The organism is Microbispora siamensis, assembly GCF_016863095.1.
Lineage (GTDB): Bacteria > Actinomycetota > Actinomycetes > Streptosporangiales > Streptosporangiaceae > Microbispora > Microbispora siamensis.
The window spans coordinates 1-57,261 of sequence record NZ_BOOF01000057.1 but is presented as its reverse complement, the minus strand read 5'-3'; the positions used below and the strand labels follow the sequence as shown (position 1 = coordinate 57,261).

The following is a 57,261-nucleotide window of genomic DNA, read 5'->3' as shown; positions in this document are numbered from 1 at the left end:
CGCCGCAGGATCATGTTGGTGTTGGCCATGCCGTCCCGCGACGCGGTGATGGAGGTCCTGCCGTTCCTGACCAGGCCGATCGCGCCGCCGATGATGTTGGTCTCCGGAGTCAGCGGGATGGCCTTGTTCGTCCGCAGGTCGGTGACCCGGGTCGTGACCGTGACGGTCGTGCCCTCGCCCGCGTGCTGCCCCAGCCAGTCGGCGGCGGCTCCGACGCCGTGCAGCACGCGCGTCCCGGGCGCCACGGGACCGCCGGACCCGCGGACGGCGGTCACCCTGCCGGAGGCGTCGAGGACAACCTCGGTCCCGTCGTCCTGCGGGGTGTCCCGCCCGAGTTCCTCGGTGTACATGACCAGCTCGTCCTGCTTGGGCACCCGGTTGAGGCCGGTCACCTCGGCCGTGGTCCCGTCGGCCGCACGGGCGACGACCGAGGACGACAGCTCGGTGATGCGGGCCGTACGGCCCCGCAGGACCAGGCCCACGCGGCCGGCGACGGCCTCGCTGAGCAGCTTGCCGCCGACGACGGAGATGCCGGTGGGGTCGCCGCGGAAGGCGGGCAGCGTGTGGATGTCGAAGAAGCCGCCGTTGACGGCGGCGAGGGCCTTGGCGGCGGAGGCCATGGCCGAGACCTTCTCCCGCTTGGCGACGCTCGTGCCCAGCGAGGCATGGAAGGAGCCGCGGAACGCATGCGGGTCGACGACGATGACCCGCACGTCCCAGGGGCCGGTGGTGACGAAGCCGTCGTCGCCCTGGAAGTCGACCTTCGCGCTCACCCCGGCGTCCTTGAGCTGCTTGACGACCTCGGCGGCCTCGGCCTTCCGGTCGAGCGGCCAGCTGCCCACCCGCACCATGAAGTAGTCGCCGGCGGGGTGGTCCGCGACGGCCGGCCGGGTGAACTTCACGATGACGGGCTCGAGACCGGCCATCTGTACGGCCGTCGCCTGGGCCTGTGCGTTGGCCTCGGACATGAAGTCCTTGCCCTTGACGACGACGCTGACCGTGTACCCGTCCTGTGGCCTGCCGTGGCGAAGGGTGAAGTAGCCGACTCCGGGGGCCAGGCTCTTGGCCGCCGACTTCGGGATCCCGGGCTCGCCGAGGGGGAAGTTCGTCGTCGGCAGTCCGGCGACGGGCTCGGCGGCGGCCGGTGCCGAAGGGATGGTCGTCGTCAGGGCCAGTACGGCGGCCCCGACGACCAGGCGGCGTCTCATGCGATTACTCCCCATTGGTGATCCTTGCGGGACCATCGTGGCGACAATCACCTACGGAGACGACGGAAACGCGCCAAAGAGTATGAAATTCCCCGACGGTAAATCGGGCGTTAGGGACATAAGTGCATGAACGTCAGGGGGTGTCGGCGTCGATCTCCCGGGCCCGCTGGACGAACTCCTGCGCGGACCGGGCCTCGATGTGGACGAGCAGTCCGTCGCGCCGCCGGGACATGCCCCAGTAGTGCGTGGTGGCCTCGCCCCACCAGATGGTCCATTTGGGGAAACGCGCGGACAGGGCCCGTACCACGACGGTCGGGCTGATTTGGGGTTCGCTCATCGTGGGCACGTTTCGAGGTAAGCACGATTCACCCCGTGAGCGCGAGTATACGAAAAGTAGTCACGTGCGATAGGACTTACACCCGGGACGACATACCTACTTTCCGGGTGTCAGCATCTCCGCAAGCAGTCGCCCATCGAGCCCTGTAACGGTCAAATCGTCTGCTCCGGTCATCGTCTCGGCCGCCACGAGCGCGTTGACGACGGCCTCCTCGGTCGCCTCGATGACCGCGTAGAAGAGCGGATCGAGGTACTCGTCCGCCAGCACCGTGACCTGGAACGTACGCGGAGGGGCCGCGTCGAGGGCGTTCGCCGGCAGGTTCCTGTTGCCGGTCGAGAAGCACAGGAAGCCGTCGCCGCTGGAGTTCTCCCCGGCGCCTCCCGTGCGCGCCACGCCGAGTCCGGCGCGCTGCGCCACCCTGCGGCACTGGTGCGGCAGCAGGGGAGCGTCGGTGGCGACGATTCCGATGATCGACCCCGCCTCCTCGTCGGACAGCGCCGAGGCCGGGAGGCTCCTGCCCACGTTGACGCCGTTGACCGTCAGTCGCTCCCGCCGTCCGTGGTTGGCCTGGACGAGCACGCCTACGGTGTAACCGTCCACAAGCCGGGAGGCCGTGCCGATCCCGCCCTTGAAGCCGTGACAGATCATCCCGGTGCCGCCGCCGACCGCGCCCTCCGCGACCGGCCCGCCCGCGGCCTTCTCGTACGCCTCCCGGACGTGGGCGGCCTTCACGTGCCGGCCGTCGATGTCGTTGAGCATGCCGTCCCAGGTCTCGCCGACGACGGGCAGCGACCACGCCCGCCCGCCCTTGCCGAGCGCGCCGACCTCGATCTCGACGAGCGCGTCGCGGACCACGCCCACCGAGCCGGTATTGGTCAGCCCGATCGGCGAGGCGAGCAGCCCGAAGTCCTGGAGGAACGCCATTCCGGTGATCTCACCGTTGCCGTTGAGCCAGTGCAGCCCCGCGTAGAGGGGCTCGTCGAAGGCCGAGCCCTCGTGGGGGACGATCACGGTGACGCCGGTGCGCACCGGGCCCTCGCCGACCACGCGCGGGCCGCTCCCGCTGATCAGCGTCGTGTGCCCGACCCGCACTCCCGGAACGTCGGTGATGGCGTTGTGCTCGCCGGGCGTTCCGGTGCCGATGACGATGCCGAAATCCCGTGCTCTCAACGACAGCCCCTTCTCGATCAGGTGGTCTCGCGGCGGAAGGTCTCCAGGGCCAGCAGCGCGACGTGCAGCGACAGGCACGACTCGACGTCGTCGAGGTCGGTGTCGAGGACCCGCTCCAGCCGCCGCAGGCGGTCGTAGAACGCGGGCCGGGACAGATGGGCCTTCTGCGCGGCCACGGCCTTGTTGCGTCCCGCGTCGAGGTAGATGCGCAGGATCCTGGTCAGGTCGCCGTGCCGCTGGGCGTCGTAGGCCAGCAGGGCCCCCAGCTCGCGCTCGGCGAAGGTCTGCAGCCGTGCGTCGTCGCGCAGCAGGTGCAGCAGGCCGCGCAGCCGCAGGTCGGGCAGGCGGTAGAACGGCCGCCCGTCGGGCTGGCGCACCGCGACCTCCGCCACCTGCTCGGCCTCCAGGAAGCTGCGCCGTACGTCCTTGATCGACTCGACGACCGAGCCGGCCGCCAGCACGAACGGCGTGGCGAAGTTCGCCCGCAGGCGCTCGGCCAGCGCGCCGAGCGCGGTCTCGGCGGCCATGCGGGGCGGCAGCGGCAGCAGCACTCCGACGCGGCTCTGGTCCAGCGCCCCGACCAGGGCGGGCAGCTTGGCCTCGCGGCAGGCGGCGGCGCCGGCCTCGGCGAGCTCGCCCAGCCTGGCCTGCTCGCCCAGCGCGGTGCCGACGGACGCGGTCAGCCGGATGACGGCGCTGACGAGCCTGCGGCCGGTGAGCGGGACGCCGACGGCGCGGGCGCGGGCGGCGGCCTCGTCGGGGTCGGCGTACGCGTGGGTGAGGATGCCGGTCAGTATGGTCCCGTGTGCCTGCCGCTCCAGGGACTCCTGGTGCCGCTCGAGCAGGCGGCTCAGCGCGAGCGTGGTCGCCGCGCGTTCGGCGAGCACGATGTCGCGGGGGCTGGGCGGCCCGTCGCACAGCAGGATGAGCCGTCCCCAGTCCTGGCCGCGGGCGCCGACCATGGTCACCAGCCACCCGGCGGCGGCGTCGTAGGCGGTCCGCTCGGCCGGCATGACCGCCCGCGACCTGGTCTCCCAGTTGGCCAGCACGCTCCCGGTGTCGCCCCCGGCGGCGTCGCACGCCAGGACCTGGTGGGCGAGGTTCTCCAGCAGCACCGGGCGGCCGGAGAAGCGGGTGACCTGGTTGAGCACCTCCGCCGGGGACGCGCCCTCGACCGACAGCTCGGTGAACACCTCGTGCAGCTGCTCGGAGGCCCGCAGCTCCTGGAGCTGGATGTCGATGATCCGCGCGTGGACCGACTCGGTGATCTGTACGAAGGGCGTCTCGCGGGCCAGTGTGATCAGGGGCAGTCCGTGCTCCTCCGCGGCCTTGACCACCGCCCTCGGCAGCTCGCGGACGAACCGGCGGCCGAGCTCCACGATCAGTCCCGAGGCGCCGACGGCGGCCAGTTCGCTGATGTAGTCGGCCAGCTTGTCGGGCTCGTTCGGCAGCGCCACCCCGGTCGTGAGGACCAACTCGCCGCCGCGTAACAGGTGGGCGATGTCGTGGACCTCGCCTACGTGGACCCACCGGACCCGGGTGTCCAGCCGGTCGCCGCCCGCCACCACCCGGGGGCTGCCACGCCGGACGGTGTCCAGCGCGAGCACGTCGGCGACCGTGGGGAGCATGCTCAGAGGCTACCTGATCATTATGTAAGGATGACCCCCCAGTAGCTGACACATTGAGGGCTGATTTTCAGTGCAGGCGCGTGCCGAGACCGTCGAGGAGGGCCGTCAGCCCGAACTCGAAGGCCAGCCGGCGGGCCACGAGGGGGTCGTAGTCCTTGGCGTAGGACCGGTAGCGCTCCAGCAGGTTGGGCCGGTCGGCCGACAGCTTCATCACGACCGGGTCCACGGCGGCCTGCAGCTCCGACACGCTCTTGCCCGACGCCTTCAGCGAGCTGAGCCAGGCGACCTCGGGAATCGTGGCTCCCAGCGTGTACGACACCACGGCCGTCATGGCGTAGTCCACGTCGATGCCCTCGAACCCCGCGCGGACGAAGGCGCCCATCAGCCGGTCGGCCGCCGTGAGCGCGTTCGGCCCGAGCCCGGGGACCACGCCGATGAGGCTCGCGCTCCACGGATGGTCGAAGACCGCCTGGCGCATGGCGTAGGCGAAGACGCTCGCCGCCTCCCGCCAGTCGGCCTCCTCGGGCAGCACGACGGTCGCGTAGACCTCGTCCATCACGAGCTCGATCAGCTCGTCCTTGTTGGCGACGTGCCAGTAGAGGCTGGTCGCCCCCGCGCCGAGCCGGGCGCCGAGCTTGCGCATGCTCAGCGCGTCGAGGCCCTCGGCGTCGAGCAGCTCCACGGCCGCCCGGACGATCTGGTCGCGGCTGAGGCCCTGCTCGCGCCCTCCCTTGCGCTCGCGGGTCCAGACCGAGGAGAACGGCTTCGCTGACACGGCCTCACAATATTCGCTCGCACACTGTTCGATTGAGTCGTACAGTGTCCGAGTCTACTCGCACGCTGTTCGAGGTGAGCTTCATGTCCCATCCCCGACGCTGGTGGATCCTCGGCGTCCTCTGTCTGAGCCTGCTGACCCTGGTCGTGGACAACACCGTCCTCAACCTGGCGATCCCGTCGCTGATGCGCGACCTCGGCGCGACGCCGTCGGACGTGCAGTGGATCATCGACGCGTACGTCCTGGTGTTCGCGGGCCTGCTGCTCACCGCCGGCAGCCTGTCCGACCGGTACGGCAGGCGCCGCGTTCTCGTGATCGGCCTGGCGTTCTTCGGCGGGGCCTCGCTGGCGGCCACGCTCGCCACCGAGCCCTGGCAGCTCATCGCCGCACGCGCGCTGATGGGCGTCGGAGGCTGCTGCGTGATGCCGTCGACCCTGTCGATCCTGATCACCGTGTTCGACGAGAGCGAGCGGCGCAAGGCGATCGCCGCGTGGAGCTCGGTCGCCATGGTGGGCGTCATCGCCGGCCCGACGGTCGGCGGGTTCCTGCTCCAGCATTACTACTGGGGCTCGGTCTTCCTGATCAACGTGCCGATCGCGGTGCTCGCGATCGTCGCGGCCTTCGCGCTCATGCCCGAGACGTACGGCGAGACGCGGCGGGCCGACCCGCTCGGGGTCATCCTGTCCACGGCCGGGATGGGCGGGCTGGTCTGGGCCGTCATCTCGGCGCCCGGCGGGCGCTTCAACCCCTTGGCCGTGGTCGTCTCGGCGGCCGCCCTGCTGGCGTTCGTGCTGTGGGAGCGCCGCACCCCCCACTCGATGCTGCCGCTCGGCCTGTTCCGGGACCGCTCGTTCAGCGGGGCGTGCTTCTCGATCGTGCTGCTGTCGTTCGGCGCGGGCGCGCTGATGCTGGCCATCACGCAGTATCTGCAGTTCGTCCTGGGCTACGACCCGCTGAAGGCCGGTTTCGCCCTGCTGCCCTACGTGGTCGCGGCGATGGTCTTCAACGGTCTGGGCGCGTCGCTGGGCAAGAAGGTGAGCAACCGGGTGCTCATCGTCTCCGGGCTGGTCGTCATGGCCGCCGGGTTCGTGCTGCTGTCCACGCTCACCGGCGGGTACGGCACGCTGATCGCCGGCCTGATGGTCATGGGGGTGGGCGGCGGCCTGGCCGGTCCCGCGGCGTACGCGACGCTGATGGGCGCGGTGCCGCCCGAGCGCGCCGGGGTGGGCTCCGCGCTGAACGACACCGTGCAGCAGGTCGGCATGGCGCTGAGCGTGGCCGTCCTCGGCAGCGTGCTCGCCGGCGCGTACACCGCGGCGATGCCGGAGTCGGCGCCGCCCGCGGCGCGCGAGTCGATCGGCGTCGCGGTGACCCTGGGCGACCCCGCCGTGGCCGCGGCCGGGCGCGACGCGTTCGTGTCGGCGATGTCCGTCGGCTCGTGGGTGGGCGCGGCCTGCTCGCTCGCGGCGGCCCTGGTCGCGCTGCTGGTCCTGCGGCGGAAGGTCGACGGGGCGGCTCCCGCGCAGGAGTCCCCGGCGCCCACCACTGTGTAAGGGAAATTCGCGGTATCCCAGACAGGCTGACGGGTGAGGCGGCCGCCCGCCAGCCGGGATACTCGGAGCATGTCGGACCTTCTCGCACGCCATCGCGCGGTCATGCCGAACTGGATGGCCCTCTACTACAACGAGCCCATCGAAATCGTCGGCGGCAAGGGGAACCGCGTCGTCGACGCGAACGGGAAGAGCTATCTGGATTTCTTCGCCGGGATCCTCACCAACATGATCGGGTACGACGTGCCCGAGGTGCGTGAGGCCGTCGAGCGCCAGCTCGCCACCGGCGTCGTCCACACCTCGACGCTGTACCTCATCCGCAGCCAGGTCGAGCTGGCCGAGAAGATCGCCCGCTTGTCGGGCATCCCGGACGCCAAGGTCTTCTTCACCAACTCCGGCACGGAGGCCAACGAGACGGCCCTGCTGCTGGCCACCTACGCCCGCGGGTCCGACCAGGTGCTCGCCATGCGGCAGAGCTACCACGGCCGGTCGTTCGGCGCGGTCAGCGTGACCTCCAACCGGTCGTGGAAGAACAACTCGCTGTCGCCGCTCAACGTGCACTTCCTGCACGGCGCCGACCGCCACCTCGCGCAGTTCCGCGGCATGTCGGACGCCGACTACATCGCGGCCTGCGTGGACGACCTGCGCCACGTGCTCGCCACGGCCGTCACCAAGGACGTCGCCGCGCTGATCGCCGAGCCCATCCAGGGCGTGGGCGGCTTCACGATGGCCCCCGACGGGCTGTTCGCCGCCTACAAGGAGGTCCTCGACGAGGAGGGCATCCTGTTCATCTCCGACGAGGTGCAGACCGGCTGGGGCCGTACGGGATCGGCGTTCTTCGGGATCCAGAACCACGGCGTGACGCCCGACATGATGACCTTCGCCAAGGGGCTCGGCAACGGCTTCGCGGTCGGCGGCATCGTGGCGCGCGGCGACCTCATGGACGGTCCGCACGCCGTGGGCCTGTCCACCTTCGGCGGCAACCCGATCTCGATGGCGGCGGCCAACGCGACGCTCGACTACGTGCTCGACCACGACCTGCAGGCCAACGCGGCGCGCACCGGCGAGATCATCGTCTCCGGGCTGCGCGAGGCGGCCGGCCGGCTGCCCGTCGTGGGCGACGTGCGGGGCAAGGGCCTGATGTTCGCGATCGAGCTGGTCGACCCCGCCACCGGCGCGCCCGCCCCCGCGCTGGCCGCCCGCTTCATGGAGGAGACCAAGAGGCTCGGCCTGCTCGCCGGTAAGGGCGGGCTGTACGGCAGCACGCTGCGCATGGCTCCGCCGCTCACGCTCACCGAGGACGAGGCCCGCGAGGGCCTGGGCATCCTCGTCACCGCTCTGGAGGCCGTCAACGATGAAGCACGTTAACCACTGGATCGGCGGCGCCCGGACCGGCGAGGGCGGCCGTACGGCCGACCTGTTCGACCCGGCGACCGGCGAGGTGAGCGGTCAGGTGTCGCTGGCCTCGGTCGAGGAGGTCGACGCCGCGGTGGAGGCGGCCGCACGGGCCTTCCCCGCCTGGCGCGACGCCTCGCTCATCAAGCGCACCCAGATCCTGTTCCGGTTCCGCGAACTGCTCGACGCGCACCGCGATGACCTGGCCGCGCTGATCACGGCCGAGCACGGCAAGGTGCACTCCGACGCGCTGGGCGAGGTGGCCCGCGGCCTGGAGGTCGTGGAGTTCGCCTGTGGCATCCCCCACCTGCTCAAGGGCGGCTACTCGGAGAACGTCTCGACCCGGGTCGACTCCTACTCCATCCGTCAGCCGCTCGGCGTGGTGGCCGGCATCACCCCGTTCAACTTCCCGGCGATGGTCCCGATGTGGATGTTCCCGGTGGCGATCGCCTGCGGGAACACGTTCGTGCTCAAGCCCTCCGAGCGCGACCCCTCCGCGTCCCTGCTGCTCGCGGAGCTGTGGCAGCGGGCCGGGCTGCCGGACGGCGTGTTCAACGTGGTCCAGGGCGACAAGGCGGCGGTGGACCGGCTGCTGGAGCACCCGGACGTGCGGGCCGTGTCGTTCGTGGGCTCCACGCCGATCGCGCGGTATGTGTACGAGACCGGCACGGCCCGCGGCAAGCGGGTGCAGGCTCTCGGCGGGGCCAAGAACCACATGCTCGTGCTCCCCGACGCCGACCTCGACCTGGTCGCCGACTCGGCCGTCTCCGCGGGCTTCGGCTCGGCGGGGGAGCGGTGCATGGCGATCTCCGTGGTGCTCGCGGTGGAGCCGATCGGCGACGAGCTGGTCGAGAAGATCGTGTCGCGGGTGCGCGACCTCCAGATCGGCCCCGGCAACGATCCCGAGTCGCAGATGGGCCCGCTCGTCACCGCCGCCCACCGGGACAAGGTGGCGTCCTACCTCGACCTCGGCGTCGAGGAGGGGGCCAAGCTCGTGATCGACGGCCGGGAGACCCCGGTGCGCGGCGGCCGGGGGAACGGCTTCTGGCTCGGCCCGACCGTCCTCGACCACGTGCCGCCGAACTCCCGCGTCCACCGCGAGGAGATCTTCGGCCCGGTGCTGTCGATCGTGCGCGTCCGCTCGTACGAGGAGGGCCTGGAGCTCATCAACACCGGCGAGTACGGCAACGGCACGGCGATCTTCACGAACGACGGCGGCGCGGCCCGGCGCTTCCAGAACGAGGTCGAGGTCGGCATGGTCGGCGTCAACGTGCCGATCCCGGTGCCGATGGCCTTCTACAGCTTCGGCGGCTGGAAGGCCTCGCTGTTCGGCGACACGCACGTGCACGGCACCGAGGGGGTCCACTTCTACACCAGGGGCAAGGTCGTCACCTCGCGGTGGCTCGACCCCTCCCACGGCGGCGTGAACCTGGGCTTCCCGACCAACGCCTGACGCCGTAGGCGACGCCCCGGACCAGTAGAGCCCAGTAGGCTCGGGGCGTCGTCTTCTCTCCTGGGGGTCGTGCGTGCGCCGTACACACGTGGCCGCGACGGTCGCGGCCGTGGGACTGCTCGCCGCCGCCTGCGCCGGCCGGCCCGCGCCCGCGACGGAGGTGGCCACGCCGGGTGTCTCGGCGGCCGCGGCGACGACGGCCTCCGGCGGCGCCGGTCCCAGCCCGTCGTCCGGCGGCCCCACGCCCACCCCCGTCGCCTCCCTCGGGCCGGGCGAGAGGACGGTCAGCGTGGTCGCGATCGACGGGTACGCCGAGTGGGGCGGCGTCGATCCCAAGGTCAAGTGGGTCGGCACGTTCGAGAAGGAGACGGGCTGCAAGGTCAGCCTGCGTTACTACGACCCGCGCCAGGAGGAGAAGCCGGGCGACTTCCCGCCGTCGTCGTTCGACGTGATCTCCGCGACGCCCGAGGTGGGCGGCAGGCTGATGAACGAGGGCAAGGCCGCCCCGCTCAACACCGCTCTGCTGCACGGCTACGACAAGATCCCCAAGCGGCTGCGCACGCTGCCGTCGGTGACCCGGGGCGAGCGTGTGTACGGCGTGCCGTACGTGTGGGCGACCAACGAGATCCTCTACGACGCCGGCAAGGTCAGTCCCGACGGCCCACAGTCGCTCTTCACGGACAAGGGGCCCGTGATGCTTCGGGACCGTCCGCTGTCGCTGGCCGACGCCGCGCTGGCGCTCGAGGCCGAAGGCGCGGACGCCGGCGCGGACATCAAGGACCCGTTCGACCTGACCGACGCCCAGCTCGACGCCGCCGCCGAGCTGTTCACCTCCGGCAAGGACGGCCGCCGCACCTTCTGGCGTGATCCCGTCGAGGTCGTCCAGGGCTTCGCGACCGGGTCCGTACGGCTCGCGCAGGCCACGCCGTACCATCTGGACGTGCTCAGGCAGGGGCACAAGCCGGTCAGGGCGCTGACGGACCGGCCGGTGACCGGATGGGCCGACGCGTGGATGGTGTCGGCCCAGGCCGCGCATCCCTCGTGCGCGTACAAGTGGCTCGACTTCACGATGTCGGCGGACGTGCAGCGCAAGGTGTCCGCCTGGATGGGCCTCGCCCCGGCCAACCCCGAGGGGTGCACCGGCGCGGCCCGCCGGATCTGCGCGGACTACCGCGTCGGCACCTCCCGGGCGTTCCGGGGCGTCTACTTCGCCGTGCGTCCCGAGGCGTACGACAAGTGGGTGGAGCGCTGGTCGCGGATCGTGTCCTGATCCGCGCCCGGGAACGGCGCTCCGCTCAGCTCTGTTCACCGGAGCTGTGCGGCACCCGGTCGTGGTGGGACTCGCGGGCGTCCAGGGGTGGGCGGGCATCCACCGGTGCGCGCTTGGGGATGACGGTGTAGGCGAGCGGCCAGAAGACCAGCCAGACCAGCATGGCGAACGTCAGGCGGCCGGCCCATTCCAGGAGCGCCACCGCGCGTTCGATGTCGCCGATGACCACGACGCCGGCCAGCAGCAGACCGCAGGCGACGGCCCAGCCGATCATGCCCTTGCCCCAGGCGCGCCATTCGTGCCGGGCCAGCTCCCTGCCGTAACGCTTGCGCCGGTCGGGCGGCGGCCCTCCGGCGTAGCGGTGGGCGAACCTGACGTCGGCCCACCGCACCATGTCGTGCCCGAAGGCGACGGTGAACCCCAGATAGGCCGCGGCCAGCCCGTGCGTGAACTCCGCCCGGCCGCCGCCACGGAGGTCGGCCACGCTCGCGACGAGGAGGACCAGGTCCACCAGGGGGACGGCGAGCAGCAGCAGGCCGCCGAGCCGCCGCAGGCGCAGGAGGTAACGGACGGCGAGCCCGGCGCCCAGCAGCACCCAGAACGCGACCTCGCAGGCGACGATCAGTCCGAACAGCATCACGGCTCCTTTTTCGCACGGCGTGCTACAAAAGCTTTTTCACACATTGTGCTATAAAAATCCGCGGGATGCGTGGCGGGAAGGGCGGGGCGGAAGGAGTGCTGTGCCGAAGATCGTGGACCACCAGGTGCGGCGGGAGGAGATCGCCGAGGCGCTGTGGCGGGTCGTGCGCCGGGACGGCGTCGGCGCCGCCACCGTCCGCAGCATCGCCGCGGAGGCCGGCTGGTCACCGAGCGCGCTGCGGCACTACTTCTCGACCCAGACGGAGCTGCTCGCCTTCGCGATGGAGCACGTCATCACAAGGGTCCGCGCGCGCATCGAGACCACCGTCTTCCAGGGCCCCGTCCGCGTCGCCATACGCGCCCTGCTGGAGCAGTTGCTGCCCATGGACGCGGAGCGGCGCGCGGAGGCCGAGGTCTGGCTGCAACTGACCGCGCGCGCCCAGGGCGACCCGGCCGCCGCCGACTGGTTGCGCCAGGCGAACGACGGCACGGGGGAGGTGGCGACCATCGCCGTCCGCGCGCTCGCCGACGAGGGGGAGCTCGCCGCTCATCGGGATGCCGAGTTCGAGGCGGCGCGGCTCCACGCCCTCATCGACGGTCTGAGCGTCCAACTCCTGACCCGGCCGGAGTCGATGCCGCCCGACCGCATGAGCGCCGTGCTGGCCGCCCATCTGGAGGATCTGGCGACCTGACGACGTCACGAGACCGGGGGAAGCTTCGCGACCGCGGCCTGGAGGGCCGGTCCCGAGATGTCGGCGAACCCGCCACCGGGATAGTCGACCAGCCACACGTGCAGCATGTCGGTCTCGCCGGGCGGATCGCAGAGGGGGCAGGTGTGGGAGTGCCACGGCGTGAGCGAGCCGATCGCCGGGCCCCGGGCGCCCGGCGGCATGACGAACACCGCGCCCAGCAGGGTCTTCCCCTCGTGGTAGACAAGCACCTCCGGTTGCGCGGGGTTGAGGACCAGGCCGTCCTGCAGCAGCGCGGGGTTGGCGAGCTGCTGGACGCCGTCGTTGTCGGTCCAGACTCGGTAGCCCGCCCGCTCCGCGTCCGCCGCCGTGGGCAGACGACCGGCGGTCTCCCGCCGTACCGCGGCAGCCAGGGCCTGCGCCGCGCTCGTCGCGGCGTCGGCCGCCACCACGCCCGCGCCCGGCGTGAGGGGCTCCTGGGCCGCCGCCGCGGCCGGGGGCTGCGCCGCCCCATGGTGGTGATGTCCCGCGAGTGGCCCGGGCGAGGCCGTGGCGGGGCGCGCGACCAGGATCTCGTCGAAGGCCGTGGTGCCCCAGGAGGTGAAACTGACGCCGACCGCGGCGGCGACCAGGCAGGCGACCACGGCCGCGCCCACCCCTCCCGCCGACGGGATCCGGCCGGTGAGCATGCCGATCGGCCGGCGGGAGCCGGCGCCGTCGTCGTCCGCGACCGACGCGTACGCGACGAGGGCCGGCGCGGCGGCCGCGAGCAGCGTCTCCAGGAGAGCCGCGAGCGCCTCGGGGGCGCCTCCGGGGTCGGGGGTCCACGCGTCAGGGCCGAGCGGAAGCCCGGCCGTCCTGCCGACCAGCCAGATCACGACCAGGCCGAGGTTGACGAACCCGCCGGTCAGCACCACCGGCTGCGTGGGGCGCAGGAGCAGGGCCGCCGCCCAGGCCAGTTGCACGCATCCCGCGACGGCGAACAGCACCCCGTGTCCGGGAGACGCGGCGAAGTGATCGGGCATCACGCCGAAGTGGATCGCGGCCGATCCCGCGGCCGGCGCGGCCAGAGTCAGCGGCGGCAGGCCGCGCAGTTTGTCCACATTGCGCATTATTGGGCGCAGTGATCTCGGTGGGAAGGCCCGAAAGCAGGAGCAACCCGGCTCCGGTCGTAGACGTCCTGGGTGGGGCTGAACCCCGCCGCCCCAGGGGTCAGGACATGGCGGCCCGGGAGCGGCGGGGCAGCGGCACCTTGCCCTCGGGTGCGGGCAGCAGGGCCTCGGCGCAGTCGTCGCAGGCGTGGACGGGGGCGTTGTCGGGGAGTGTGCCGACCTTGACCCGGGGGCGGGGCCACTTCTTGTGGCACACGACGCAGGCGTCGCCGTCGCGCTGCGTGGTGGTGAGGCCGGCAGGGTCGAACGTCAGCATGAGCCGCTCGGCGCCGTTCGGGTTCCAGCCCATCAAAGTCCCCCCTCGATCGCCTATCGGAACCGTTATAACGCGGTTACCCTTCGTGATCGGCGCGAGTCGGGCCAAGCGATGGTTAAATCGAGGCATAACGCAAGCCGTACAACAACAAAAGGGACACCTCGGAACAGACCGGGTGCCCCTTTTGATGTTGTTCAAACCGTCTAGTCCACGTTGAGCGCCTTCTCCAGAATGGAGAGGCCCTCCTCGAGCAGGTGGTCCGGGATGACCAGCGGCGGCAGGAAGCGCAGCACGTTGCCGTACGTCCCGGCGGTGAGCACGAGCAGGCCCTGCTCGTGGCACCTGCGCGCGATCTCGGCGGCCGGGTAGGGCTCCTTGGTCCCCGGGACCACGAGCTCGACGGCGATCATCGCGCCGCGCCCGCGTACGTCCCCGACGATCGGGTTGTGCTCCTGGATGGCGCGCAGGCGGGGCAGCATGACCTCGCCGATGTGCCGGGCGCGCTCGACGAGCTTGTCCTGCTCGATGGTCTCCAGCACGCCCAGGGCCGCCTCGCAGGCGAGCGGGTTGCCGCCGTACGTGCCGCCGAGGCCGCCGCTGTGGACGTGGTCGAGCAGGTCGGCCCTGCCGGTCACGGCCGCCAGCGGAAGGCCGCCGGCGATGCCCTTGGCGGTGGTGATGATGTCCGGGACGATGCCCTCGTCCTCGCAGGCGAACATGTGGCCGGTGCGGGCGAAGCCCGTCTGCACCTCGTCGGCGATGAAGACGATGCCGTTGGCGCGGCAGAACTCGACGATCTTCGGCAGGAAGCCGCGGGCCGGCTCGATGAATCCGCCCTCGCCCGCGATCGGCTCGATGAGCACCGCCGCGACGTTCTCGGCGCCGATCTGCTTGTTGATCATGTCGATCGCCTGGGCCGCGGCCTCTTCGGCGCAGTTGTCCGGGCCGGTCGGCCAGCGGAACGGGTAGGCGAGCGGCACCCGGTACACCTCGGGCGCGAACGGCCCGAACCCGTGCTTGTACGGCATGCTCTTGGCCGTCAGCGTCATCGTCAGCAGCGTGCGGCCGTGGTAGCCGTGGTCGAAGACGACGACCGCCTGCCGTCCGGTGGCGTGCCGGGCCACCTTGACCGCGTTCTCGACGGCCTCCGCGCCGCTGTTGACCAGGAAGGTGCGCTTCTCGTGGTCGCCGGGCGTGAGCGCGTTGAGCTTCTCGCACACCGCGACGTACGACTCGTAGGGCGCGACCATGAAACAGGTGTGGGTGAAGTCGGCGACCTGCTTCTGCACGCGCTCGACCACCCGGGGGGCGGCGTTGCCGACGTTGGTCACGGCGATGCCGGAGCCGAAGTCGATCAGCGAGTTGCCGTCCGCGTCGACGATCACACCGCCGCCCGCGTGGGTCACGAAGACGGGCAGCGTGGTGCCGATGCCCGGAGGCACGGCGGACTGCTTGCGCGCGAAAAGCTCGCGCGACCGCGGGCCGGGGATCTCGGTGACGAGGCGGCGCTCCTGTGGGAGCTGCGGGCCGCCGTGCGTGGTGGCAGTGCTCATGTCTCCGACGGTAAGGCCGCCGCCGCCACCAGCCGATATGCCGCTATGTCAGAATGTAGGCGTACTTTTGGCCGGTGAGGACAAGCCGGGTGTTCGGGGGGAAGAGCAGTGGCACCCACGCTGCGCCGGATCACCGCGATCGTACCGCTCCACCTGGAGGTTCTCGCCGGGCGGAACGGTCTCGACCGCCCCGTCCGCTGGGTCGCGGTGAGCGAGCTGGAGGACCCCACGCCGTTCCTGGAGGGCGGCGAGCTGGTGCTCACGACCGGCATGCGCCTGTCCGCCGGCGACGCCGTGCCGTACGTCTCCCGGCTCGTGGCCCGGGGCGTCAGTGGGCTGGGGTTCGGGGTGGGGCTGAGCCACGACGCGGTGCCGCCCGCCTTCGCCGAGGCGGCCGAGTCCGCCGGGCTGCCGCTGGTCGAGGTGCCGAGGGACACCCCCTTCATCGCGATCGGCAAGGCCGTCAGCGACCTGCTCGCGGGGGAGCAGTACGAGGAGATCAGCCGCGCCTTCGCCGCCCAGGGCAGGCTCACCCGCGCCGCCCTCCAGCGGGAGGGGCCGGTGGCCGTGGTGGACCGGCTGTCCAGGGAGATCGGCGGCTGGGCTCTGCTGCTCGACCCCGCGGGCGCCGTACGGCACGCCGCCGACGCGACCGGCCGTCATACGGGTGACAAGCACGCAGGTCCGGGTGACAGGCGCGGCGCGGCGGGGGACTGGGCGCGGGAGACGGCACGGTCGCTGGAGCCCGAGATCGCCCGGCTGCGGAGCGCGCCGTCCCTGGCGAGCCTCGCCCTGTCCACCCCGGACGAGCACGTCGTCGTCCAGCCGCTGGGCCGGAGGGGATTCTTCGCGGTGGGATCGCCGCGTCCGTTCTCGCCCATCGCGCACACGGTCGTCAACGCGGCCGGGTCCCTGCTGACGCTGGCGCTTGAACAGGGCAGGGAGCAGCGCTCGGCGGCGGCGCACGTGCGGTCGGCGGTGCTGCGGCTGCTGCTGGCCGGTGAGGCGCGGGCCGCCGCGGAGACGCTGGCGGCTCTGGGCATGCGGCTGCCGGGGGAGCCGGTCACGGTCCTCGCCTGCGACACCGCCGACCCGGAGGCACTGACCGAGGCCCTGGCCGGCGCGGCGCCGGGCCCGCGCGCGGGCTTCGCCGCCATGGGAACCTTCACCGCGCCCTGGGAAGGGCTGCTCGTCGTGCTGGCCCCGGACTTGCACGCCGACGAGGTCGTCGCGCTGGCCGCGCGGCACGGCCGGGTGGGTGTGAGCGCACCCGGCGTGGAGATCGCCCGTTCCGAGAGCCGTGTGGAAGACCGCATGGAAAGCCCGGATCCCGAACTCGACCGCGCCTTCACCCGTGCTCCCGACCGTGCTCCAGACCGGGCCCTCGCCACCGCCCTCGACCGGGCCCTCGACCAGGCGCGGCGGGCGCTCGTCTCGGCCTCGCCGGTGGCGCGCTTCAGCGAACTCGCCGGGCGCGGGCTGCTGTCGCTGCTCGATCCGGCCGCCGCAGCGTCGTTCGCGGCGGCGATCCTCGCGCCGCTCCGCGATTACGGCTCGCGCGCCGATCTGGTCGAATCGCTGCGTGCCTACCTGGCCAGTAACGGCCACTGGGACGCCGCGGCGCAGCGCCTGGGCGTGCACCGGCACACGCTGCGCTACCGGATGAAGCGGGTGAGCGAGTTGCTCGGCCGCGATCTGGACGACCCCGCCGTCCGGGCCGAGCTGTGGATCGCGCTGTGCCTGTGATGCGGATCAGGAGGAGGGGCGTGCGAGGAAGGCGCGGACGGCGGCCTCGGTGACGATGTCGTACGTCTTGCCGTCGGGCAGATGCCCGGCACGTTCCAGGCTGAGCGCGCCCTGCGCCGCGGCCCACAGCGCGTCGGCGATCTTCCGGGGCTGGGTGGGCACGAGATGGCCCGCGGAGATGCAGTCGGCGATCACCCGGTCCACGATGTTGAGCGCGGCCCTCGCGAGCGTGCGGGCGCGCTCGCTCGGCACGAAGCCGGGGATGGCCCGCTCGAACATGAGGCTGTAGTAGCCGGGCTCGGCCAGCGCCGCCTCCCGGTACGCGGGACCGAGCAGGCTCAGGTGCTCCAGCGGGTCGTCGCGCTTCGGCACGGCCTCCAGCCTCCGCCGGAACCGCTCGAAGCCCTCCAGGTAGAGCGCCTCGGCCAGTCCCTCCTTGCTGCCGAACATCGTGTAGATGACCTGGGTGGAGCAGCCGGCCTCGGCGGCGATCCTGCGTACGGTGAGGCTCTCCGGCCCGGCCTTGGCGAGCAGGTCGTTGGCGACGTCGAGGAGACGGGTGCGCAGCTCGTCGTAGTTGCTGCGATGGCCGCGTGCGTAGGCACCCTGAAGACCGAGCGGCGCCGGCGTACCCATCAGCGACGAGCCCTTCTCATATTGGGGGTCCCGCGACAGACCCGGATGATGACTTAACCATGCCGCTCGGCTTTCAAACCGCAGTGAAACAGAAAACATCATGAAATTGCCGCGCATCTGTGACATGGGAGAAGTTGTCCATGATGGCGCGGCGGGGGGCGGTGATTGGCCCGTCCGGAGTAGCGACCGGCTCCCACCAGGTGGCATAGCGTGAAGACATGGACGTAGGCCGCACTTCCGAACCCCGCCCCTTCTGGCTCGCCGGGCGCCCCGCGACCGGGGACGCCGAGCAGGCCGTGACCAATTCCCACGACGGCCAGGTCGTCGGCGTCCACTCGGTGCCGACCCCCGAGCAGGTCGAGCAGGCCGTGGCCGCCGCGCACGCCGTTCGCAAGCAGGCCGCCGCGCTGCCCATCCACGTACGCGCCGAGGCGCTGGCCCACGTGGCCCGGCGGCTGACCGAGCGCGCCGAGGAGATCGCCCGCCTGATCAGCGCGGAGAACGGCAAGCCGATCTTCTGGGCGCGCGGCGAGGTGGGCCGCGCGATCTCGACGTTCCGCTTCGGCGCCGAGGAGGCCCGCCGGTTCAGCGGCGAGGTGCAGCGGCTCGACACCGAGCCCGCGGCGCAGGGACGGCTCGCCTACGTCTCCCGCGTGCCGTACGGCCCGGTGCTGGCGATCACGCCGTTCAACTTCCCGCTCAACCTGGTGGCGCACAAGGTCGCCCCCGCCATCGCCGTGGGCGCGCCCATCGTGGTCAAGCCCGCGCCCGCGACCCCGCTGTCGGCGCTCGTCCTCGGCGAGATCCTGGCCGAGACCGACCTGCCCGAGGGCATGTTCTCCGTGCTGCCGGTGCCCAACGACCGGGCGTCCTCTCTCGTGCAGGACCCGAGGCTGCCGGTCGTCTCCTTCACCGGATCCGGCCCGGTCGGCTACTCGATCATGGACAGCGTGCCGCGCAAGCACGTCACGCTCGAACTCGGCGGCAACGCCGCCGCGGTCGTGCTGGCCGACGCCGACCTCGACTGGGCGGCGAGCCGCGTGGCGCTGTTCTCCAACTACCAGGCGGGCCAGAGCTGCATCGCGGTGCAGCGCGTGATCGTGGAGGACACGGTCGCCGACGCGTTCACCGACAAGCTCGTCGCCGCCGTCGGCGCGCTCGTGACCGGCGACCCCGCGGACGACAAGACGCAGGTCGGTCCTCTCGTCAGCGAGGACGCCGCGATCCGCGTCGAGAGCTGGGTCAACGAGGCCGTCTCGGCCGGGGCGCGCCTGCTGGCGGGCGGCACCAGGGACGGCGCGACCGTCGCTCCCACCGTGCTGGCCGACGTGCCCGCCGACGCCAAGGTGGCCTGCGAGGAGGTCTTCGGGCCCGTCATGATCGTGCAGCGGGTCGCCTCGGTCGACGAGGCGTTCGCCGCGGTCAACGACTCCCGCTACGGCCTGCAGGCCGGGGTCTTCACCCGCAGCCTGGACGTCGCCTTCCGGGCCAACCGCGAGCTGGAGGTCGGCGGCGTCATCATCGGCGACGTGCCGTCCTACCGGGCCGACCAGATGCCGTACGGCGGGGTCAAGGAGTCGGGCGTGGGACGCGAGGGGCTGCGCTCGGCCATGGAGGACCTCACCTACGAGAAGGTCATGGTGCTCACCGGCCTCACGCTGTAGAACCAGGCGTCCGAAGGGGCCCGGGGGACCACGTCCCCCGGGCCCGTCGTCTTTTTCGGGAGCCCCGGTGCCGTCAGAGGAGGCTCAGCGCTGTCAGAGGAGGCTCAGGGCCGTCAGAGGAGACTCAGCGCCGTGGCGAGGCCGGGGTCGCGCCCCGTGGCCAGATCGAGGGCCGTCATGGGGGCGTAGTGGTCGACGGGGACGCCGATCGTGTCGATGGTCTCCCGGGCCGGTCCGAGGTGCCGGACCTTGGGCAGCAGCAGCACACTGCCGTCGTCGAGAAGGTACGGCTCGGCAGGCCCGGAGACGGCCCCCGCGGTGCGGGTCCCGACGAGCGCGCCCAGGCCGTTGTCCTTCACGGCCGCGCTGAAGTCCTCGCAGGCCGAGGCGCACGCGCGGTCCGTGAGCACGACCAGGCGCAGCCCGAGCAGCGGGACGGTGTCGTCGGTGTGGTTGGCCGCGCAGTCACCCGTGAGGGGGCAGAAATAGCTGGTGACCTTGCCGTGCGCGAACGCGCCGAGCAGCCGGGTCACCTCGCGCGGCGACCCGCCGCCGTTGCCGCGCAGGTCGATGACCGCGGCCTTCGAGGTGTCCTTCAGCTTGGCGATGGCCTGGTCGGCCGCGCCCTCGAAGAACCCGGGCACCTTGACGTAGGTGACGCCGCCGGGGAGCGTCTTCGACGTCACCGCCCGCTTCTGCTCTTCGAGGGGACCCGCGGTGAGCTGCACGGTTCTGACGCGTCCCGTCGTGGGCCGCTTGAGCGTGAGCCGTACCGTGTCGGAGGCGAACGTGTCGATGAGGCTCTGGTTCACCTTGTCCCCGATGAACGCCGGTATGCCGTCGACCTTCTCGATGATGTCGCCGGGCCGGATGCCGGCCTTGTCCGCCGGGCTGCGAGGCAGGACGCGGGTGATGAACAGCGGCGGCCGGGCAGCCGGGTCCAATCGTGGGCCCTGCGCGGCCGACAGGCCCGCGATGCCCGTGCCGGTCGGCCCGCCCTCCGGCGGGGGAGCGGGCCTGTCCACCCGGGCGTGGTCGTCGTGGAGCCCGGCGACCATCCCGATGACCGCGGCGCGCAGGGCGTGCGGGTCGCCGGTGCCGATCATGTCGGCGAAGGCGGCCCAGTCGGCGTCGCGGTTCCCCGTCAGCGCGGGCAGGCGAAGACCGGCCTCGTCGGCGCCGCGCCGCATCAGATCCTGGGTGTACGCGGCGAGAGCGTCCCGCAGCAGGACCTTCGAATCGAGCACGGGCCCGCTGTAGTAGTTGTCCAGCATGCACTCGTACGCCTGCCGGAGCGTGTTCACCGACGTCGGCGGCGCGGACTCGGGCGGCGGCGCGGTGATCCGGACGCACCCGCCGCCCTCGGTGGCCTGCGCGGTGGCGGCCTGCGCGGCGGGGGCCGGGAGGGCGGCGGACAGGGTGCCGGCGGCCAGCAGGACGGCGGCGGAGAGAGTTCTGATCATGCCCGTCAGCGTGGCCGGAGCTGGGTTGCACGACCGTGAACGGAACCGTTAACGCCGCTGTTACCCCGCTTCGGCTAGGAACGTCGGCATGCGGGTACTCGTGGCCGAAGACGAGCGCGACCTGGCCGACCTCGTGGCGATGGGACTGCGCCGCCACGCGATGGCGGTCGACGTGGTGTACGACGGAGCCGCCGCGGCCGAGCGGCTGGCGGTGAGCGACTACGACGTCCTCGTCCTCGACCGCGACCTGCCCGAGCTGCACGGCGACCTCGTGTGCCGCGACCTGGTAGCGCGCGGGAGCCGTACGCGGATCCTCATGATGACGGCGGCGTCGTCGGTGCCGGAGAGGGTCGCCGGCCTCGGCATGGGAGCCGACGACTACCTGCCCAAGCCCTTCGACTTCACCGAACTGGTCGCGCGGGTGCGGGCGCTGGGACGGCGCAGCCGGGACCAGGTGCCCCCGGTGCTGACCCGGCACGGGATCGTGCTCGACACCCACCGGCTCCAGGCGTCCAGGGACGGCCGGCACCTGCACCTGTCGCTCAAGGAGTTCGCCGTCCTGGAGGTGCTGATGCGGGCGGAGGGCGCGGTGGTGAGCGCCGAGCGGCTCCTGGAGGAGGCGTGGGACGAGAACGCCGACCCCTTCACGACCGTGGTGCGGGTCGTGGTCAGCCGCCTGCGCGCGAAGCTGGGCGACCCGCCGTGCATCCAGACCGTTCCCGGCGCCGGATACCTGCTGTGACGACGGTCCGGGTACGACTCACGCTGATCTACTCGGGGCTCTTCCTGCTCACCTCCGTCGTGCTGCTGGTCATCGTCAACATGCTGCTGCGCCAGGCGCTGCACGCGCGGATCGAGAGCTTTCGCGGGGTCGGGGTGGGAGAGGCGCCTCCGGCCCCGGCCGCTCTGCTCCCCGGATCGGAGCTGGGGCCGCTCCCGCCGCTGTCCCAGCTGGCGCGGGAGGTGATCCACTATCAGTGGGACGTGAGCGCGCTGGCGATCGGGGCCCTGACCCTGGTGTCGGTGGTCGTGGGCTGGGTGATCGCGGGGCGGATCCTGCGGCCCGTCCACCGGATCACCGCCACCGCGCAGCGGCTGTCCCTGTCCACCCTGCACGAGCGGATCGCCCTCGGCGGGCCGCGGGACGAGCTGAAGGAGCTGGCCGACACCTTCGACGCCATGCTCGACCGGCTGGAGCGCTCGGTCGAGGGGCAGCGGCGGTTCATCGCGAACGCGTCCCACGAACTGCGCACTCCGCTGGCCGTGCAGCGGACGGCGATCGAGATCGGCCTGCCCGAGGATGTCGGCGAGATCCGCGAGAAGCTCCTGTTCCACAACCACCGGATCGAGGGCCTCATCGACGCCCTGCTGGTCCTCTCCCAGGCCGAGCACGGCCTGCAGAGGCGGGCTCCCGTGGCCTTCCACGAGGTCGTACGGCTCGTCCTGGCCGAGACGGACGCGGACGAGGTGTCGGTGACCGCGCGGATCGAGCCGTTCCTCGTCCACGGGGATCCGGTCCTGCTGGATCGGCTCGTCACCAACCTCGTCGGCAACGCCGTCCGCTACAACCACCCCGGAGGAGCCGTCGAGGTGACGCTCGCCGGGGGCGTGCTGACGGTCCGCAACACCGGTCCCGAGGTGCCGGCCGAACGCTTCGGCGACCTCTTCGCGCCCTTCCGTCGCCTGCACACGACCCGGGGGCAGGGCGCGGGGCTCGGGCTGTCGATCGTCGCCTCGATCGCGACGGCGCACGGGGCCGCCGTGACAGCGCGCCCGAATCCCGGCGGCGGCCTCGAGGTCGTCGTGACGTTCCCGGCGGACCCGTAGGGGAACCAGCCGCGTTCGCCGCGAGGCGGGTGTACGACACCCGCGCGCGGGGCAGCGGGACGTCCGCGGCCCGTGCGGCCGGGACGGCCTTCGCCGTCTCCTGCTTCGCGATGGTCGTGGCCGGGGCGCCGCCCGGCCTTCACGTCATGCTGGCCGAGTGAACGGGACGCTGAGATGCCGGAAGTATCGCAGTTAGGGGAGCATTCCGACGGGGTCGAACTGCTGCGCCGCACGCCGGGGCTGAAGGTGCTGGACGACGATGACGACGATCCCGTCCTCGTGCGCGCCGACGGCGGCCCCGTGGACACCTGGCGCGAGCACTACCCGTACGACCACCGCATCTCCCGGCAGGAGTACGACCAGCAGAAGCGGCTGCTGCAGATCGAGCTGCTGAAGCTGCAGTACTGGCTGAAGGACACCGGCGGCCGCCTGGTGATCCTGTTCGAGGGACGGGACGCGGCCGGCAAGGGCGGCACCATCAAGCGCTTCATGGAGCACCTCAACCCCCGCGGTGCGACCGTGGTGGCGCTGGAGAAGCCCAGCGAGCGCGAGCGCACCCAGTGGTACTTCCAGCGGTACGTCGAGCACCTTCCGGCGGCGGGCGAGATCGTGCTGTTCGACCGGTCCTGGTACAACCGGGCCGGGGTCGAGCGGGTCATGGGCTTCTGCACTCCGGAGGAGTACATGGAGTTCATGTACCAGGCGCCGCTGTTCGAGCGGATGCTCGTGCGCGACGGCATCCGCCTGGTCAAGCTGTGGTTCTCGGTGTCGCGGGCCGAGCAGCGCACCCGGTTCGTCATCCGCCAGGTGGACCCCGTACGGCAGTGGAAGCTGTCGCCGATGGACATCGCCTCGCTGGACCTGTGGGACGAGTACACCCGGGCCAAGGAGGACATGTTCCTCAACACCGACACCGAGGACGCCCCCTGGACGATCATCAAGAGCAACGACAAGAAGCGCGGCAGGCTGGAGGCGATGCGCTACGTCCTGTCCCTGTACGACTACGACGACAAGGACGCCTCGGTCGTGGGCGAGCCCGACCCCCTGATCGTCCGGTCCGCCGCCGACATCGTGGACGAGGACAACGCCGAGCCGCTGTCGCCGTTCTGACCCGTCACGCCCGCTCGGCGGTGCGGAACAGGTCGCGTACGGCGGCGCCGAAGTAGGGGCCGTACATCGTGCGGTGGTCGTTGCTGTACTTGAAGCTGCTGACGGACGTCAGCATGCCCCGGCCGGAGGCCGGGTCGAAGCCGCTGAGCCAGGGCCCGCCGCTGGCCCCCGCCGTGAGGTCGCAGCGCAGGCCCTGATCGCGGGTCTGCCCCTGCGGGTCGCCGTGGGGGACGCCCGCGCAGTACAGCAGCCGCTCGCCGTCGTACGGAGGGTCGGCGGGGAACCCGAAACCGTAGGTCCGGCGGCTCCGGGGCGGATCGAAGCCGATCGGCTGCCCGCCCACCAGGTCGGTCAGGTGCTGCCCGTCGAGGTCGTCCACGGCGACCATGCCCACGTCGTAGTCGTCGTTCCCGGAGCGCGACCAGGGCCCGGCGACGAACATCCGCCGTGCCGGGAAGGCGCCGTACGGCTGCCGCCCTTCGTCGTATCCGGGGACGAAGGTCCAGTTCTCCGCCCAGTCCCCGGCGCCGTCCTTGACACAGTGCCCGGCGGTGACGACCAGGTCCCTGTTCGCGCTGCGCACGGCGCTGGCGGAGCAGGAGAAGTCCACCCCGTTCAGCGTGAGGAAGACCCTGCCGGTGGTCCTCGTCACCGAACCGCCCGCCGCCCAGCGCATGCCGCTCGTGGTGGCCGGGGGCATCGCCGCCGCCTGCCGCGTCCTGCCCGCCCGGGTCGTTCCGCTGGGCCGTCGCGCCGTCTGATCGGGCGCGACGACCAGCCCGGCGGCCGGCGGCAGGGCGGCCCGGGCGAACGGGGGCAGGGCGGCCCTGGCGACGGGCGGCAGCACCGATGGGTTGAGCAGCCCGATCGGGACCGCCCGCGCCATCCGCTGCGGTGTCCAGTAGGTCCCGGAGGCGTGCCCGGCCACGTGCTCCACGACGTCTCCGATCGGGGAGACCTCCCGGTCGGGGGCTCCCAGAAGTCCGGTGACGAGGGCGGTGACGGCAAGCAAGGGGAGGCTCGGAGTCATGGCTCCCGAGTGTGGACCACGGGAAGTGTTCTCGTGGTTACTTTCGGTGAATCAGGTGAGGGAGGTGTTCTGGGCCGTGTTGTAGACCGCCTCGGCCTCCGGGCCGAAGTAGGGGCCGAACATCCAGTAGGACGCGAAGTTGTACTTGAAGCTGTTCACCGAGTTGAGCAGGCCGCTGCCGGTGCTCGCGCTGAAGTTGAGGAACCACGGGCCGCCGCTGGCGCCGCCGGTCATGCCGCAGCTCAGCCCCTGGTCCTGCGAGCTGAGGAAGTCGTCGAACGTCCGTCCGCTGCAGTAGACCAGCTTCGACCCGTCGTACGGCCCGCCCGCCGGGTAGCCGAAGGCGTACGTCTGGCGCCCGCGCGGCTGGTTGAACGCGACGCCCTGGCCGCCGACGACGTCGGTGAGGCTCTTGCCGCCCTGCGGCGCGACGACGGCGGCGGCGACGTCGTAGTTCATGTTCTCGCCCGAGTTCCACTGGGAGGTGGTGAGCAGGGTGGTCGCCGGCCAGGTGCCGTCGGGCCGGTTGCCCTGGTCGTAGCCGGGGACGAAGACCCAGTTGGCGTGGAAGGCGCCGTTCAGTTTCACGCAGTGTCCCGCGGTGATGACCACGCTCTTGTTGGCGCTGGTGACGGCGGTGCCCGAGCAGGAGGCGTTCCGCCCGGCGTCCGAACCGGCCGTGACCGTGAAGAACACCCTCCCTGTCGTCTTCACCACCGTCCCGCCCGCCGTCCAGGAGGAGCCAGAGGTCCGCGACGAGGCATAGGCCGTGTCGGCGACCGTGCCCGTGGCGGCGGTGAGGGTGGGGGCGACCGTCGCGGGCCGTGCCGCGGACGCGTCGGCGGGCGCAGAACCGGACGCGGAGCCGGATGCCGCGAAGTGCCGGTCGCCGGTGCCGGGGGCGTCCAGCGGCTCGGCCGCCTCCATGCGTGCGACCGTCCAGAACTTCTTGACCGTACGCTGCTCGGTCGTCGTGTCGGCCGCCTCGTGAACGGCGGGCCTGGGACCGGCGGCGGCCGACCGCGTGACGGTTCCCGTCATGGCCGCCGCGGCGCCGTGCGCGGCGGGGAGCATCGCCCCCGCCGCCGCGAGGGCGGGGACCGAGAGAACGGCGAGACGTCGTGCCGTGGGGTGCATGCCTACCTCCGTGTCGGGATTCCTGAGGCGTGTCGGGATGTCCTGACGCGGGAAAGTAGCGACGCCTTCGACCGGATTTCTCACAATCCGCCTATACGGTTATAGGGAGATTCGGTCATATATGTGCTGGTTTCTCTTCAGCATCTTCTGCGCAGCACCTCCCTCTTCGGCTCCGGCCGTTCCGCGTACGGCCCGTGCCGTTGCGGGCCCGCGGGCCGCCTCGGCGACAATGAGGGAATGAGCTCCCAATCCCTGCCGCAGCCCCGGTCTGTCGTCGTGCTGGGTTCGACCGGCTCCATCGGCACCCAGGCTCTCGACGTCGTCGCCAACGCTCCCGGGCGGTTCCGCGTGACCGCGCTCGCCGCGGGGGGCGGCAGGGTCGACCTGCTGGCGAGGCAGGCGGCCGACTTCGGGGTCGAGGCGGTGGCGGTCGCCGACCCGGCGGCCGTACCGGCGCTGCGCGAGGCCCTGGCGGCGGCGGGCGCGCGGGCGAGGGTGCTGGCGGGCCCGGAGGGGGTGGCGGAGGTCGCGGCGTCGCCCTGCGACATCGTGCTCAACGGCATCACCGGGGCCCTGGGGCTGACCTCCACGCTCGCCGCCCTGGAGGCGGGCCGGGTGCTCGCGCTGGCCAACAAGGAGTCGTTGATCGTGGGCGGCCCGCTGGTCAAGCGCCTGGCCGGGCCGGGCCAGATGATCCCGGTGGACTCCGAGCACTCCGCGCTCGCCCAGTGCCTGTGGGCGGCCGGGCCGGGCGGGGCCGACCCGGCGGCCGTACGGCGGTTGGTGGTGACGGCGAGCGGCGGCCCGTTCCGGGGCAGGAAGCGGGCCGAGCTGACGGACGTGACGCCGGAGATGGCGCTGAACCACCCGACCTGGAGCATGGGCCCGGTCATCACGGTGAACTCGGCGACGCTCGTGAACAAGGGCCTGGAGGTGATCGAGGCCCATCTGCTGTTCGACATCGGGTTCGACCGGATCGAGGTGGTGGTTCACCCGCAGTCGATCATCCACTCGATGGTGGAGTTCGCCGACGGCTCGACGGTCGCGCAGGCGAGCCCGCCCGACATGCGGCTGCCGATCTCGCTCGCGCTGGCCTACCCCGAGCGGGTGCCCGGCGCGGCCCGGGCGGTCGACTGGACCACCGCCCACACCTGGACCTTCGAGCCGCTCGACGACGAGGCGTTCCCGTCGGTCGCGCTGGCCCGCCACGTGGGCGCCCTGGGCGGCACGGCGCCGGCGGTCTACAACGCGGCGAACGAGGTGTGCGTGGAGGCGTTCCTGAAGGGCGCCCTGCCGTTCCTCGGCATCGTGGACACGGTGGAACGCGTGGTGGCCGCCCACACCCCCGGCCCGGCGGCGTCCGTGGAGGAGGTCCTCACGGCGGACGCGTGGGCGAGGGCGCGGGCGGCCGAGCTGACGAGCTGACGAGCTGATTTGCCGGACACTCCCTGCCCTTGGCGCGACCCGGGTCAGGCGGGTCGCGCCGCGGGCGGCGGGGTCAGGCCGCCGAGCAGGTCAGCGACGGGGTGCTGCCGCTCGATCCGTTGGCCAGGAAGCCGAACGTGGTCGAGGCGCCGGCGCCCAGACTGCCGTTGTAGCTCACGTTCTTCACGCTGACGTCGCTACCGGACTGACTGAGCGTGCCGTTCCAGACCTGCGTGATCGTGACGCCGCTCGGCTGGGTCCACTTGACGGTCCAGCCGCCGATGGACGAGGAGCCGGCCTTCACCGTCACCTCACCCTGGAAGCCGCTGCCCCACGAGCTGGCGACCTTGTAGGTGGCCGAGCAGCCGCCGGGGCCGCCGGTCGGGCTCGTCGACGGGCTGGGAGACGCGCTGGGCGACGGGCTGGGCGAGGTGTTGGGGCTGCGGGTCGGCGACGGGGAGACGGCCGGGCTGGGGCTCGGGCTGGTGGGCGGGTTGCCCGGGTCGCCGACGCCGGTCACCTCGCCGTTGCCGCCGTCGAAGACGACGTCCGAGCAGTTGTAGAACGTCTCGTTGCTGTCCGAGCGCTGCCACACCGAGTAGATGATGTGGCGGCCGGATTTGCCGGACGGCAGCTTGGCGTTCCAGTAGTAGTAGGAGTCCGCGTTGCCCGGCGAGCCGACGCTCGGCGGGTCGGTGACGCTGTCGAAGGGCACGGACTCCAGGTCGCTCCACGCCAGCGGGCGGGTGGGGCTCCAGGAGTCCTTCGTGATGTACGACCGGAACGTGCCCGGGTGGGCGGCCCACTTGTTGTACCGCATCTGGATGGTCGCCCCGGACGTGAGGTGGGTGACCGGCCAGTCGTCGCGGGCGAGGTCGAAGCCGCTGAAGTCGTACACGACGGCGCCGCCGCTGCACAGCTGGCCGTCCGGGATGAAGCCGGACATGCGGCCCGCGCCGTCCGACCGCAGCACGGCGAACCAGTTGTACAGCGCGTTGACCCCGCTCTTCGCGACCGCGGCCGCGCAGGCCGGGTTCTTCGGCTGGATGGCGCCGTTCTGGGTCAGGCCGTCCTTCCAGCACAGGTACGTACGGCTGCCCGGCGTCATCATCGCGCCGTGCGCGGACGCCGGGGAGGCGAGCACGACGGCGGAGACGAGGGCGGACAGCGCGGCGACGATCAGCCCGATCATCGCTTTCGTTGGTCTTCTTCGTGGTCTACCCACGGGCTACCCTTTCGCGTGGTCATGGCTGCCGCACTCGTGGTGCAGCACGGCACCGCCGACGGCGCGAGCACGTCGGCCCGGGGGGACAGCCGTTGACTTACCGACCAGGTGGTGCGAGAGCGCTCACGCGATTCGGACTTTAGGTCGGCCTCCGCCGCCTGCCCACCCGTCCGCGGCCACGGCGCCCGTCCGCGCAGGTGACGGCTCTTCCTTCAGTCGCGGGTCATGAAACCTTCATTCGTCGTGAAAAGGTTTCGGGCCGTCCGCCCTCTCGGCACTCCTTAGACTGGGAGGGCCCCTCCATCGGGTGTCGCCTATTACACAAGGTGCAGAAATGTCTGTTGATCTCGGGATTCCCGCCGTACGGACCCAGCCGATCGCCAAGCGGCGGGTGTCACGTCAGATCATGGTCGGCTCGGTCCCCGTCGGCGGGGACGCGCCGGTCTCGGTGCAGTCCATGACCACCACGCTGACCGCCGACGTCAACGCCACCCTGCAGCAGATCGCGGAGCTCACCGCGGCGGGTTGTCAGATCGTCCGGGTCGCGGTCCCCTCGCAGGACGACGCCGACGCGCTGCCGGCCATCGCGAGGAAGTCCAAGATCCCGGTCATCGCCGACATCCATTTTCAGCCCAAATACGTCTTCGCGGCGATCGAGGCCGGATGCGCGGCCGTTCGGGTGAACCCCGGGAACATCAAGAAGTTCGACGACAAGGTCGGCGAGATCGCCCGCGCCGCCTCCGACGCCGGCGTGCCGATCAGGATCGGCGTCAACGCGGGCTCGCTCGACCCGCGCCTGCTGCAGAAGTACGGCAAGGCCACCCCGGAGGCCCTGGTCGAGTCGGCGCTGTGGGAGTGCTCCCTGTTCGAGGAGCACGGCTTCCGCGACATCAAGATCTCGGTGAAGCACAACGACCCGGTCGTCATGATCCAGGCGTACCGGCTGCTCGCCCAGCGCTGCGACTACCCGCTGCACCTCGGCGTGACCGAGGCGGGACCGGCCTTCCAGGGCACGATCAAGTCGGCGGTGGCGTTCGGCGCGCTGCTGGCCGAGGGGATCGGCGACACCATCCGGGTGTCGCTGTCGGCGCCTCCGGTCGAGGAGGTCAAGGTCGGCACGCAGATCCTCGAGTCGCTTGGCCTGCGCGAGCGCGGCCTGGAGATCGTCTCCTGCCCGTCCTGCGGCCGGGCCCAGGTGGACGTGTACACCCTCGCCGAGCAGGTGCAGGCCGGGCTGACCGGGCTCAAGGTGCCGCTGCGCGTGGCCGTCATGGGCTGTGTGGTCAACGGCCCCGGCGAGGCCAGGGAGGCCGACCTCGGCGTCGCCTCCGGCAACGGCAAGGGCCAGATCTTCGTGAAGGGCGAGGTCATCAAGACCGTCCCCGAGTCGCAGATCGTCGAGACCCTCATCGAGGAGGCCCTGCGCCTGGCCGAGGAGATGGGCGTCGACGTGGACCTCGACGACGAGGCCACCGGTCCGGAGGTCGTCGTCCGCTGACCTCGGCATTACATATCGCAATGCTCTGACTACACAATGGCAATGATCGGGTAGTACGGTCCGTGCTCGTCCGATCACATCGCGAAGCTTTCCTCTGCTGTTCGGAAGCAGAGGAGCTATGCGGTGAAGCGGGTCGTTGGTGTGGTCGCGGGCATCGCGACGCTGGTCGCCGGACTGGTCGGGCCGGAAGGGGTGGCCGCCGGATCGGACCGGACGGGGCACTGGGGCCCGCCGCAGCGTCCGCTCGAATGGAAGCAGTGCCCGCCGGAGACGAAGTCGGCCTCCGGCGGCCTGCTCGGCCTCGGCTCGGCCCGCCGGATCCGGCCGATCGGGCCGGCCCGCCGGGCCGACCGGCGGGAGCCGGTGCAGGCGACGCGTCGCACGCCAGGTGAGGAGTGCGCGGAGCTGCGGGTCCCGCTCGACTACCGCGAGCCGTACGGCCAGCAGATCACGCTGGCGCTCAACCGCATCAAGGGCACCGCCTCACGTGACGGCAACCACCTCGGCGCCCTGCTGGTGAACCCCGGCGGGCCGGGCGGCGAGGGGCTCAGCCTGGCCAGGTACGTCGCGGCGCGGCTGCCGAAGGACGTCGCGGCGCGGTTCGACATCATCGGTTTCGCGCCGCGCGGGGTGGCGCCCAGCCAGCCCGCCATGTCGTGCGTGGACCCGGCCCGCTTCTACGCGCCGCCCCGTCCCGACAACGTGCCGAGGAACGACGCCGAGGAACAGGTGCTGGTCGGCCGGGCCAGGCAGTACGCCGAGGGCTGCGGCAACCGCTGGGCCTGGTTCCTGCCCTACCTGACCACCGAGAACTCCGCGCGGGACATGGACGCGGTGCGCGCGGCGCTCGGCGAGGAGAAGATCAGCTACCTCGGCTACTCGTACGGCACCTACCTGGGGGCGGTCTACGCCACCCTGTTCCCGCAGCGGGTGCGCCGGTTGGTGCTCGACAGCGTGGTGGACCCCGACGGCGTCTGGTACGAGGCCAACATCGCCCAGGACCACAGCTTCGACCGGCGGCACCGCGACTTCCTCGCCTGGGTGGCCGAGCACGACGACGTCTACAAGCTGGGCAAGACGCAGGCGGCGGTGTCCTTCGCGTGGTACTCCATGCGCTCCCGCCTGCACGACAGGCCCGCGGGCGGGGTCGTGGGCCCGAGCGAACTGGACGACGTCTTCTCCAACGGCGCCTACAGCGACCGGCTCTGGCCGTACCTCGGCGCCGCCTTCTCGACCTACGTCCGCGACGGCGACCCCTCCGTCCTGGTGAAGCTGTTCCACCTGGAGGCCGAGATCGACGCGGAGGAGGAGAACTCCTACGCGGTCTACCTGGGCGTGGAGTGCCGCGACGCGGCCTGGCCCCGGTCCTGGGACCGCTGGCGGGCCGACACGCGCCGGGCGCACACCGAGGCGCCGTTCATGGCCTGGCCCAACGCCGTCTACAACGCGCCGTGCGCCTTCTGGCCCGAGAAGGGCGGCACGCCGGTCAAGGTGGGCACGTCGCACCTGCCGCCCGTCCTGCTGATCCAGGCCGAGCGCGACGCCGCCACGCCGTACGAGGGGGCGCTGCGCATGCGCCGCCTGTTCCCGACCGCGCGCCTGCTCACCTCGGGCGGCGGCAACCACGGCGTGTCGCTCGCCGGGAACGCCTGCGTGGACCGTCAACTGGCGGCCTACCTGCGCGACGCGGCGCTGTTGCCGCTGCGCAAGGGCACGCGGGGCGCCGACGCGACCTGCCCGGGCGAGCCGGAGCCGCGGGCCACGCTGATGAAGGTCGCGGCGGGTGCGCCCGGAACGGCGTCCCACGTCTCTGCCGTGGGGCGGTGAGCCAGGCCGGGCCGATACCTCCCAAACGCGAACCGTTCGCGTAGGCTGGGCCCGTGATGCTGCGAACATCGGCGTCGCGCGTGCTCGACGACAGCGATCGTGACGAGGTGCTGGCGCTCCTCGACACCGATCCGGTCGCCAATGTGTTCGTAGCGGCCCGGGTCAGGGCCGTCGGCCTCAGCCCTTCACGGCTCGGCGGTCAGATGTGGGGCTACGGCCCGCGCGGGGGACTGGTGTCCCTGTGCTACGCGGGGGCCAACCTGGTGCCCGTGAACGCCACCCGCGAGGCCGTACACGCCTTCGCCGACCGGGCGCGCAAGCAGGGCCGTCGCTGCTCGTCCATCGTCGGCCCGGCCGGTGCGGTGGAACAACTCTGGGAGCGGCTGGAGCCGCACTGGGGCGGCGCCCGGGCGATCCGGTGGGCCCAGCCGGTCATGGCCACGAGTTCCGCGCCCGCCGTCGAGCCGGACCCGCTCGTACGGAGGGTCCGCCCCGAGGAGTTCGGCATCCTGCTGCCCGCCTGCGTGGCGATGTTCACCGAAGAGGTGGGCGTCTCGCCGGACAACGGCGATGGTGGAGCGCTCTACCGGTCCAGGGTCGCCGAGCTCATCCGCATCGGGCGGTCGTACGCGCGCATCGACGACGGCCAGGTGGTCTTCAAGGCCGAGATCGGCGCGGTGACGCCGCAGGCGTGCCAGATCCAGGGCGTGTGGGTCCACCCCGACCTGCGCGGGCGCGGCCACGCCGCGGCCGGCATGGCCGCCGTGGTCGAGCAGGCGCTGAAGTACTTCGCCCCGGTCGTGACCCTCTACGTGAACGACTTCAACCTCCCGGCCAGGGCCGTCTACCGCAAGGTGGGCTTCCGGGAGGTCGACACGTTCATGTCCGTGCTGTTCTGAGCGCGTCTGTTCTAAGCGTTGCTGTTCTGAGCGTTGAGGCCGGCCTGCGCCGGTCGCACCAGCCGGGTCAGCAGATGGTCCAGCTCGGCCGCGGGGTCGCCGGTCAGCCCGGCGTGCACCGGCCCGGTCTGCACGACCGTGCTGCGCGGCGCGGTGAGCCAGCGGAACCGGGCGCCCAGCGGCTCCCCGCACAGGGGGCCCGCCTCCTCGCCGCACGCCCGCTCGTAGGCGGCCAGGGCGAGCCGTACGCCGGGCAGGTCCACCGGCCCGCCCAGCGCCAGCAGCCGGGCCTCGTCCAGTTCGACCCGCGCGCACAGGTAGCCGCGCGGCTGGCAATAGAGGATGACCCCGGCGTTGACCAGTTCGCCCCGCTCCACGCTCGGCACCACGCGGATCACCGCGTACTCGTAGACGTCCAGGTCGCTCATCGGCCGCCCTCTCGCGCCGCACGCCAGAAACCGCCGATCGTCGCGCCCCGCTCGCCGCGGCGCGGTGCGGAAGCGGTGGTGGAAGCCGTGGCGGTGTCGCCGGCGGGGTCCGGTAGCCAGTCGCGGGGCCCGGCGACCCGGGCGAGCAGGTGCTCGGTGTAGGCCCGCCGTACGGCCTGCGCGTCGGCGAAGCCCGGCTCGCCCTCCAGCCACTCGTCCGGAACCAGCGCGGCCACCTCGTCGAGCAGCGGGCGGGTGACGAGCCCGGCCAGGTCCGCGTCGGCCTGCTCCAGCTTCGTCGCGAACGGCGCGAGCACGTGGTCGCGGCCGTCGAACCGCCGGCGCGGGTCGGCCGTCGGCCAGTTGTGGTGGAACCACAGGGCCGCGCCGTGGTCGATCAGCCACACCCCGCCGTGCCAGACGAGCAGATTCGGGTTGCGCCAGCTCCGGTCGACGTTGTGGACGAAGGCGTCGAACCACAGCACCCGGGAGGCGAACTCGGCGTCGGGCTCCCAGGCGAGCGGGTCGAAGCCGAGCGCTCCGGGCAGGAAGTCGATCGCGAGGTTGTGCCCGGCGCTCGCGGTGAGCAGGTCCTGGATCTCCTCGTCGGGCTCGCGGACGCCGAGTTGCGGGTCGAGGTCGATGACCTTGAGCTCCGGCGTGGCGAAGCCGAGCCGCCTGGCGAGTTCGGCGCAGATGATCTCGGCGACGAGCACCCGCCGCCCCTGTCCCGCACCGCGGAACTTGACGACGTACGTGCCGAGGTCGTCGGCTTCGACGACTCCGGGCAGCGACCCGCCCTCGCGCAGGGGCGCGACGTACCGGGTCGCCGTGATCTGTTCGAGCACGGAAAGAAGGCTACCGGCAGGGCCGGCGGGCACTCCCCTCCACGCGCCCGCCGGCCGTTCGGCCGGCCCAGCTCGGTCGGCCCAATTCGGTCGGCTCACTTGGTCTTGCTCGGCAGCCACCACATCCGGCCCTCCGCGACGTCGTGGTAGACGTCGAGCAGATCCATGCCGGTGGTCTTGCTGCGTGACTCGGCGGCGGCCCAGGCGTACACGCCGCGTGCGATCGAACCGCGCTCCTGCTGGACCCGCATCGCGTAGACGAGGGCCCTGATCTCGTGCACCCTGCGGTTCTCGGGCTCGGCCTGCGCGGCAAGTTCGGCGAGCTGGCAGGCCAGGCGCAGGTCGCCGTCGGCCGCCGCCGCGACGGCCCGGCCCGCGACCGATGCCGCGCCCGCCGACAGCTCGGCGACCGCGCGGGCGAACACGGCGTCCGGCGCGGGCTTGAGGTTGGCGGGGTTGCCGTCGTGCCAGCCGCCGTGCAGCCGCCAGATGTTGCGGACGATGAACTCGGGCTCGTCGTGACGCTCACGCAGATAGGGCCGCCCGGCGAGCGCGGGCGGCGGCTTGACCGAGTGCAGGATCTCGTCCAGGCGGGCGCCGGCGTTCATCAGGTCGAGCGTCTGCTCCACCAGGCTGTCGAGATAGTCGGCCGTGTCGGTGAGCGCCCGGCGCACCCGGGCGGCTCCGCGGATCGGCAGCCCACGCCCGGGGAGCAGCAGGTCGGCGTCGAGTGCGGCCATGGTCCGCAGCGCCACCGCCCAGTCGTCCGGATAGCGCTGGATCCGCTGTGGGTCGCCCGCCCCGGGGACCGTCCAGGCGAACAGGTCGCCGGTCAGCAGCACGCCCCGCTCGGGCAGGAACGCCCAGGTGGCGTCGTCGGTGTCACCACGGGCGTGGGTGAGCTGGAAGGTGACGTCTCCCAGCGACAGGGACAGCCGGTCGCGGTAGGTCAGGTCGGGGAGCCGCTGCGGCGGCGGCCAGACCATCCGGGGGAAGCCCTGCTCGCGCAGGTCGACGACCGCGTTGTAGCCGGCCGTCCTGCCGTGCTGGGTGAGCCTGCGGGCCAGCCCCTCCTGCGCCACCACCAGCGGTCGAGGGCCCGGCTCGGCATCGAACTCCTCCATCCCGGCCAGCCGGTCGGCTCGGCTGCGGGAGAAGATCGCGTATTTGAGCGGCTCGGCCGACCACTTCCTGATCGCGCGGTACGACTGCTCGGCCTCGTGGGCGTCGCCCGTGTCGAAGAGACCCAGCCCGTCCTCGCCACGGACCACGTACACATTGCCGCACGCCGGCCACATCGCCACGCCGTAGGCGATCTCCTGCATTCCGTCGCGGCGCAACTCCGCGTAGGGCACGTCCTCGGGGCGCACCGAACCACGCCAGACCTCGTCGGCGTACGAAAGGATCGGTGATTCCATGGTCAAGAGCCTGATCCTCTGGGCGGACGGTGCACAGTAGGGAGATCCCTAATGTCCGTGCCGATCGGTGCCGACCGGTGCCGATCCGTGCTGACCGGTGCCATCCGTGCCGCCCCCTGCGACCCTTGCCGATCGTTGCGACATGTGTCGACTGTGCGACCACTCCGACCCCTGCGACTCCTGCGACCCTGCGGGCCGTCCCTGCGATCCATGCGACCCGTGCCGGTGTCGATCTTGGTGCCGGTGCTGGTGTCGGCGTCGGTGGTCCGGCTTTGGAACCGAGCCCTCGACACCGGTATGCCGAGGGCCGGTGCCAAAGAGATGTGGCGTTCAATACGGCGGCACGTCGAGGTGGGTGCTGAAGGACGTTGCTCCACCTTCGCCGTCCGCCTCACCGCTGGTCGTGCCGTCATGTCCGCCGCTGCGGGGCGGAGGAGGGCTTGGTGGAACCATGATCGTGTTCCGATGCTCCGGGGAGGTCGGCGGGCAGGCGTCCGGGCGGGGCGTCGGGCCAGTTGCGGGGCCGGGGTTGGGGGACAGGCTGGATGATCTTCGGCAGCGGGCTGGGGTAGGGGTGCCCGAGCGGGCTGGTCCAGACGATCAGGTGGGGCCCCGCCGCGGTGACCCGCCAGCCGCCGAGGTGCCTGGCGCGGTGATCGTGGCGGCAGGCCAGGTGCAGGTTGTCGGCAGTGGTGGCGCCGTCGTCGGCCCAGGCATGGATGTGGTCCTGGTCGGTCCGGGTGGCGGGCATGCGGCAGCCCGGCCAGGAGCAGACCTGGCCCCGAATCTGGACGTATCGGCGTAAGGCCGCACCGGCATGCCGTCGACCGGCCGATTCGGCCGACTCAGCCGCGTCAGGTGAACGAGTGCCGGGGCGGCCGGTGTCCGGCTGCCCGGTTTCAGCGAGCTGGGCATGGCGGGCCAGGTCGGCGACCAGCGGGGCCCAGATGCCGGTGATGTTGGGTGCGGCGGCCAGTTCGCGAAGTTGGGAGAGGGTGACCTGAAGCTCGACGATGCCTCCGCGCCGCGCATCGCGTGCGGGTCGTTGCGCGGGCGGGCACGGGCGCCGCCCGGTGATGCCGGTCAGCAGCAAATGCCCATTGTCGGCACAGACGACATAGCGCCATTGCCCGGCGAGCATGAACGCGACCATCTGACGGGCCTGAGCGGCGTGGACCATGCCCCAGCCGGGCAGGTGGGCCGGGTGCTCATCGAGACCGAGGAGGGTAGTCAGCTCCACCCGTATCTCCGGCACCGACCACGCCCGCGCTGACCGTGCCTGTGCCGACGCCTGTCCAGCCCGTGCCGATGACTGTGCCGACCGTGTCTGCGCTGACGCCTGGCCAGCCTGTGCCGCAGCCTGTGCCGCCCGTGCCTGTGCCGACGCCTGTCCAGCCTGTGCCGACCGTGTCTGCGCTGACGCCTGGCCAGCCTGTGCCGCCCGTGCCTGTGCCGACGTCTGCGCCGATGACGGCTGTGCCGACGTCTGCTCCGCGAGGGGTCGCCCATCGGCAGGCCCAAGCCGCTGTCTCAGCCCCTGCCCGTAATCGTGTCCCCGGTCGTGTCGGGGTTCCTGCCTGGGCTCGTGTCCGTGTTGCTGTGGGTGGTCTTGCCCGGTCCCTCCGCATGCCTCGTCGCGTGCCGCGCCGCCCGCTTCGCCGTGGGGTCTAGCGTCGGTCGGGTCGCCGGTCTCACTGCGAGGCCCAGGGCGTGTCTGGTTTCGGGTCTCAGGCCGCCTCGCGCTGCGGGGCTCGTCAGGGATCTCGCCGTCGATCGCGTCATCGGCCTTATCGTCGGCCTGGTCGTCGGCCGCGTGATCGGGCTCGTCATCGGCCAAGTGGTCGGGCTCGTCATCTCGCCCGTCGGCGGCGTTGTCGACGGGCTCGGTGATCGGCTCGGTGGCTGGGTCTCCGGGGCGGATGTCAGAGAAGTCGGCTGGGGCGTCAGAGGGGGCGGCGTCCACGAAAGGGTGGGTGCGGACGTGGGCGACGATCTCGGCGTCGGACAGGCCCTCGAAGCTGCCGTCCAGGCTGCCGAGGAAGAGGTCGGCCCGGATGTGGTCGACGGGGCGGTGGTCCCCGGCACGCTTGCAGGCGCGGGCCAGATCGTCGATGCGCTCGCATCCGGCCACCGCCCGATCAAGCGGCAGATCCAGACCCGAAACCGTCGCGGTGCCGTCGTCGTTGCGCATCCCGACCACGCGGCGTCTGCGCACCGCCTCCCTGTAGCGTTTCTCCGCCCAATCGGGGTCGATGGCCAGCACCAGACGCTGGATGTGCTCGATCAGCTCTCCCACCGTCCAGGTCGGGGCGCGGCTGATCAGGTGCTCGCAGACCCAGCCGGCCTGGGCGTCGGTCAAACCGCTCGTCCAGCGGATGAAGGCCACCGCCCGCGGCTCGTCCAGCTCACCCGCCAGCATCGCCTCGCCGAGAACAGGAAGGCGACGGTGCAGGTTCCACGCCAGATCGAACGCCGAGTCCGCCCGGCGGCGGGACCAGGCCAGCGCGGCCCGCGCCTCATCGGGAGCGAACTCGTCAGGCACTTCCAGACGGACCACGCTGTCGCCGGTGAACTGCTCGCGCAGCCCGACCTCCAGCAGCGCGTGCAGGAACCGCGCACGGTCGTGGCAGGACTGGCGGTAGGCGGCCTTGAGCACCTCGACGGTGTCGAACCCCGATACTCGCTCCACGTCGATGGCGGCCAGCATCTGCGCGAGTTCGGCCCCCGGCGGCATCGCCGCCAGGCCCTCGGGAATCGCCGCCGGCGCCCCGCCCCCACTACGAGAGGACGGCCGCGCGAGAACGAGCGGCGATTGCGGTGCGGACACGGTGACCCCCGGGAGCGGAGACGAAGGCGACTGAACGTTCCCGGCCGCCCGGACCGGGACTTCCTTCACGCAGACTCGGCTCAACACACGGCGTACGGCCACCGACGGCCCGCCTACTAAGCTCACCTCTAACGGCTGCCCAAGCCTATCTCGAACACACTATCGATCCAAGCCCCCACCAGCACAAACGTGGAGCCACAACCGCTTCACAGCTCGCCGCGTTCGACGGCCAGGGCGAGTTCGACGCGCGACCGCAGGCCGGTCTTCGCGTAGACGCGGGTCAGATAGACCTCCACGGTCTTGCGGCTGTAGTGCAGCTCCTCGGCAATCTGAGGGTTGCTCAACCCGTCGGCGACCAGTTCGATGACGCGGCGCTCGCCGGGGGTGAGGCGGCCCGCCGGTTCGGGGACCAGTCCGGCCTCCCGCAGGCGGCGTTCGGACAGTGCCGCCCAGGGCGCCGCGCCAAGCCGGGTGAAGATCGCGTGCGCGCGGGGGAGTTGCATCGTGTCGCCGAGCGCGCCGAGGACCAACCGGGCCCGGGCCTCCTCGAACGGAAGGCCGTCGGCGCGGGCCCGCTCCAGCGCCGCGCCCGTCCGCGCGCGGTCCCGGAACGCCCAGCCCACCGCGAGGTCGGCGGCGAGCCGGGCACGGGGGGTGCCGTTCGCCGACTGGTCGTCCAGCCGGGAGGCCGCCGCCCGGCAGCCGGCGTCGTCGCCCGCCGCTCCCGTCACCAGCACCTTGACGGCAAGGGCGCGGTGCACCACCTCGGGCACCTCGTACGCGAGGGCGCGGTCGAGTTCGCGCCGCGCGGCCGCGATGTCGCCCCGGCCGAGTGCCAGGCGTGCGCGGAACACGCAGCGCATACCTTGCTGCAACGCGGAGCCGGGTGGAGGTTCGGCGAGGACCCGGGCGGCCTCGTCCAGCCTGCCCTGGTCGAGCAGGATGTCCAGCTCCATGTTGCGCAGCAGGGCGAGGTTCTCCAGCAGGCCCGCCTCGGCCAAAGCCCGGCCCGCGACCGCGATCTCCTCCAGCGCCCGCGTCCACTCGCCGCCCATCCGCCGGATCACGGCCATGGTCCGCACGTGCTGTCCGGCGATGTCGTGCCAGCCGAGGCCGCGGTGGATCTGCTCGGCCTGGTCGAGCACCTCGACGGCGCGGGAACGCAGCCCGGCGATCGCCAGCACGTGCGCCGCCGACTCCAGCGACGCGAGCCGGGCGCCCGGCGGCAGCGCGGCGGCGAAGGTGAGCAGGTCGTCGATCGCCCGCCCCGTCTCGGCCCAGTCGCCCCGTACGAGCGCGTGGAGGGCGAGATATCCGACCGTGGTCGCGCGGTCCTGCGGCGGGCAGTCGGCCAGGCCCTCCCAGGCCCGTCGGGCGGCCTCCCCGCTGGGGCGGCCCATCTCCGCGCTGACCAGCGCCTGCTGGGCGAGCAGCGCCGAGGCGTCGTCCGCCCTGGGGATCTGGCGGCGGGCCACGTCGAGGGCCACCTCGTACCACCCCATCGCGTGGGCTGCGCCGACCGCGGTGTACGCGGCACGGGTGCGGCGGCGTCCAAAGGGCAGCGCGGCGACCGCGCGCTGGGCCGAGTTCAGCGCCAGCGCGGGCCGCGAGCCCTTCCAATAGGCGAGAGCCTGCCTGGCCAGCAGCCCGCCGGGCTCGGGGGACAGCTCGGCGGCCTTGCCGTACCAGTGCGCGGCCGACAGCGGCGCGGTCCAGCGGGTCAGCTCGGCTGCGCGCAGCACGGCGGGCAGGGCCTCGGCGGGCGGCCCGGCCTCGGCCATGTGCGTGGCCCACTCCAGGACCCGCCTGGTCCCGGTCAGTCCCTCGCGTTCGAGCATGTCGGCGATGCGCCGGTGCACCTCGCGCCGGCCGGAGACACCGAGGTCGTCGTAGAGCGCCTCGGCCACCAGCGGGTGCGCCAGCGCGTAGCCGTCGCCGTTCCTGGTGACCACGCCGTCCCTGACCAGCGCCTCGAAGGCGCGCTCGGCCTGCTCCGGATCGAGCCCGGCCAGTTCGGCGAGCGCAGGGAGATCGGCGGTCTCCCGCGTGCGCGACAGCGCGGCCAGCACGCGGGCGAGGTCGCGTCCGCCCCGGTCGCGCTGGAACAGCCGACTCAGGATCGCGCCGCGCCGCGCCCCCGGATCCGCCGAGCGCACGGCGCCGCCCTGCACCAGGGCCAGTACGGCCTCCTGCACGAACCACGGGTTGCCCCGGCTCGCGAGGTGGATCCGCCGCAGGACGGTGTCGCTCGGCGTACGGCCGAGCAGCGTGGTGACCAGGTCGGCGGCCTCGGTCGTGGTCAGCGGCTGGAGCCGGATCGACAGGTCCACGTCGAGCGGGGGAGGGTGGCGGGCGGTGCCGAGGATCGCGACGGCGCCGTGGCGGCGTGGCAGGGCCCGCAGCACGCTCAGCGTGTCGGCGTCGGCCAGATGCAGGTCGTCGATGGCGAGGAGGGTGGGGCCGGGCAGCGACTCCAGCAGCCGGGCGGCCATCGCGCCGGGTGCGGCGGCCGGGTGTCCGAGCGCGGCCTGGTCCATCGCGTCGAGCAGGTCGGTCAGGACGTCGGCCGCCTCGCCGCCCAACGCCCCGAGCGCCTCGACGAGCGGGGCGTAGGCGCGCCCGCCGTCCAGTTCGCGGGCCTGGCCGCGGAGCACGCGGAAGCCCTTCAGCCGCGCCGTGGCCTCACCGAGCAGATGGGTCTTCCCGATGCCGGGCTCGCCGAGGACGAGGACGGTCCGCGGCGTCTTCGAAAGGGCCGAGACCACCTGGCCGAGCGCGCCCGCGCGGCCCTCCCCGACGGCCGGTACGTCCACGGCTGGCCGTCACTCCCTTCGCATCCGTCCCGCTGGTGTCTGCTAAGGACGCGGCGGAAAGGTTGAACGTTCACACGAAATGTGACGCTCTCTGAGAGTGATCGCAAGGGGGTAGGTATATCAAGATTCGAACACGGCCACGGCGGCGGCGGTCAGGGTCTCCTCGACCACGTCGGCGGGCACGTCCATGGTCTTCACCACACCGGACTGCACCGCTCCGAGGGCGGCCCAGGCGCGTACGCGGGTGCCGTGGGAGGGGTCGGGCCCGGCCAGGCGAACGAACAACTCCCGGCCGAACTCCCTGATCGCCTCGCCCGGGGATCCGGGAGGGGCCCTGTCGGCGCCGCCGATGTCCTCGGTGAGCAGCCGGATCACCGCGCGGTGCCGTACGGCGAACGCGGTGAACGCGCGCAGGAACTCCCGGTGGCCGGAGAACTCGCCGCCGAGCAGCGCGAGCAGGTCGTCGGCGGCCGGGGCGATGATCTCGGCCGCCAGCCGGTCCTTGGGATGGAAGTGGTAGGCGACCGCCGTCTTGGTCAGCCCGACCGCCGCCGCGATGTCGGCGAGCGACACGGCGGCGTATCCCCGCTCGGCGAACAGGTCGCGGGCCGCGGCCAGGATCCGGGACCGGGTCGCGTTGCCCTGATCGAGTGTGGTCATCGTCTCATTTTCCGGCGCGCCGCTCGCCCGCCGATCAATTCCTTTTACCCTCGTTTTGTACGGCCGTACAGGACGGTCGCGAGGACATGCTACCCGGGACGGACGACGATGAGCGGGCTTCTGGGGCGACTCGGCGGATGGTGCGCACGCCACGGCTGGATCGTGCTGACCCTGTGGGTGCTGGCGGCGGGCCTGCTGACGGCGGGCACTCTGGTGTGGGGCCGGCCGGTCAACAACAACGTGTCGATCCCCGGCACCGACGCGCAGCGGGCGCACGAGCTCATGCGCGAGGGCTTCGGACCGGGATACGACCCCGGCGGGACGGTGCAGCTCGTTCTCTACACGGCGAACGGCACGCTGATCGACAAGTCTCGCAAACAGGCCGTCGAGCGGTCGATGGACGCCCTGCGCCGCATGCCGCACGTCGCCGAGGTGGACACGCCGTACCGCATGGGCGGCATGTCGTCCAGCCTGCGGATCGGGATGATCACCGTACGGCTGAAGGGGCAGGACACCACCAAGCTCGCCCAGACCTCGGAGCAGCTCGTCGCCGCCGCGGCGCCGGCGACGCGGGCGGGCATCGAGGTCGTCCCCTCCGACAGCTCCACACCCGCGGACAAGCAGATCAAGACCGGTGCCAGCGAGATCGCCGGCGTCGTCTTCGCGCTGCTGGTGCTGCTGTTCGCCTTCGGGACGCTGGTCGCCGCACTCGTGCCGATCTTCACCGCGCTGATCAGCATCGGCGTCGGGCTCGGCCTCATCGCGCTGCTCGGGCACGTGGTGGACGTGCCCTCGACCGCGTCGATCCTGGCCACGATGATCGGCCTCGGCGTCGGCATCGACTACGCGTTGTTCCTGCTGTCGCGGCACCGGACGCTGCTGGCCGAGGGTGTGCAGGTCCATGAGGCGGTCCGGCGGACGGCGGCCTCGTCGGGCGGGGCCGTGCTGTTCGCCGGCGGCACGGTCGTGATCGCGCTGAGCGCGCTGATGTTCGCCGGGTTCCCGCTGCTGCGCACGCTCGGCTGGATCACCGGCGTCTCGGTCGTGTGCGCCGTGCTCACCTCGATCACGCTGGTGCCGGCGCTGCTCGGCCTGCTCGGGCACCGGATCAACGCGCTGCGGCTGCCGTTCGCCGGGCGCGCCGCCCGCCGCGACGGCCCGGCCACCGGCTGGGCCAAGCTCGGCGCCTGGGTGGCGCGCCGCCCCTGGCGGGTGCTGGCGGTCACCGTGGTCGTGCTGGCGGCGCTCGCCGCCCCGGCCGCCACGATCACGCTCGGTCCGCTCGACAACGGGTACGGCGACAAGGGCACCCCGTCCCGGCGGGCGTACGAGCTGATCGAGGCGGGCTTCGGCCCGGGGGCCAACGGCGGACTCATCGTCGTGGCCGAACTGGACCAGAAGATCGCCGACTCGACCCCGCCCGACCCGGTCGTGCAGGTGCTGCGGCAGCGAGTGGAGCACACCGAGGGCATCGCGTTCGTCGCCCCGCCGAAGGTCAACGAGGACGGCCGCTCCGTGCTCATCCAGGCCGTCCCCGACTACGCCCCGAGCGACCCGCGAGCCCTCGACGTGGTGAAACGGGTGCGGGCCATCGAGGTGCCGGGGGCGCACGTCCACGTCGGCGGTCAAGTGGCCGGACTGGCTGACGCGGGCGACCGCATCATGGGCAGGACGCCGCTGGTCGTCGGCATCGTCGTGCTGCTCAGCGCCCTGCTCCTGCTGCTGGCCTTCCGCGCGCCCCTGGTCGCGATCAAGGCGGCGGTGATGAACCTCGTCTCGCTCGGCGCCGCCTTCGGCGCCCTGGCCGTGGTGTTCTCCCATGGCCTGGGCAGCCGCCTGGTCGGCATGGACCCCCCGCCCTCGGCCGAGGGGTCCTACCTCGCCACGCTGTTCTTCTCGGTGCCCATCGACACGTACGTGCCGCTCATGCTGTTCGCCGTGCTGTTCGGCCTGTCGATGGACTACGAGGTCTTCCTGCTGACCTCCGTACGGCAGGCCTACTCGCGCAGCGGGGACAACCGGAGCGCGGTGGCCGAGGGACTGGGGTCCACCGGCCGCGTCATCACCTCGGCCGCCCTGATCATGGTGGCGGTGTTCACCGCGTTCATCGCCTACCCCGACCCTCTGGTCAAGGTGTTCGGCGTCGGGCTGGCCGTGGCCATCACCGTCGACGCGACCCTGATCAGGGGCTTCCTCGTGCCCGCCACGATGGTGCTGCTCGACCGGCTCAACTGGTGGATCCCACGCTGGCTCGACCGGATCCTGCCGAACCTGTCGATCGAGGGGCACGAGGAGGACGGCGAGCCCGCCGCGGCGGAGCCAGAACTGGTCGGCGCGGGCCGGCACGCCCGCGCCTGACAGGGTCACTCGATCGGCGGAGGCGTGCGGCCGGGCCGCACGCCTCCGTCCGGGATCAGAAGTTCTTGCTGCGGACCGTCCAGGGGGCCCTGGCCGCCAGGCCCGAGGGCCCCAGGATGTACGACCGCGCCGTGGCGTTGTCGTTGAGCGTCATGTCCAGGAACTGGACCACCGCGGTCATGCCTTCGCTCATCTGGGCGCCTGTGATGAATCCGACGTGCCCGGCCTGCGGCTGCTCGGCCAGCACGGCCGGCACCTGGGCCAGGTCGTAGTTGGCCCGGGTGTTGTCGTAGGCGATGTCGGAGGGCCCGCCGTCCAGGAACATCACCGGGATGTGCAACTTGGAGAGCTCCGAGCGCGGGTATCCGAACGAGCCGTCGGCGAAGAACCCGCTGTCCAGCGACACGACGCTCCTGACCCGCCGGTCCTGGGCGGCGACCAGCGCTTCCAGGCCGCCGCAGGAATGGCCGGCGGCGGCGACCCTGGACAGGTCGAGGCGCTGGTAGAGCGGCGAGCCGGTGCGGGCGTTCTCCCGCTCTGCCCAGCCGATCCCGTCGGTCAGCAACGACGGGATCGGGGACCCGCTCTGCACCCCGTTAGGTGAGCCGTCGACGGACGCGGTGTCCACCACGACGAACCCGCGGGCCGCGATGAACGTCAGCGCCTGGATCACCTCGCTCCCGTTGGTGTGCGCGCAGGCCCCGTTGCCGAAGACCAGCACGGGCATGGCGCGACCGACGGCCGAGGGGTTCGACGGCCGGAACACGGTGTAGCGGTTGGTGCCGTACGCGCCCTCCCGCGTGACCGGGAAGTTGTTGTCGATGGCGGGCCGGCTCGGCGGCGTGGGACTGGCACTCGGCGAGAGGCTGGGGCTCGGCGTGGGACTGGGGCTCGGCGATGGCGTAGGCGTGGGGCTGGGGGACGGGGTCGGGGACGGGGAGGTGACGCCGCCGGTGCAGGTCACGCCGTTCAGGGCGAAGGCGGACGGCACCGGGTTGGAGCCGTTCCAGCTCCCGTTGAACCCGAAGCCGGCACTGCCCCCGGTGGGGATGGCGCCGTTGTAGGAGGCGTTGGTGACCGTGACCTGCGAGCCGGACTGGGTGTAGGAGCCGTTCCACAGTTGGGTGACGGTCTGCCCGGCCGGGAACGACCAGGTCAGCCTCCAGCCGTTGACCGGGTCGCCGAGGTTGCGAACGCTGACGCTCGCGCCGAAGCCGCCGGGCCACTCGCTGGTCACCGTGTAGCCGACCTCGCATCCGGTCGTGGCCGCCGACGCGACGCGGGCCGCGGCCACCGTGACGCCGGCCGCCAGCAGCACGGCGGCGGTGCCGGCGGACAGTCTCGACCACCGGCGGAAAGAGCTGTCAAGTCGCACGGGTTCTCCCTCTCGGAGACGATGCGTGTTAGCGCTAACAACCCCAGGACGCCGATATCGACGGGTGGTGAGCTCCTGGAGTCGCGAGTCAACCCCGGCGTAAAGAGGTGAGTCAAGGAGCTTGATATGCCCGTCGTTTCCCTCGCGACGGAAAATCCCTGGTGAGCAGGCGCTTCGGGGAAGCGTGTGAAAGGCCGGCCGCCAGGACGGCGGTGAATGTTTCACGCCTCCTGCTCGCCGCCGGTCAGCAGATCACCGGAGGGGCGGGCCGTCCTGCGTCCCCGGACTGTCCAAGGCCGGGCTGTCGCCCGGTTCAGGACTGTGCTGTTCTGGACTGTGCGGTTCTGGGCTGTGCGGTTCTGGACTCTTCGGCTCGGGGTTGTGTGGTTGGGGGCTGTGGGAATCGGGCGGCTCGGGGCTCGTCGCCGGGCTCGGGTTCTTCCCCGGGCCAGGACTCTCCTTCACCGGGCCAGGACTCTCCTTGGCCGGGTCCGAGGGCGACTCCTGCGGCTTCGGGCACCGGGGACCGGCGACCCGCACCTCGGCCTGGCGCGGCCCGCCCGGGTCGGCCGGCTCGGTCGTGACGCGCACCCCGAGCACGGCCCTCTTCCCGCACTCCACGGGGCCGAGGCCGGCGGCCACGGTGAACGAGTAGGACGTGCGACCCGAGAGCGTACGGGTGTCGGACGACGCCTCGCGGCCGTCGCGCGTGAAGACGCTGGAGACCCTGACCGGGCCCTTGCCCGCGGTCCGCACCGTCACGGCCGCCGTCCTGCCGTCCCAGTCGTCGATCGCCACGCCCTCGACCGCGGGGGCCGGGCAGGGCGGTCCGGTGAGCTTCCGCGTGCGCGTACGGATTCCTCCCTGTGCGGCGGGGACCGTGGACACCTCGACCCGCCGGTAGACGGTGGTGCCGCAGGCCGGGGAGGGGAAGGGCTGCTGCAGGCCGACGTGATAGGACGTCGCGCCCCGCAACCCGACCGTCTGCGCGGGCTGCGCGGCGAGCGCGTCCGGCGACGGCCCGGAGGCGAAACGGGCGGTGAGCAGGACCCGGGCCGCCGTGCTCGCCCGCACGTCGACCGTGACCGCCTGGCCGTCGAACGCCGCGATGCCGAGATCGGTCACCCGCGCCGGCGCCGGCGACGCGGTCGCGCCCATGTGCGAGGGGGTGACGGTCCCCGGCGGCTGGGAAGGTCCCGTTGGCACGGCCGGTCCGGTGGACACGGACGACACCGGCGTGCCGGACAGGTCGGGCGGCGTCGTCCCGGCGTCGTCGCCCGGCCCCGCATCGGTCGGTCCTGAAGCGCCTCCCGAGGTCTCGTCCGGCAGCGTCTGATCGGGTGCCGTGTCGCCGGGCGAGGTCTCGCCGGGTGCCGTATCGTCGGGTGCCGTCTCGTCGGGCGCGACCGGTGGGGCCGTCTCCGGGGAGATCCCGGCCGGGGGAAGCGCCGCGGGAGCGCTGTGCGGCGGAGGCGGGGTGAGCAGGGTGTCCTGCGCCATCGGGGTCTGCCGGTTGGCCGCGACCAACGCCGCGATCACGGCGGCCGACAGCACGGCGGCGCCGATGGCGAACCGGGGCGCGAAGCGCGCGAGCCGCTCGGACAGCACGGTCTGGGCGAGGGACGTGGACGCCTCGACCGGTTCGGCCGGAGCGGCCAGGGGGAACGTCAGCGCCAGCAGGGTCGCCAATTCGGCCAGATGGCGGCGGCCCCGCTGCTCCCAGTCGGACCCGTACGCGGCGGTCGCGGCGGTCTCCAGGTCGGCGATGAACGCCCGTGCCGTGGGCGGCCGGTCCGCCGGGTTCTTGGCCATGCCGCGCGTGACGAGGCCCCGCACCGAGCCCGGCACGTCCGCCGCGGGGATGGGAGCGCTGCGGTGCAGCATGCGCAGCGCCGTCAGGTCGTCCGCCCGGTAGGGCCTGCGCCCGGTGAGGCACTCGTAGAACACGCAGGTGGCGGCGTAGACGTCGGCGGCCGGGCCGGCGGGCCCGCCGTACCACTGCTCGGGAGCCATGTAGGGCGGCGTTCCCGCGGGGGTCTCCGGCGAGCCGCTCGGCGTCGCGATGCCGAAGTCCGACAGCTTGCTGTTCCCGTCGGCCTGGATCAGCACGTTCTCCGGTTTGTAGTCCCGGTGGACGATGCCCGCTGCGTGCGCGGCCGACAGGCCCGCAAGCGAGCCTTTCAGCACGACCAGCGCCGCCTCCGGGCTGGTCGAGCCGTGCTCGGCGAGGATCTTCCGCAGTGAGACCCCGTCGACGAGTTCCATGACGATCGCCGCGCCGTCGCGCGCCTCGACGTACTCGTACAGGCGCACGATGTTGGGGTCGTTCAACTCCACCATGACCCGGGCCTCGTGCCGGAACCCGGCGAGGAAGCGCCCATCCCGCCGCAGTTCCTCGCGCAGGTACTTGATCGCGACGTAGGCGCCGGTGGTCACGTAGGTCGCCAGCACGACCCGCCCGGCGCCGCCCGCGCCGAGTTCTCGCACCTCCCGGTAGCCCGGTACCGACCAGGCGTTCATGACGCCGCCCCCTCAATAGCCCTGACTCAAGGTCTCATCCGAAAGGGCGGTTGTCACCGGAGCAAAAAAGTCACCTTGCGGATGTAGTCCTGGCCTGCGCGGTCACGTGCAGGGCCGCGCGTACGGCGAGTTCGCGTGCGCGGTCCACGTCCACGCCCACCAGGCGGCCGCCGCGCTTGACGATCCGCCCGCCGACCAGCACGGTGTCCACGGCGGCGGTGTCGGCCGCCGTGACGACCGCGGCGACCGGGTCGTGTACGGGCGCGAGGCCGGGGGCTCCGGCGTCCAGGATCACGATGTCGGCCTGCTTGCCGGGGCGCAGCGAGCCGATCCTGCGGTCCATCCCGATCGCGGCCGCGCCCTCGATCGTGGCCATGCGCAGCACGTCGGACGCGGTGAGCTCCGGCGCCGCCTGCCCGGCGCGTCCGGCCGCGAACGCCGCGCGCATCACGGAGAACATGTCGCCGGGGACGTCGGTGACCGTGTCCACGCCGAGTCCGGTCGTGATCCCGAAGGACCGCAGCCTGCCGGTCTCGGGGTGGCCGTGCCCCATCTGCGACTCCACCGCCGGGGCCACCGAGGCCGTGCCGCCGCTGCCGGCGATCAGCTTCAGCGACTCGTCCGGGATGCCGTTGCAGTGCACGAACAGCACGTCCGGGCCGAGCAGGCCGGCGTCGTGCAGCCGCTCGACCGGGCCCTCGCCGGTGGCGTGCAGGCTGAGGCGCAGGCCGAGGTCGCGGGCGAGCGCCCAGTCGGCCCGCGCCGCCTCGACCGAGCCGTAGACCGGGCCCCAGGCGGCGAGGGCGGGGGTGACGAGACCGTCGTCGGACGGCAGGAGCGCCGAGCGGACCCGCCGCACCTCGTCCTCGGCACGGTCGGCGTCGCCCGTTCCCCGATGGGCGTACCCGAAGACCGCCCGCAGGCCGGACTCGCGTAACGCCTCGACGGCCGCGTCGGTGTGGCCGGGGGTGAGCTGGATGTGCGACCAGTCGTACACGGTGGTGACGCCGGCGTTGAGCGCCTCGATCGCGCCCCAGAGGTTGGCGGCGTACACGTCCTCCGCCCGGAACGCCGGGGTGAGGGTACCGAGGACCAGGTCGAGGTACGCGCCGAGCGTCGCGTCGGCCGCGATGCCGCGCAGGACGCTCTGCCAGACGTGGCGGTGGGTGTCCACGAAGCCGGGCAGCACGATGCCGCCGGCGGCGTCGATGATCTCGCTGCCTTCCGGCAGGACGTCCGGCCGCGGGCCGACCGAGACGATGACGCCGTCCTCGACGACGACGGTCGCGTCCGGCACGACGTGCGGACGCGGCTCGGTGTCGACGACCGTGCCGTTGACGATGATCGTCCTCATGGGAATTCCTCTTTCCGGAATGCTTTCAATAAAGCTTTCTGAAAAGCTATCAGGGTGAGGGACTAGGCTCAACCCCATGCGACAGCGGGACCGGGTCGACGAGATGATCGAGGGATGGCGGGCCGAACTGCCGGAGGCGGCCACCGTCCAGTTGGAGATCGTCAAGCGCGTCAGCCGCCTGAAGGCCCGCATCGAGGAGGTCACACAGGCGGTGCTCGGCCGCTACGGCCTGACGTACGCGGAGTTCGACGTCCTCGCCACCCTCCGCCGGGCCGGCCGGCCCTATCGGCTCAAGCCGAGCAGGCTGGCCTCCCACCTGATGCTCACGACCGGGGGGACGAGCAACATCCTGCAGCGGCTGGTCGCGGCGGGGCTGGTGGAGCGGGAGCCCGATCCGGCGGACGGGCGCAGCTCGTGGGTCCGGCTCACGCCGCTCGGCGTCGAGAGGGCCGAGGAGTTGTCGCTGGCCACGACCGAGGCGCACCGGGAACTGCTGGCGGACGTGCCGGAACCGGCCACGCGCGCCCTGGCCGACCAGCTCAGGGACGTCCTGCTCGCACTCGGCGACCGCGCCCAGCCCTGACCACCGCGGCCGGTGTGGGTCCTTCGCATCTAGGGTGATTGCCTATGCCGCGCAACCTCATCCTGTCCGGGGGAGTGGCCCACGACTTCCCGGCCACCTCGGCCGCCCTCGCGGGCGTGCTCGCCGAGATCGGCGTCGAGTCGGAGATCACCGAGGACGTCGCCGGAGCCCTGGCCGCGCCCGCGCCGGTCGACCTGATCACGGTCAACGCGTTCCGATGGACGATGGACGGCGACGACTTCGAGGAGGAGCGGGACCGCTGGCGTTTCGAGACGCCGGACTCCGTCAGGCGGACGCTGCTCGATCACCTCGCGAGGGGCGGCGGGCTGCTGGCCGTGCACACCGCCTCGCTCTGCTTCGACGACTGGCCGGAGTGGGCCGAGATCCTGGGCGGCGCCTGGAGGTGGGGCACGTCCTATCACCCGCCGATCGGCAGGGCGAAGGTCCGGCTCGGCGCCGGTCATCCGATCGTCGACGACCTGGCCGGCTTCGAGGTGACCGACGAGGTCTACACCGATCTCGACGTCCTCCCGGACGTGGAGCCGCTGGCGTACTCGGGGGACCAGCCCTTGCTGTGGGCGAGAACCGTGGCGGGCGGCAGGGTGGTGTACGACGCGCTCGGCCACGACACCCGGTCGTACGGGAACCCGATGCGCCGCGCCCTGCTGCGGCGGGCGGCGCGGTGGCTCCTCGGGAGCTGACCTCCGGAGACTCACCGCCCCCAGAGCGTCGCGGCGACGAGCTCGGCCACCAGCGTCTCGGTGAGCAGAGCGACGTCCGGGTCGTCGTCGTGGCGGTAGCGCACCGCCGCCGCCTGTCCCTCGACCTCCCCGCCGACGGCCAGCACGCGCGACCCGCGCATGCGGATCCACTCCATCGCCTGCTCGTCGTAGCGCGACCCGGGGAACAGCACGGCCCGGTAGTCGCGGGTCTTGGTGAGATAGACGTCCACGTGCGCCCAGTCGCCCGTCTCGCACGCGTCCGCCTGGATGCGCGGTCCCTCGCGGAACATCAGCGCCGACTGTTCGGCCGACGACAGCCGCTCGGCCGGCGCGATCGTGTAGACGCCGTGCGGCCCGTCGAGCAGCCGCACGGCGTCCGCCAGCCACTCACGCCGCCGGTCCAGCAGGTCGGCGGTGGCCGCCGCGGCCCGCCGTACGAGGCCCGCCACGGCATCGGGGCCCTCGGCGAGCGTGAGCAGAAGGGCGAGCGTGTGCTGGAAGGTCCGGCAGGCGACGCCGCCCCGCTCCTCGCCCGCGAGCATCGGCACGACCAGGTCGGCGCCCTCGGTCACGGGAGAGCCGGGCCGGTTGGTCAGCGCCACGACGAACGACCTGCCCCGATGGCGGGCCAGGGCGTCGAGCGTCTCCCGGCTGCCGCCCGTCGCCGACACGACGACGACGGCGGTGCGCGGGCCGGGCGGGGTGCCGAGCGCGGCGGAGGCGTACTCCGCGACGGCGTCCACCCCGGCCGCCCGCAGCCGCTGCGCCGCCACCCCCGCCGCGTAGCGCGAACTGCCCATGCCGAGGAACACCACGCGGTCGAACCGCCGCGTCAGCCCCTCGAACGGATCGCCGCCGTCCAGGAGGCCGGCCAGCGCCTCCAGCGCCTCCGGCTTCGCCTCCAGGTCGGCAAGGAAGAGCCCCGCGTCCACATCCATCTCCTTCGAAAAGTCTTCAGGCGTACCAGGTGCGCAGCACGCCCATCGGCGCGTACCGCCAGCGCGGCAGGTGGCGGGCGGCGTAGATCAGTTCGCGGCACTCCTGCTCGACCTCGAACGGCCGCAGCAGCGACCGGTCGAGCAGGTCGGCGCGGCCGGCCCGCGCGAGCGTCCGGGTGTAGGCCGCCGTCAGGTCCCGGCGCGCCGCGTCGGCCCAGGCGGCCGTCGCGTCCGGGTCGGCGGACCTGCGTCTGACCGCCACCTGCCCCGCGTGGTCCACGCTTGTCGTGAGCTGCGCGAGGTCGCGGGCCGCGGGCTGGTAGGGGTCGGCGTCCGCCACGGTCGGGTTCCCGTCGAAGTCGACCACCGCGTAGCCGTCCCGCCAGCGCAGGATCTGTCCCACGTGCAGGTCGCCGTGGACGCGGATCAGCGGTGTGGCGGGGACGCGGGCGAGGGGCTCCAGTTCGCGGCGCAGGGCCTCGGCCCGCCCCGCCAGCCACGCGCCGTCCGCGCCGTCCGTCAGCGCCAGGGCCTCACGCAGCGCCTCCTCGGCGCGGGTCCGCCACGCCCCCTCGCCGCCGGGCGGCGACAGCCGTACGGGGTCGGGGAAGACCGCGGACGGGGTGGCCATCGCGAGGTGCAGTTCGGCGGCGAGCGCGCCGACCTCGGCGGCGAAGCCGGTGCGGCCGGCCTCGGCCTCGTCGACGCACCACTCCCAGCCGTCCCGCGCCTCGGGCAGGTACGCCGTCACCAGGGCGACCAGCGCGTCCTCCCAGTAGACCGCCGCGTACGGCGTGGCCATACGGCCGAAGCCGGCCAGATGGGCGAGCAGCCCGGGGGCGGGGTGCGGGGCACGCGAGGGCCGGGGGAACCACTTGACCACCACGGTGTCACCAGCGATCACCGACTGGTTGGTCTGGTCCACGGTGATCGGTCGCTCCCCTGGCGGCACCGGCGGCAGCGGCCGTAGCGCCCGCACCGAGAAGGGCGGCGGAGCGAACCCCCGCGCCAGATCGCGCAGGACGCACCCGGTGACTCCGTCGCCGATCTCCAGCGTGAGGACGCCGTCCGGCTCCTCGGTCACCCGAGGCCAGCGGGAGCCTTCCACTCAATCTCCTGAACGTAAATTCAACAACACAACCAAATTACAGGTTTTACGTGGGCTCCGAAGTTTTGTCCACGTTGAGCTATCGTGCAACACTGGCGCCGCCATTCCTCATGCAAGGGAGCCCCCCATGACACGTCGCGTGCCCGTCGTCGTGGCTTCTGTTTGTCTGGCCTCCGCGTTGACCGCCTGTGGTGGCGGCGGCGCGGCCACCGACTCCGCGCCCACGACGCTCAACGCCAGCGCGGACCTATCCAAGCAGAGCCTGACGATTTCCATCTGGGACGGGTACAGCCCGAAGGATCTGCCGGAGCGAGTGAAGGCCAAGCTCGGTTTCGACACCAAGGTCGCCATCCACGACACGAACGAGACGATCATGGCCAAGCTGACCGCCGGCGGCGACAGCGGCATCGACGTGGCGTTCGTGTCCGGTCAGTACGCGCAGGCGCTCAACGCGCAGGGCCTGCTCGAGCCCCTCCACCGCGAGCTGATCCCGAACCTGAAGAACCTCTACCCCGAGGCGTCCCAGCTCGCCTACGACAAGGGGAACGTCTTCTCCGTCCCGTACACCTGGGGGACCACCGGGCTGTGCTACCGCAGCGACCTAGTGAAGACCCCGCCGACGAGCTGGAAGGACCTGCTCGAACCGGCCAAGGACCTGAAGAAGAAGATCACGATGATGACCACCGAGCGGTGGCTGGCGCTTCCGGCGCTCAAGCTGCTCGGAGCCTCGGTCAACACCACGGACCAGGCCACGCTCGACAAGGCCAAGGAGCTGCTGCTGAAGGTCAAGCCCGACCTGCTGGCCTACGACGACACCACGTTCGGCGACCGGCTCAAGTCCGGCGAGGCCGCGATGGTCGAGGCCTGGGACGGCTGGTGCCCGACGTCGGAGAAGAACATCAAGTTCGTGGTGCCGAAGGAGGGCAGCGACCTCTGGGCGGACACGATGGTGATCCTGAAGAGTTCCAAGAACAAGGAGGCGGCGCACGCCTTCATCAACTACATCCTCGACCCCGAGGTCCACGGCTGGGTGCCCGCGAACATCCTCTACAGGATCCCCAACAAGGCGGCCATGGACAAGGTCGACCCGAAGCTGCTCGAGAGCTACCCGACTCTGGCGGAGCCCCCGTCCGAGCTGCTCAAGGGTGAGAGCCTGGTCGACCTGGGCGAGGCCTCCAGCGCGTACACGCGCCTGTCCACCGAGGTCTCGGCGGCGCAATGACGGCCCGACAGCCCGCCCGCCTTCTCGGGAAGGCGGCCGGCCGCGTCGCGACCATGGGGCCCGGGTTCGGCTTCCTGACCGTCTTCATGCTGGTCCCACTGGCGCTGGTGCTGAGCTACACCGTGTTCCGGCGGGGCCGGTTCGGCGGAGTGCTCTACGAGCCGACGGGGGAGAACTTCACCCGCCTCGCCGACCCGCTCTACCTCGACGTGGTGATCGGGTCGGTGAAGCTCGCGGCGATCACGACGCTGCTCGCCCTGCTGCTCGGGTACCCCACGGCGTACCTGATCGCGAAGCTGCCCGCCCGGTGGAAGGTGATCGCCCTGGTGGCGGTCGTGCTGCCGTTCTGGACGAACTTCCTCATCCGCACGTACGCCTGGATCGTGCTGCTCAACTCCGAGGGGCCGGTGAACTCCGGGCTGAAGGCGCTCGGGCTGGGGCCGGTGGAACTGCTCTACACCGACGGCGCCATCGTCGCCGGGCTGCTCTACGCCTATCTCCCGCTGATGATCCTCCCGCTGTACTCCGCCGTGGAGAAGCTGGACCCGGAGCTGCGGGAGGCCTCGGCGAACCTGGGCGCGCGGCCCGCCAGGACGTTCTGGTCCGTCACGCTCCCGCTGTCGCTGCCCGGCGTGCTGACCGGCTGCGTGTTCGTGTTCGTGCCGAGCCTGGGCAACTTCGTGATCCCGGAGCTGCTCGGCGGCGGGCGCCGGATCATGGTCGGCAACCTCATCCGCGACCAGTTCCTCAAGGCCCGCGACTGGCCGTTCGGGTCGGTGCTGGCGCTGGCCGTGATCGCCGTGCTCGTGCTGCTGCTGTTCGCCCAGGCGTGGGCCGCGCGGAGGGCGGGACGCGGTGCGTAGACACGGCTGGCTCCGGCTGCCCTTCTGGCTGACCTACCTGTTCCTGTACGCGCCGATCGTCGTGCTCGTCGTGATGTCGTTCAACCGGAACAAGTCGCCCTACACGTGGGGCGGCTTCTCCTTGGACTGGTACGGCAGGCTGGCGGAGAACGACTCGATCCGCACCGGGCTGGTGAACACGCTGATCGTCGCCCTCGGCTCGACGGTGCTGTCCACGGTGCTCGGCACGCTGCTCGCGGTCGGCCTGGCCCGCCACACCCGCTCCCGGCTGCTCGACGCCCTCTCGACCCTGCCCGCGATCCTGCCCGACCTCGTCATCGCGATCGGACTCCTGGTGTTCTACTCCGCGATCAAGCTGACGCTCGGGCTGCACTCCGTGCTGATCGCGCACACCGTCTTCGGCATGGCCTTCGTCACGGCCGTCGTACGGGCGAGGCTCGGCGGGATGGACACGTCGCTGGAGGAGGCGTCCCGGGACCTCGGCGCGGCCCCGCTGACGACGTTCGTGAAGATCACACTGCCCACGCTCGCCCCGGGCATCGTCGCGGGGGCGCTGCTCGCCTTCACGCTCTCGCTGGACGAGTTCGTGATCGCGTTCTTCACCGCGGCTCCGTCCGAGCCGACGCTGCCGATCGTCATCTACTCCATGGTGCGGTTCGGCGTGACCCCCGAGATCAACGCGCTGGCGACGCTGCTGCTCGCGGTGAGCTTCACCGTCGTGATCGTCGCGCAGCGCCTGACCAGACTGACCGAGGCCCTGCGATGACTCTCATATCCATCGACGGCGTGAGCCGCCGTTTCGGCGAGGTGACCGCCCTCGATTCGGTCAGCCTCGACATCCGGCAGGGCGAGTTCTTCGCCCTGCTGGGGCCGTCCGGCTGCGGCAAGACCACCCTGCTGCGGATCCTCGCCGGGTTCGAGCAGCCGGACACCGGCTCGGTGCGGCTCGACGGGGCCGACCTGCTCGCGATCCCCGCGCACCGTCGCCCGGTCAACCTCATGTTCCAGTCGTACGCCCTGTTCCCGCACATGAGCGTGGAGAAGAACGTGGCGTACGGCCTGGAACGGGAGCGGCTGCCCCGCGCGGAGATCCGGGAGCGGGTCGGCGCCGTGCTGGAGACCGTCGGCCTGACCGCGCAGGCCCGCCGCAGGCCGCACGAACTGTCGGGCGGGCAGCGCCAGCGGGTCGCCCTGGCCAGGGCCGTCGTCAAGCGCCCCCGGCTGCTGCTGCTCGACGAGCCGCTGAGCGCCCTGGACAAGAAGGTCCGATCGGAGATGCAGCTCGAACTCAAGCGGCTGCAGCACGAGGTCGGCATCACCTTCGTCGTGGTCACCCACGACCAGGAGGAGGCCATGTCGCTCGCCGACCGCATCGCCGTGATGAACGGCGGCCGGGTCGAGCAGGTGGATGCTCCCGCGGACCTCTACGAACGGCCGCGCACCCCGTTCGTGGCCGGCTTCATCGGGGCCAACAACCTCTTCACCGGCAGGGTGACGGAAAAGGGACTGGAGGTGGACGGGCTGGGACTGCTCCCCGCGCCCGCGGGACCCGTGGAGGGCGAGACGGCGATGCTCGCGGTGCGGCCGGAGCGGATCCGCCTCGGCCCGGTCACGGAGGATCAGGGGGCGCTGCGCGGCCGGGTCGTCGACGTCAGCTTCTACGGCGGCGTCTCCCACGTGGCGCTGAGCCTGGCGGGCCACGACCGCAACCTGCTGGCGGCCACGCAGGGGCGGGCCAGGGTCGAGACCGGCGCCGAGGTCGCCGTCTCCTGGGACGCCGAGGACGCCGCTCTCGTCCCGACGGGGGTCAGCGGCGACCGGCGGGCCTGAGCGGATTGCCCGTGGACAGGCGGGCGTAGTCGAGGATCAGCTCGACCGCCCTGTCGGAGTCGATGGAGTGGTGCCGGGCGACGATGCGGTAGCCGTACGCGTCCTCCAGGGCGACCAGGTTGCGGGCGATGGTCTCGGAGTCCTGCGCCAGCGTGAAGACGCCGTGGGCGGCGCCCGTCTCCAGGATCGTCTGGTACATCGACACCTGCCGGTCGAACAGCGTGGTCAGCAGCGTCGCGTAGACGCGGTTGCGGCCGGCCGCGCCGCCGAGCTCGCACAGCAGCCTGACCCCGGGGTCGTCCGGGCCGTCGGGCAGGCCCGAGCGAATCGTGACGATCAGCTTCTCGACCGGGTCGGAGATGCCGCTGATCTTCTTCATCCGCCGCTCGTAGAACCGCTCCATGCCGGCGTGGTGCGCCTCGATCAACAGGTCGCGTAGATCGGGGTAGTGGTAGAGCACCGCGCCGGAGGTCAGCCCCGCCTCCTCGGCGATCTGGTTGAGGTGGACCCCCTCGGCGCCGTGCAGGAGCATCGCCCTGTGGGCCGCCTCGATGAGGTCGAGCCGCCGGTCCGCCTTGCTCTTGCGCTGTGTCATCCCACCCCTGTCATTGCACCTCGCTTCATTTAGCCCGACACGATACCCCCCAGGTCTTGACGGGTGTATCAGGGACGTATTTGAATCACGCTTCAACTAACATTTGAGGAGCCCCGAATGACGGCCACGCCCTTGACGATCCTGTTCATGCCGGAGAGCGCCTACGGGCCGACGAACAACTGCGTCGGGATCGGCGACGTGCTGCGTCGCCGTGGCC

Annotated in this window: 48 protein-coding genes (1 of these 48 only partly in view); 22 read left to right on the top strand and 26 right to left on the bottom strand. The window is 71.9% G+C overall.

Features of this window, described 5'->3' with window-relative positions; translation table 11 throughout:
* The 5 genes from Msi02_RS37185 to Msi02_RS37165 all read right to left on the bottom strand — a co-directional run.
* A protein-coding gene (locus Msi02_RS37185; RefSeq protein WP_204052481.1) for a phosphodiester glycosidase family protein crosses the window boundary here: on the bottom strand, positions 1-1,208 show its 5' portion. The gene continues 262 nt to the left of window position 1, outside the view; only the first 1,208 of its 1,470 coding nucleotides appear in the window; it begins with the start codon at positions 1,206-1,208; the stop codon falls past the left edge of the window.
* Between the two features lie 133 nt (positions 1,209-1,341).
* On the bottom strand, positions 1,342-1,545 hold the full coding sequence (locus Msi02_RS37180) for a hypothetical protein (RefSeq protein WP_204052480.1): 204 nt from the start codon (positions 1,543-1,545) through the stop codon (positions 1,342-1,344).
* 96 nt (positions 1,546-1,641) lie between these two features.
* Positions 1,642-2,715: a DmpA family aminopeptidase gene (locus Msi02_RS37175; RefSeq protein WP_204052479.1), complete on the bottom strand. Its 1,074-nt coding sequence runs from the start codon at positions 2,713-2,715 to the stop codon at positions 1,642-1,644.
* Positions 2,716-2,732: 17 nt separating this feature from the next.
* Positions 2,733-4,343 (bottom strand): PucR family transcriptional regulator, encoded by a 1,611-nt coding sequence (locus Msi02_RS37170; RefSeq protein WP_204052478.1) that lies wholly within the window; start codon positions 4,341-4,343, stop codon positions 2,733-2,735.
* A 67-nt stretch (positions 4,344-4,410) separates the two neighbouring features.
* Entirely contained in the window at positions 4,411-5,118 is a 708-nt protein-coding gene (locus Msi02_RS37165) for a TetR/AcrR family transcriptional regulator C-terminal domain-containing protein (protein WP_204052477.1), read from the bottom strand.
* An 83-nt stretch (positions 5,119-5,201) separates the two neighbouring features.
* Between Msi02_RS37165 and Msi02_RS37160 the strand changes: the two genes are divergently transcribed.
* The 4 genes from Msi02_RS37160 to Msi02_RS37145 all read left to right on the top strand — a co-directional run bounded on the left by Msi02_RS37160 (position 5,202) and on the right by Msi02_RS37145 (position 10,786).
* Complete coding sequence (locus tag Msi02_RS37160) at positions 5,202-6,671, top strand: MFS transporter (protein WP_204052476.1); 1,470 nt, start codon at positions 5,202-5,204, stop codon at positions 6,669-6,671.
* A 69-nt stretch (positions 6,672-6,740) separates the two neighbouring features.
* Entirely contained in the window at positions 6,741-8,036 is a 1,296-nt protein-coding gene (locus Msi02_RS37155) for an aspartate aminotransferase family protein (protein ID WP_204052475.1), read from the top strand.
* Positions 8,023-9,516: a CoA-acylating methylmalonate-semialdehyde dehydrogenase gene (locus Msi02_RS37150; RefSeq protein WP_204052474.1), complete on the top strand. Its 1,494-nt coding sequence runs from the start codon at positions 8,023-8,025 to the stop codon at positions 9,514-9,516. The genes Msi02_RS37155 and Msi02_RS37150 overlap by 14 nt, the downstream gene beginning before the upstream one ends.
* 73 nt (positions 9,517-9,589) lie before the next feature.
* Entirely contained in the window at positions 9,590-10,786 is a 1,197-nt protein-coding gene (locus Msi02_RS37145; RefSeq protein ID WP_204052473.1) for an extracellular solute-binding protein, read from the top strand.
* 25 nt (positions 10,787-10,811) lie between these two features.
* Here Msi02_RS37145 and Msi02_RS37140 read toward each other — a convergent pair whose 3' ends face one another.
* Positions 10,812-11,423 (bottom strand): hypothetical protein, encoded by a 612-nt coding sequence (locus Msi02_RS37140; protein WP_204052472.1) that lies wholly within the window; start codon positions 11,421-11,423, stop codon positions 10,812-10,814.
* A 103-nt stretch (positions 11,424-11,526) separates the two neighbouring features.
* Here Msi02_RS37140 and Msi02_RS37135 point away from each other — a divergent pair, with 103 nt between their 5' ends.
* A complete protein-coding gene (locus Msi02_RS37135; RefSeq protein ID WP_204052471.1) occupies positions 11,527-12,117 on the top strand; it encodes a TetR/AcrR family transcriptional regulator in 591 nt (196 codons plus the stop codon).
* A gap of 5 nt (positions 12,118-12,122) precedes the next feature.
* Here the strand turns inward: Msi02_RS37135 and Msi02_RS37130 are convergent, their stop codons facing one another.
* From Msi02_RS37130 to gabT, 3 genes are all read right to left on the bottom strand, one after another.
* Positions 12,123-13,217, bottom strand: coding sequence for a hypothetical protein (locus Msi02_RS37130; protein ID WP_204052470.1), 1,095 nt, complete (start codon positions 13,215-13,217; stop codon positions 12,123-12,125).
* A 109-nt stretch (positions 13,218-13,326) separates the two neighbouring features.
* Complete coding sequence (locus Msi02_RS37125) at positions 13,327-13,575, bottom strand: hypothetical protein (RefSeq protein WP_079318901.1); 249 nt, start codon at positions 13,573-13,575, stop codon at positions 13,327-13,329.
* 170 nt (positions 13,576-13,745) lie between these two features.
* A complete protein-coding gene (gene gabT, locus Msi02_RS37120; RefSeq protein ID WP_079318900.1) occupies positions 13,746-15,095 on the bottom strand; it encodes a 4-aminobutyrate--2-oxoglutarate transaminase in 1,350 nt (449 codons plus the stop codon).
* A 108-nt stretch (positions 15,096-15,203) separates the two neighbouring features.
* Between gabT and Msi02_RS37115 the strand changes: the two genes are divergently transcribed.
* On the top strand, positions 15,204-16,841 hold the full coding sequence (locus Msi02_RS37115; protein WP_204052469.1) for a PucR family transcriptional regulator: 1,638 nt from the start codon (positions 15,204-15,206) through the stop codon (positions 16,839-16,841).
* Between the two features lie 6 nt (positions 16,842-16,847).
* Here Msi02_RS37115 and Msi02_RS37110 read toward each other — a convergent pair whose 3' ends face one another.
* Positions 16,848-17,477 (bottom strand): TetR/AcrR family transcriptional regulator, encoded by a 630-nt coding sequence (locus Msi02_RS37110; protein WP_204052468.1) that lies wholly within the window; start codon positions 17,475-17,477, stop codon positions 16,848-16,850.
* A gap of 218 nt (positions 17,478-17,695) precedes the next feature.
* Here Msi02_RS37110 and Msi02_RS37105 point away from each other — a divergent pair, with 218 nt between their 5' ends.
* On the top strand, positions 17,696-19,141 hold the full coding sequence (locus tag Msi02_RS37105; protein ID WP_204052467.1) for an aldehyde dehydrogenase family protein: 1,446 nt from the start codon (positions 17,696-17,698) through the stop codon (positions 19,139-19,141).
* A gap of 113 nt (positions 19,142-19,254) precedes the next feature.
* Here Msi02_RS37105 and Msi02_RS37100 read toward each other — a convergent pair whose 3' ends face one another.
* Positions 19,255-20,604 carry a S41 family peptidase gene (locus Msi02_RS37100; protein WP_204052466.1) on the bottom strand — a complete coding sequence of 450 codons (1,350 nt, stop codon included), beginning with the start codon at positions 20,602-20,604 and terminating at the stop codon, positions 19,255-19,257.
* A gap of 88 nt (positions 20,605-20,692) precedes the next feature.
* Here Msi02_RS37100 and Msi02_RS37095 point away from each other — a divergent pair, with 88 nt between their 5' ends.
* The 4 genes from Msi02_RS37095 to ppk2 are packed head-to-tail and all read left to right on the top strand — an operon-like array spanning position 20,693 to position 23,541.
* Entirely contained in the window at positions 20,693-21,346 is a 654-nt protein-coding gene (locus tag Msi02_RS37095) for a response regulator transcription factor (protein WP_079318897.1), read from the top strand.
* A complete protein-coding gene (locus Msi02_RS37090; RefSeq protein WP_204052465.1) occupies positions 21,343-22,431 on the top strand; it encodes a sensor histidine kinase in 1,089 nt (362 codons plus the stop codon). Before Msi02_RS37095 ends, Msi02_RS37090 begins: the two co-directional genes overlap by 4 nt.
* 29 nt (positions 22,432-22,460) lie before the next feature.
* Positions 22,461-22,592: a hypothetical protein gene (locus tag Msi02_RS44150; protein WP_275414211.1), complete on the top strand. Its 132-nt coding sequence runs from the start codon at positions 22,461-22,463 to the stop codon at positions 22,590-22,592.
* A 13-nt stretch (positions 22,593-22,605) separates the two neighbouring features.
* Positions 22,606-23,541, top strand: coding sequence for a polyphosphate kinase 2 (gene ppk2, locus Msi02_RS37085; RefSeq protein WP_079318895.1), 936 nt, complete (start codon positions 22,606-22,608; stop codon positions 23,539-23,541).
* A 4-nt stretch (positions 23,542-23,545) separates the two neighbouring features.
* Here ppk2 and Msi02_RS37080 read toward each other — a convergent pair whose 3' ends face one another.
* The gene (locus tag Msi02_RS37080) at positions 23,546-24,571 is read right to left on the bottom strand and encodes a trypsin-like serine peptidase (protein WP_204052464.1); all 1,026 of its coding nucleotides are present in this window, start codon (positions 24,569-24,571) and stop codon (positions 23,546-23,548) included.
* A gap of 51 nt (positions 24,572-24,622) precedes the next feature.
* The gene (locus tag Msi02_RS37075; RefSeq protein WP_204052463.1) at positions 24,623-25,708 is read right to left on the bottom strand and encodes a trypsin-like serine peptidase; all 1,086 of its coding nucleotides are present in this window, start codon (positions 25,706-25,708) and stop codon (positions 24,623-24,625) included.
* Positions 25,709-25,945: 237 nt separating this feature from the next.
* Between Msi02_RS37075 and dxr the strand changes: the two genes are divergently transcribed.
* Positions 25,946-27,133 (top strand): 1-deoxy-D-xylulose-5-phosphate reductoisomerase, encoded by a 1,188-nt coding sequence (gene dxr, locus Msi02_RS37070; RefSeq protein ID WP_079318888.1) that lies wholly within the window; start codon positions 25,946-25,948, stop codon positions 27,131-27,133.
* A 73-nt stretch (positions 27,134-27,206) separates the two neighbouring features.
* Here dxr and Msi02_RS37065 read toward each other — a convergent pair whose 3' ends face one another.
* Positions 27,207-28,325, bottom strand: coding sequence for a lytic polysaccharide monooxygenase auxiliary activity family 9 protein (locus tag Msi02_RS37065; RefSeq protein WP_079318887.1), 1,119 nt, complete (start codon positions 28,323-28,325; stop codon positions 27,207-27,209).
* Between the two features lie 367 nt (positions 28,326-28,692).
* On the opposite strand from Msi02_RS37065, the gene ispG reads away from it, so the two are divergent.
* From ispG to Msi02_RS37050, 3 genes are all read left to right on the top strand, one after another.
* The gene (gene ispG / locus Msi02_RS37060) at positions 28,693-29,856 is read left to right on the top strand and encodes a flavodoxin-dependent (E)-4-hydroxy-3-methylbut-2-enyl-diphosphate synthase (RefSeq protein WP_079318886.1); all 1,164 of its coding nucleotides are present in this window, start codon (positions 28,693-28,695) and stop codon (positions 29,854-29,856) included.
* 123 nt (positions 29,857-29,979) lie between these two features.
* Positions 29,980-31,683: an alpha/beta hydrolase gene (locus Msi02_RS37055; protein WP_239109105.1), complete on the top strand. Its 1,704-nt coding sequence runs from the start codon at positions 29,980-29,982 to the stop codon at positions 31,681-31,683.
* Between the two features lie 56 nt (positions 31,684-31,739).
* Positions 31,740-32,582 carry a GNAT family N-acetyltransferase gene (locus Msi02_RS37050; protein WP_079318884.1) on the top strand — a complete coding sequence of 281 codons (843 nt, stop codon included), beginning with the start codon at positions 31,740-31,742 and terminating at the stop codon, positions 32,580-32,582.
* Positions 32,583-32,593: 11 nt separating this feature from the next.
* Here Msi02_RS37050 and Msi02_RS37045 read toward each other — a convergent pair whose 3' ends face one another.
* The 6 genes from Msi02_RS37045 to Msi02_RS37020 all read right to left on the bottom strand — a co-directional run bounded on the left by Msi02_RS37045 (position 32,594) and on the right by Msi02_RS37020 (position 41,576).
* Complete coding sequence (locus Msi02_RS37045) at positions 32,594-33,010, bottom strand: DUF3037 domain-containing protein (RefSeq protein WP_204052462.1); 417 nt, start codon at positions 33,008-33,010, stop codon at positions 32,594-32,596.
* Positions 33,007-33,858: a HipA family kinase gene (locus Msi02_RS37040; protein WP_204052461.1), complete on the bottom strand. Its 852-nt coding sequence runs from the start codon at positions 33,856-33,858 to the stop codon at positions 33,007-33,009. Before Msi02_RS37040 ends, Msi02_RS37045 begins: the two co-directional genes overlap by 4 nt.
* Before the next feature lie 95 nt (positions 33,859-33,953).
* Positions 33,954-35,276 (bottom strand): alkyl sulfatase dimerization domain-containing protein, encoded by a 1,323-nt coding sequence (locus Msi02_RS37035; protein WP_204052460.1) that lies wholly within the window; start codon positions 35,274-35,276, stop codon positions 33,954-33,956.
* Positions 35,277-35,685: 409 nt separating this feature from the next.
* On the bottom strand, positions 35,686-38,103 hold the full coding sequence (locus tag Msi02_RS37030) for an HNH endonuclease signature motif containing protein (protein WP_204052459.1): 2,418 nt from the start codon (positions 38,101-38,103) through the stop codon (positions 35,686-35,688).
* A gap of 206 nt (positions 38,104-38,309) precedes the next feature.
* Positions 38,310-40,916: an ATP-binding protein gene (locus Msi02_RS44145; RefSeq protein WP_204052458.1), complete on the bottom strand. Its 2,607-nt coding sequence runs from the start codon at positions 40,914-40,916 to the stop codon at positions 38,310-38,312.
* 120 nt (positions 40,917-41,036) lie between these two features.
* Complete coding sequence (locus Msi02_RS37020; protein WP_204052457.1) at positions 41,037-41,576, bottom strand: TetR/AcrR family transcriptional regulator; 540 nt, start codon at positions 41,574-41,576, stop codon at positions 41,037-41,039.
* A 108-nt stretch (positions 41,577-41,684) separates the two neighbouring features.
* Here Msi02_RS37020 and Msi02_RS37015 point away from each other — a divergent pair, with 108 nt between their 5' ends.
* Entirely contained in the window at positions 41,685-43,934 is a 2,250-nt protein-coding gene (locus tag Msi02_RS37015; protein ID WP_204052456.1) for an MMPL family transporter, read from the top strand.
* Positions 43,935-43,989: 55 nt separating this feature from the next.
* Here Msi02_RS37015 and Msi02_RS37010 read toward each other — a convergent pair whose 3' ends face one another.
* From Msi02_RS37010 to Msi02_RS37000, 3 genes are all read right to left on the bottom strand, one after another.
* Entirely contained in the window at positions 43,990-45,309 is a 1,320-nt protein-coding gene (locus Msi02_RS37010; RefSeq protein WP_204052455.1) for a cellulose binding domain-containing protein, read from the bottom strand.
* 252 nt (positions 45,310-45,561) lie between these two features.
* Positions 45,562-47,829 carry a serine/threonine-protein kinase gene (locus Msi02_RS37005; protein WP_204052454.1) on the bottom strand — a complete coding sequence of 756 codons (2,268 nt, stop codon included), beginning with the start codon at positions 47,827-47,829 and terminating at the stop codon, positions 45,562-45,564.
* A 70-nt stretch (positions 47,830-47,899) separates the two neighbouring features.
* Positions 47,900-49,183 carry an amidohydrolase family protein gene (locus Msi02_RS37000; RefSeq protein ID WP_204052453.1) on the bottom strand — a complete coding sequence of 428 codons (1,284 nt, stop codon included), beginning with the start codon at positions 49,181-49,183 and terminating at the stop codon, positions 47,900-47,902.
* 76 nt (positions 49,184-49,259) lie between these two features.
* Between Msi02_RS37000 and Msi02_RS36995 the strand changes: the two genes are divergently transcribed.
* Together Msi02_RS36995 and Msi02_RS36990 are read left to right on the top strand one after the other, a co-directional pair.
* Positions 49,260-49,766: a MarR family winged helix-turn-helix transcriptional regulator gene (locus tag Msi02_RS36995; protein ID WP_204052452.1), complete on the top strand. Its 507-nt coding sequence runs from the start codon at positions 49,260-49,262 to the stop codon at positions 49,764-49,766.
* Positions 49,767-49,810: 44 nt separating this feature from the next.
* Entirely contained in the window at positions 49,811-50,467 is a 657-nt protein-coding gene (locus tag Msi02_RS36990) for a ThuA domain-containing protein (RefSeq protein ID WP_204052451.1), read from the top strand.
* 11 nt (positions 50,468-50,478) lie between these two features.
* On the opposite strand, the gene Msi02_RS36985 is transcribed toward Msi02_RS36990, so the two are convergent.
* Together Msi02_RS36985 and Msi02_RS36980 are read right to left on the bottom strand one after the other, a co-directional pair.
* A complete protein-coding gene (locus tag Msi02_RS36985; RefSeq protein ID WP_204052450.1) occupies positions 50,479-51,420 on the bottom strand; it encodes an SIS domain-containing protein in 942 nt (313 codons plus the stop codon).
* 22 nt (positions 51,421-51,442) lie between these two features.
* On the bottom strand, positions 51,443-52,534 hold the full coding sequence (locus Msi02_RS36980) for a hypothetical protein (protein ID WP_204052449.1): 1,092 nt from the start codon (positions 52,532-52,534) through the stop codon (positions 51,443-51,445).
* A gap of 127 nt (positions 52,535-52,661) precedes the next feature.
* On the opposite strand from Msi02_RS36980, the gene Msi02_RS36975 reads away from it, so the two are divergent.
* The 4 genes from Msi02_RS36975 to Msi02_RS36960 are packed head-to-tail and all read left to right on the top strand — an operon-like array spanning position 52,662 to position 56,449.
* The gene (locus Msi02_RS36975; protein WP_204052448.1) at positions 52,662-53,756 is read left to right on the top strand and encodes a polyamine ABC transporter substrate-binding protein; all 1,095 of its coding nucleotides are present in this window, start codon (positions 52,662-52,664) and stop codon (positions 53,754-53,756) included.
* On the top strand, positions 53,753-54,619 hold the full coding sequence (locus tag Msi02_RS36970; protein ID WP_239109103.1) for an ABC transporter permease: 867 nt from the start codon (positions 53,753-53,755) through the stop codon (positions 54,617-54,619). The genes Msi02_RS36975 and Msi02_RS36970 overlap by 4 nt, the downstream gene beginning before the upstream one ends.
* Positions 54,612-55,385 (top strand): ABC transporter permease, encoded by a 774-nt coding sequence (locus Msi02_RS36965; RefSeq protein WP_204052447.1) that lies wholly within the window; start codon positions 54,612-54,614, stop codon positions 55,383-55,385. The genes Msi02_RS36970 and Msi02_RS36965 overlap by 8 nt, the downstream gene beginning before the upstream one ends.
* Positions 55,382-56,449, top strand: coding sequence for an ABC transporter ATP-binding protein (locus tag Msi02_RS36960; protein WP_204052446.1), 1,068 nt, complete (start codon positions 55,382-55,384; stop codon positions 56,447-56,449). The genes Msi02_RS36965 and Msi02_RS36960 overlap by 4 nt, the downstream gene beginning before the upstream one ends.
* Here Msi02_RS36960 and Msi02_RS36955 read toward each other — a convergent pair.
* Entirely contained in the window at positions 56,427-57,044 is a 618-nt protein-coding gene (locus tag Msi02_RS36955) for a TetR/AcrR family transcriptional regulator (protein WP_204052445.1), read from the bottom strand. The genes Msi02_RS36960 and Msi02_RS36955 overlap by 23 nt on opposite strands.
* Positions 57,045-57,261: the final 217 nt, after the last annotated feature.

Excerpts from the sequence above, each read along its gene's own strand:
- Msi02_RS37180 (WP_204052480.1), bottom strand. The coding sequence starts at position 1,545 with ATGAGCGAACCCCAAATCAGCCCGACCGTCGTGGTACGGGCCCTGTCC.
- Msi02_RS37170 (WP_204052478.1), bottom strand. The coding sequence starts at position 4,343 with ATGCTCCCCACGGTCGCCGACGTGCTCGCGCTGGACACCGTCCGGCGT.
- Msi02_RS37160 (WP_204052476.1), top strand. The coding sequence starts at position 5,202 with ATGTCCCATCCCCGACGCTGGTGGATCCTCGGCGTCCTCTGTCTGAGC.
- Msi02_RS37155 (WP_204052475.1), top strand. The coding sequence starts at position 6,741 with ATGTCGGACCTTCTCGCACGCCATCGCGCGGTCATGCCGAACTGGATG.
- Msi02_RS37150 (WP_204052474.1), top strand. The coding sequence starts at position 8,023 with ATGAAGCACGTTAACCACTGGATCGGCGGCGCCCGGACCGGCGAGGGC.
- Msi02_RS37140 (WP_204052472.1), bottom strand. The coding sequence starts at position 11,423 with ATGCTGTTCGGACTGATCGTCGCCTGCGAGGTCGCGTTCTGGGTGCTG.
- Msi02_RS37125 (WP_079318901.1), bottom strand. The coding sequence starts at position 13,575 with ATGGGCTGGAACCCGAACGGCGCCGAGCGGCTCATGCTGACGTTCGAC.
- gabT (WP_079318900.1), bottom strand. The coding sequence starts at position 15,095 with ATGAGCACTGCCACCACGCACGGCGGCCCGCAGCTCCCACAGGAGCGC.
- Msi02_RS37110 (WP_204052468.1), bottom strand. The coding sequence starts at position 17,477 with ATGGGTACGCCGGCGCCGCTCGGTCTTCAGGGTGCCTACGCACGCGGC.
- Msi02_RS37105 (WP_204052467.1), top strand. The coding sequence starts at position 17,696 with ATGGACGTAGGCCGCACTTCCGAACCCCGCCCCTTCTGGCTCGCCGGG.
- Msi02_RS37100 (WP_204052466.1), bottom strand. The coding sequence starts at position 20,604 with ATGATCAGAACTCTCTCCGCCGCCGTCCTGCTGGCCGCCGGCACCCTG.
- Msi02_RS37095 (WP_079318897.1), top strand. The coding sequence starts at position 20,693 with ATGCGGGTACTCGTGGCCGAAGACGAGCGCGACCTGGCCGACCTCGTG.
- ppk2 (WP_079318895.1), top strand. The coding sequence starts at position 22,606 with ATGCCGGAAGTATCGCAGTTAGGGGAGCATTCCGACGGGGTCGAACTG.
- Msi02_RS37080 (WP_204052464.1), bottom strand. The coding sequence starts at position 24,571 with ATGACTCCGAGCCTCCCCTTGCTTGCCGTCACCGCCCTCGTCACCGGA.
- Msi02_RS37075 (WP_204052463.1), bottom strand. The coding sequence starts at position 25,708 with ATGCACCCCACGGCACGACGTCTCGCCGTTCTCTCGGTCCCCGCCCTC.
- dxr (WP_079318888.1), top strand. The coding sequence starts at position 25,946 with ATGAGCTCCCAATCCCTGCCGCAGCCCCGGTCTGTCGTCGTGCTGGGT.
- Msi02_RS37065 (WP_079318887.1), bottom strand. The coding sequence starts at position 28,325 with ATGATCGGGCTGATCGTCGCCGCGCTGTCCGCCCTCGTCTCCGCCGTC.
- ispG (WP_079318886.1), top strand. The coding sequence starts at position 28,693 with ATGTCTGTTGATCTCGGGATTCCCGCCGTACGGACCCAGCCGATCGCC.
- Msi02_RS37050 (WP_079318884.1), top strand. The coding sequence starts at position 31,740 with ATGCTGCGAACATCGGCGTCGCGCGTGCTCGACGACAGCGATCGTGAC.
- Msi02_RS37045 (WP_204052462.1), bottom strand. The coding sequence starts at position 33,010 with ATGAGCGACCTGGACGTCTACGAGTACGCGGTGATCCGCGTGGTGCCG.
- Msi02_RS37035 (WP_204052460.1), bottom strand. The coding sequence starts at position 35,276 with ATGGAATCACCGATCCTTTCGTACGCCGACGAGGTCTGGCGTGGTTCG.
- Msi02_RS37020 (WP_204052457.1), bottom strand. The coding sequence starts at position 41,576 with ATGACCACACTCGATCAGGGCAACGCGACCCGGTCCCGGATCCTGGCC.
- Msi02_RS37015 (WP_204052456.1), top strand. The coding sequence starts at position 41,685 with ATGAGCGGGCTTCTGGGGCGACTCGGCGGATGGTGCGCACGCCACGGC.
- Msi02_RS37005 (WP_204052454.1), bottom strand. The coding sequence starts at position 47,829 with ATGAACGCCTGGTCGGTACCGGGCTACCGGGAGGTGCGAGAACTCGGC.
- Msi02_RS37000 (WP_204052453.1), bottom strand. The coding sequence starts at position 49,183 with ATGAGGACGATCATCGTCAACGGCACGGTCGTCGACACCGAGCCGCGT.
- Msi02_RS36995 (WP_204052452.1), top strand. The coding sequence starts at position 49,260 with ATGCGACAGCGGGACCGGGTCGACGAGATGATCGAGGGATGGCGGGCC.
- Msi02_RS36990 (WP_204052451.1), top strand. The coding sequence starts at position 49,811 with ATGCCGCGCAACCTCATCCTGTCCGGGGGAGTGGCCCACGACTTCCCG.
- Msi02_RS36975 (WP_204052448.1), top strand. The coding sequence starts at position 52,662 with ATGACACGTCGCGTGCCCGTCGTCGTGGCTTCTGTTTGTCTGGCCTCC.
- Msi02_RS36970 (WP_239109103.1), top strand. The coding sequence starts at position 53,753 with ATGACGGCCCGACAGCCCGCCCGCCTTCTCGGGAAGGCGGCCGGCCGC.
- Msi02_RS36960 (WP_204052446.1), top strand. The coding sequence starts at position 55,382 with ATGACTCTCATATCCATCGACGGCGTGAGCCGCCGTTTCGGCGAGGTG.
- Msi02_RS36955 (WP_204052445.1), bottom strand. The coding sequence starts at position 57,044 with ATGACACAGCGCAAGAGCAAGGCGGACCGGCGGCTCGACCTCATCGAG.